Annotated in this window: 60 protein-coding genes and 2 other annotated features (2 of these 62 cut by a window edge); of the genes, 57 read left to right on the top strand and 3 right to left on the bottom strand. The window is 43.8% G+C overall.

All coding sequences use genetic code 11. The features are described from left to right. From JR334_08510 to JR334_08400, 23 genes are all read left to right on the top strand, one after another. Nucleotides 1-511 carry the final stretch of a peptidoglycan bridge formation glycyltransferase FemA/FemB family protein gene (locus JR334_08510; protein ID QRN85009.1) on the top strand. It extends 599 nt beyond the left edge of the window, so the window shows 511 of its 1,110 coding nt (coding positions 600-1,110); its start codon lies beyond the left edge, outside the window; it ends in the stop codon at nt 509-511. 17 nt (nt 512-528) lie between these two features. Then, nucleotides 529-1,683: an alanine racemase gene (gene alr / locus JR334_08505; GenBank protein QRN85008.1), complete on the top strand. Its 1,155-nt coding sequence runs from the start codon at nt 529-531 to the stop codon at nt 1,681-1,683. Beyond that, nucleotides 1,676-2,950 carry a transcription termination factor Rho gene (gene rho / locus JR334_08500; protein QRN85007.1) on the top strand — a complete coding sequence of 425 codons (1,275 nt, stop codon included), beginning with the start codon at nt 1,676-1,678 and terminating at the stop codon, nt 2,948-2,950. Before alr ends, rho begins: the two co-directional genes overlap by 8 nt. Before the next feature lie 103 nt (nt 2,951-3,053). Further along, a complete protein-coding gene (gene rpmE / locus JR334_08495; protein ID QRN86898.1) occupies nt 3,054-3,254 on the top strand; it encodes a 50S ribosomal protein L31 in 201 nt (66 codons plus the stop codon). A 97-nt stretch (nt 3,255-3,351) separates the two neighbouring features. Further along, the gene (gene prfA / locus JR334_08490; GenBank protein QRN85006.1) at nt 3,352-4,416 is read left to right on the top strand and encodes a peptide chain release factor 1; all 1,065 of its coding nucleotides are present in this window, start codon (nt 3,352-3,354) and stop codon (nt 4,414-4,416) included. After that, on the top strand, nt 4,409-5,278 hold the full coding sequence (gene prmC, locus JR334_08485) for a peptide chain release factor N(5)-glutamine methyltransferase (GenBank protein QRN85005.1): 870 nt from the start codon (nt 4,409-4,411) through the stop codon (nt 5,276-5,278). The genes prfA and prmC overlap by 8 nt, the downstream gene beginning before the upstream one ends. Further along, nucleotides 5,268-6,302: a threonylcarbamoyl-AMP synthase gene (locus JR334_08480; protein QRN85004.1), complete on the top strand. Its 1,035-nt coding sequence runs from the start codon at nt 5,268-5,270 to the stop codon at nt 6,300-6,302. Before prmC ends, JR334_08480 begins: the two co-directional genes overlap by 11 nt. Further along, nucleotides 6,302-6,730, top strand: coding sequence for a low molecular weight protein arginine phosphatase (locus tag JR334_08475; GenBank protein ID QRN85003.1), 429 nt, complete (start codon nt 6,302-6,304; stop codon nt 6,728-6,730). Before JR334_08480 ends, JR334_08475 begins: the two co-directional genes overlap by 1 nt. An 18-nt stretch (nt 6,731-6,748) precedes the next feature. Beyond that, on the top strand, nt 6,749-7,198 hold the full coding sequence (gene rpiB / locus JR334_08470; protein ID QRN85002.1) for a ribose 5-phosphate isomerase B: 450 nt from the start codon (nt 6,749-6,751) through the stop codon (nt 7,196-7,198). Beyond that, a complete protein-coding gene (gene upp / locus JR334_08465; GenBank protein QRN85001.1) occupies nt 7,198-7,827 on the top strand; it encodes a uracil phosphoribosyltransferase in 630 nt (209 codons plus the stop codon). Before rpiB ends, upp begins: the two co-directional genes overlap by 1 nt. 16 nt (nt 7,828-7,843) lie before the next feature. Next, complete coding sequence (locus JR334_08460) at nt 7,844-8,260, top strand: cytidine/deoxycytidylate deaminase family protein (GenBank protein QRN85000.1); 417 nt, start codon at nt 7,844-7,846, stop codon at nt 8,258-8,260. 20 nt (nt 8,261-8,280) lie between these two features. Next, nucleotides 8,281-8,604: a MazG-like family protein gene (locus JR334_08455; protein ID QRN84999.1), complete on the top strand. Its 324-nt coding sequence runs from the start codon at nt 8,281-8,283 to the stop codon at nt 8,602-8,604. A gap of 251 nt (nt 8,605-8,855) precedes the next feature. After that, nucleotides 8,856-9,974, top strand: a complete 1,119-nt coding sequence (gene wecB / locus JR334_08450) for a UDP-N-acetylglucosamine 2-epimerase (non-hydrolyzing) (GenBank protein ID QRN84998.1) — start codon at nt 8,856-8,858, stop codon at nt 9,972-9,974. Continuing rightward, nucleotides 9,952-10,182: an AtpZ/AtpI family protein gene (locus tag JR334_08445; protein QRN84997.1), complete on the top strand. Its 231-nt coding sequence runs from the start codon at nt 9,952-9,954 to the stop codon at nt 10,180-10,182. The genes wecB and JR334_08445 overlap by 23 nt, the downstream gene beginning before the upstream one ends. A 1-nt stretch (nt 10,183) precedes the next feature. After that, nucleotides 10,184-10,489 (top strand): hypothetical protein, encoded by a 306-nt coding sequence (locus JR334_08440; GenBank protein QRN84996.1) that lies wholly within the window; start codon nt 10,184-10,186, stop codon nt 10,487-10,489. Then, entirely contained in the window at nt 10,470-11,162 is a 693-nt protein-coding gene (gene atpB / locus JR334_08435; GenBank protein QRN84995.1) for a F0F1 ATP synthase subunit A, read from the top strand. The genes JR334_08440 and atpB overlap by 20 nt, the downstream gene beginning before the upstream one ends. An 18-nt stretch (nt 11,163-11,180) precedes the next feature. Next, the gene (gene atpE / locus JR334_08430; protein QRN84994.1) at nt 11,181-11,405 is read left to right on the top strand and encodes an ATP synthase F0 subunit C; all 225 of its coding nucleotides are present in this window, start codon (nt 11,181-11,183) and stop codon (nt 11,403-11,405) included. Nucleotides 11,406-11,436: 31 nt separating this feature from the next. Beyond that, nucleotides 11,437-11,940, top strand: a complete 504-nt coding sequence (gene atpF / locus JR334_08425; GenBank protein QRN84993.1) for a F0F1 ATP synthase subunit B — start codon at nt 11,437-11,439, stop codon at nt 11,938-11,940. Then, nucleotides 11,940-12,488, top strand: coding sequence for an ATP synthase F1 subunit delta (gene atpH / locus JR334_08420; GenBank protein QRN84992.1), 549 nt, complete (start codon nt 11,940-11,942; stop codon nt 12,486-12,488). The genes atpF and atpH overlap by 1 nt, the downstream gene beginning before the upstream one ends. Nucleotides 12,489-12,518: 30 nt before the next feature. After that, nucleotides 12,519-14,039, top strand: a complete 1,521-nt coding sequence (locus tag JR334_08415) for a F0F1 ATP synthase subunit alpha (protein ID QRN84991.1) — start codon at nt 12,519-12,521, stop codon at nt 14,037-14,039. 3 nt (nt 14,040-14,042) lie between these two features. After that, entirely contained in the window at nt 14,043-14,903 is an 861-nt protein-coding gene (atpG, locus tag JR334_08410) for an ATP synthase F1 subunit gamma (protein ID QRN84990.1), read from the top strand. 351 nt (nt 14,904-15,254) lie between these two features. Continuing rightward, entirely contained in the window at nt 15,255-16,679 is a 1,425-nt protein-coding gene (gene atpD, locus JR334_08405) for a F0F1 ATP synthase subunit beta (protein ID QRN84989.1), read from the top strand. Beyond that, complete coding sequence (locus JR334_08400) at nt 16,672-17,067, top strand: F0F1 ATP synthase subunit epsilon (protein ID QRN84988.1); 396 nt, start codon at nt 16,672-16,674, stop codon at nt 17,065-17,067. The genes atpD and JR334_08400 overlap by 8 nt, the downstream gene beginning before the upstream one ends. On the opposite strand, the gene JR334_08395 is transcribed toward JR334_08400, so the two are convergent. Continuing rightward, nucleotides 17,068-17,979, bottom strand: coding sequence for a 4Fe-4S binding protein (locus JR334_08395; GenBank protein ID QRN84987.1), 912 nt, complete (start codon nt 17,977-17,979; stop codon nt 17,068-17,070). A 113-nt stretch (nt 17,980-18,092) separates the two neighbouring features. On the opposite strand from JR334_08395, the gene JR334_08390 reads away from it, so the two are divergent. From JR334_08390 to JR334_08225, 34 genes are all read left to right on the top strand, one after another. Next, complete coding sequence (locus tag JR334_08390; GenBank protein QRN84986.1) at nt 18,093-18,536, top strand: DUF1893 domain-containing protein; 444 nt, start codon at nt 18,093-18,095, stop codon at nt 18,534-18,536. Further along, nucleotides 18,529-19,038 (top strand): ECF transporter S component, encoded by a 510-nt coding sequence (locus JR334_08385; protein QRN84985.1) that lies wholly within the window; start codon nt 18,529-18,531, stop codon nt 19,036-19,038. Before JR334_08390 ends, JR334_08385 begins: the two co-directional genes overlap by 8 nt. Before the next feature lie 8 nt (nt 19,039-19,046). Beyond that, nucleotides 19,047-20,231: a YgeY family selenium metabolism-linked hydrolase gene (locus JR334_08380; protein QRN84984.1), complete on the top strand. Its 1,185-nt coding sequence runs from the start codon at nt 19,047-19,049 to the stop codon at nt 20,229-20,231. Continuing rightward, nucleotides 20,232-20,753 (top strand): cysteine hydrolase, encoded by a 522-nt coding sequence (locus JR334_08375; GenBank protein ID QRN84983.1) that lies wholly within the window; start codon nt 20,232-20,234, stop codon nt 20,751-20,753. Nucleotides 20,754-20,877: 124 nt separating this feature from the next. Continuing rightward, nucleotides 20,878-22,377, top strand: a complete 1,500-nt coding sequence (locus JR334_08370; protein ID QRN84982.1) for a sodium:solute symporter — start codon at nt 20,878-20,880, stop codon at nt 22,375-22,377. Further along, nucleotides 22,355-23,659 (top strand): phenylacetate--CoA ligase, encoded by a 1,305-nt coding sequence (locus tag JR334_08365; protein QRN84981.1) that lies wholly within the window; start codon nt 22,355-22,357, stop codon nt 23,657-23,659. Before JR334_08370 ends, JR334_08365 begins: the two co-directional genes overlap by 23 nt. An 11-nt stretch (nt 23,660-23,670) precedes the next feature. After that, entirely contained in the window at nt 23,671-25,416 is a 1,746-nt protein-coding gene (iorA, locus tag JR334_08360; protein ID QRN84980.1) for an indolepyruvate ferredoxin oxidoreductase subunit alpha, read from the top strand. Beyond that, nucleotides 25,409-25,987: an indolepyruvate oxidoreductase subunit beta gene (locus tag JR334_08355; GenBank protein QRN84979.1), complete on the top strand. Its 579-nt coding sequence runs from the start codon at nt 25,409-25,411 to the stop codon at nt 25,985-25,987. The genes iorA and JR334_08355 overlap by 8 nt, the downstream gene beginning before the upstream one ends. Beyond that, on the top strand, nt 25,987-26,847 hold the full coding sequence (locus JR334_08350; GenBank protein QRN84978.1) for a diacylglycerol kinase family lipid kinase: 861 nt from the start codon (nt 25,987-25,989) through the stop codon (nt 26,845-26,847). Before JR334_08355 ends, JR334_08350 begins: the two co-directional genes overlap by 1 nt. Before the next feature lie 9 nt (nt 26,848-26,856). After that, nucleotides 26,857-27,144, top strand: coding sequence for a NifU family protein (locus tag JR334_08345; GenBank protein QRN84977.1), 288 nt, complete (start codon nt 26,857-26,859; stop codon nt 27,142-27,144). A 10-nt stretch (nt 27,145-27,154) separates the two neighbouring features. After that, nucleotides 27,155-27,379 (top strand): NifU family protein, encoded by a 225-nt coding sequence (locus JR334_08340; GenBank protein ID QRN84976.1) that lies wholly within the window; start codon nt 27,155-27,157, stop codon nt 27,377-27,379. A 195-nt stretch (nt 27,380-27,574) separates the two neighbouring features. Further along, nucleotides 27,575-29,695, top strand: coding sequence for a ribonucleoside triphosphate reductase (locus JR334_08335; GenBank protein ID QRN84975.1), 2,121 nt, complete (start codon nt 27,575-27,577; stop codon nt 29,693-29,695). Next, a complete protein-coding gene (locus JR334_08330; protein QRN84974.1) occupies nt 29,696-30,379 on the top strand; it encodes an anaerobic ribonucleoside-triphosphate reductase activating protein in 684 nt (227 codons plus the stop codon). It begins immediately after the preceding gene. A 148-nt stretch (nt 30,380-30,527) separates the two neighbouring features. Further along, nucleotides 30,528-30,748: a binding site (T-box leader), on the top strand. Nucleotides 30,749-30,829: 81 nt separating this feature from the next. Further along, a complete protein-coding gene (ilvE, locus tag JR334_08325) occupies nt 30,830-31,699 on the top strand; it encodes a branched-chain-amino-acid transaminase (protein ID QRN84973.1) in 870 nt (289 codons plus the stop codon). 14 nt (nt 31,700-31,713) lie between these two features. Beyond that, nucleotides 31,714-33,372 (top strand): dihydroxy-acid dehydratase, encoded by a 1,659-nt coding sequence (ilvD, locus tag JR334_08320; protein QRN84972.1) that lies wholly within the window; start codon nt 31,714-31,716, stop codon nt 33,370-33,372. After that, a complete protein-coding gene (ilvB, locus tag JR334_08315; GenBank protein ID QRN84971.1) occupies nt 33,365-35,053 on the top strand; it encodes a biosynthetic-type acetolactate synthase large subunit in 1,689 nt (562 codons plus the stop codon). The genes ilvD and ilvB (JR334_08315) overlap by 8 nt, the downstream gene beginning before the upstream one ends. 13 nt (nt 35,054-35,066) lie before the next feature. Continuing rightward, on the top strand, nt 35,067-35,576 hold the full coding sequence (gene ilvN / locus JR334_08310) for an acetolactate synthase small subunit (protein ID QRN84970.1): 510 nt from the start codon (nt 35,067-35,069) through the stop codon (nt 35,574-35,576). A 9-nt stretch (nt 35,577-35,585) separates the two neighbouring features. Continuing rightward, the gene (ilvB, locus tag JR334_08305) at nt 35,586-37,271 is read left to right on the top strand and encodes a biosynthetic-type acetolactate synthase large subunit (GenBank protein QRN84969.1); all 1,686 of its coding nucleotides are present in this window, start codon (nt 35,586-35,588) and stop codon (nt 37,269-37,271) included. 48 nt (nt 37,272-37,319) lie between these two features. After that, complete coding sequence (gene leuC / locus JR334_08300) at nt 37,320-38,588, top strand: 3-isopropylmalate dehydratase large subunit (GenBank protein QRN84968.1); 1,269 nt, start codon at nt 37,320-37,322, stop codon at nt 38,586-38,588. Next, on the top strand, nt 38,585-39,082 hold the full coding sequence (gene leuD, locus JR334_08295; protein QRN84967.1) for a 3-isopropylmalate dehydratase small subunit: 498 nt from the start codon (nt 38,585-38,587) through the stop codon (nt 39,080-39,082). The genes leuC and leuD overlap by 4 nt, the downstream gene beginning before the upstream one ends. 8 nt (nt 39,083-39,090) lie before the next feature. Beyond that, the gene (leuB, locus tag JR334_08290; protein ID QRN84966.1) at nt 39,091-40,164 is read left to right on the top strand and encodes a 3-isopropylmalate dehydrogenase; all 1,074 of its coding nucleotides are present in this window, start codon (nt 39,091-39,093) and stop codon (nt 40,162-40,164) included. A 4-nt stretch (nt 40,165-40,168) separates the two neighbouring features. Beyond that, on the top strand, nt 40,169-41,755 hold the full coding sequence (locus JR334_08285) for a citramalate synthase (GenBank protein ID QRN84965.1): 1,587 nt from the start codon (nt 40,169-40,171) through the stop codon (nt 41,753-41,755). Between the two features lie 272 nt (nt 41,756-42,027). Then, nucleotides 42,028-42,302, top strand: a binding site (T-box leader). Nucleotides 42,303-42,376: 74 nt separating this feature from the next. Then, a complete protein-coding gene (gene leuA, locus JR334_08280; GenBank protein QRN84964.1) occupies nt 42,377-44,041 on the top strand; it encodes a 2-isopropylmalate synthase in 1,665 nt (554 codons plus the stop codon). A 63-nt stretch (nt 44,042-44,104) separates the two neighbouring features. Then, nucleotides 44,105-44,866: a hypothetical protein gene (locus JR334_08275; protein ID QRN84963.1), complete on the top strand. Its 762-nt coding sequence runs from the start codon at nt 44,105-44,107 to the stop codon at nt 44,864-44,866. Nucleotides 44,867-44,985: 119 nt separating this feature from the next. Then, entirely contained in the window at nt 44,986-45,615 is a 630-nt protein-coding gene (locus JR334_08270; GenBank protein ID QRN84962.1) for a corrinoid protein, read from the top strand. A 110-nt stretch (nt 45,616-45,725) separates the two neighbouring features. After that, the gene (locus JR334_08265) at nt 45,726-46,730 is read left to right on the top strand and encodes a dihydrofolate reductase family protein (GenBank protein QRN84961.1); all 1,005 of its coding nucleotides are present in this window, start codon (nt 45,726-45,728) and stop codon (nt 46,728-46,730) included. Nucleotides 46,731-46,958: 228 nt separating this feature from the next. Continuing rightward, on the top strand, nt 46,959-47,972 hold the full coding sequence (locus tag JR334_08260; protein ID QRN84960.1) for a pyrimidine reductase: 1,014 nt from the start codon (nt 46,959-46,961) through the stop codon (nt 47,970-47,972). Between the two features lie 19 nt (nt 47,973-47,991). Beyond that, nucleotides 47,992-49,407 (top strand): amidohydrolase, encoded by a 1,416-nt coding sequence (locus tag JR334_08255; GenBank protein ID QRN84959.1) that lies wholly within the window; start codon nt 47,992-47,994, stop codon nt 49,405-49,407. 243 nt (nt 49,408-49,650) lie between these two features. After that, nucleotides 49,651-50,643: an alcohol dehydrogenase catalytic domain-containing protein gene (locus tag JR334_08250; GenBank protein QRN84958.1), complete on the top strand. Its 993-nt coding sequence runs from the start codon at nt 49,651-49,653 to the stop codon at nt 50,641-50,643. 94 nt (nt 50,644-50,737) lie between these two features. Next, nucleotides 50,738-51,778, top strand: a complete 1,041-nt coding sequence (locus JR334_08245; protein ID QRN84957.1) for a BMP family protein — start codon at nt 50,738-50,740, stop codon at nt 51,776-51,778. Nucleotides 51,779-51,913: 135 nt separating this feature from the next. Next, complete coding sequence (locus JR334_08240) at nt 51,914-53,452, top strand: ABC transporter ATP-binding protein (GenBank protein QRN84956.1); 1,539 nt, start codon at nt 51,914-51,916, stop codon at nt 53,450-53,452. Further along, nucleotides 53,452-54,537, top strand: coding sequence for an ABC transporter permease (locus JR334_08235; protein QRN84955.1), 1,086 nt, complete (start codon nt 53,452-53,454; stop codon nt 54,535-54,537). Before JR334_08240 ends, JR334_08235 begins: the two co-directional genes overlap by 1 nt. After that, nucleotides 54,530-55,471 (top strand): ABC transporter permease, encoded by a 942-nt coding sequence (locus JR334_08230; GenBank protein ID QRN84954.1) that lies wholly within the window; start codon nt 54,530-54,532, stop codon nt 55,469-55,471. The genes JR334_08235 and JR334_08230 overlap by 8 nt, the downstream gene beginning before the upstream one ends. 67 nt (nt 55,472-55,538) lie before the next feature. Continuing rightward, a complete protein-coding gene (locus tag JR334_08225; protein ID QRN84953.1) occupies nt 55,539-56,165 on the top strand; it encodes a flavodoxin family protein in 627 nt (208 codons plus the stop codon). A 67-nt stretch (nt 56,166-56,232) separates the two neighbouring features. Here JR334_08225 and JR334_08220 read toward each other — a convergent pair whose 3' ends face one another. Together JR334_08220 and JR334_08215 are read right to left on the bottom strand one after the other, a co-directional pair. Beyond that, nucleotides 56,233-56,934 (bottom strand): DUF881 domain-containing protein, encoded by a 702-nt coding sequence (locus JR334_08220; GenBank protein ID QRN84952.1) that lies wholly within the window; start codon nt 56,932-56,934, stop codon nt 56,233-56,235. Further along, a protein-coding gene (locus tag JR334_08215) for a DUF881 domain-containing protein (protein QRN84951.1) crosses the window boundary here: on the bottom strand, nt 56,921-57,671 show its 3' portion. It continues 215 nt past the right edge of the window; 751 of the gene's 966 nt are visible here — the last part of the coding sequence; the start codon falls outside the window, past its right edge — the gene reads right to left on this strand; its stop codon occupies nt 56,921-56,923. The genes JR334_08220 and JR334_08215 overlap by 14 nt, the downstream gene beginning before the upstream one ends.

Genomic DNA, 57,671 nt, shown 5'->3' with positions numbered 1-57,671 from the left:
CGATAAGAGTGAGTTGAGAGATTTTTATAATATTCTTAAAGAAACCTCTGAACGGGATGGGTTTTTAGTGCGAGGATACGAATATTTTTCATGGATTTATGATGCTATGGTAGACAATGGTAAAGCTAAATTCTACTTGGCTGAATACGAAGGAGCAATCATATCGGGTACGCTTGCCATGTATTGTGGAGACAAGTGTTGGTATCTTTATGGAGCTTCAAGCAACCGGCACCGCAATGTGATGCCTAATTATTTGTTGCAGTGGACGATGATTGAAGAAGCCAAGGAACGGGGTTGCACCGTATATGACTTCCGTGGTGTTTCGGGGGATATTTCGGAAGACAATCCTCTGTATGGTTTGTATCGCTTCAAAAAAGGGTTCAATGGAACCTTTACCGAATATATGGGTGAGTACGATTTGGATTATAATCCAAACTGGACGAAGGCATATCGTCGGTTTGAACCCTTGTATAGCAAAGCAATACGATGGTTCAGAAAACCTGGAAAATAGAATTATTAGGAGAATGGATGAACAAAGAATATGGTGCTTGGATCGAGGTAGATTTGAGTGCGTTAGAGCATAATTACAAGGTGATAGCAGATTATGTAGGCAAGGTCCAGATTATGCCTGTTGTCAAGGCGAATGGCTATGGATTGGGAGCTGTTGCACTAGCCCACTTGTATCAGTCCCTAGGTGCCCAAATACTAGCGGTGACCAGGGTTGAGGAAGCGATAGAGCTTAGAGAAGCTGGCATCCGCGCACACCTTCTGCTTTTGATGCCTTTTACAAAAGAACAGGCTCAAGATGTTCTAAGGTATGAACTGACCCCCACTATATCGTGTATTGAGCAATTGACGATGCTATTAGAAGCTGGGGTTAGTCAAAAGAAACCGGTAGCGCTCCATTTAAAACTGGAAACAGGTTTGGGCAGAACCGGATTTAATGAAGAACAATTGCCCGCTGCATTGAACCTTATCGAGGATTCAGAAGAGTTGCAAATTCAAGGTGTATTTTCCCATCTAGCAGCGGCCCACCAACAAGCTTATACTAAAAAGCAAATCCAGAGATTTACCTACTATCTAGAAATGATTAAGGCGAGGGGAATTAAGATACCTCTCGTGCATTTAGCCAATTCAACGGCAATTCTTGATCTTCCAGAAACCTATTATGACTTAGTGCGTCCAGGGACTATTTTGTACGGACAACACCCCACTTGCCACAATAAATTGGATTTACAAGATCCATTTGTTGTTAAAGCAAAAGTACTAAGCATTTCGGTTCCTCCGAAGGGAAGTAGTATCGGCTACGGACTAGATCAAGTAAGCGATGGAAATAAGCGCATTGCAGTTCTTGGGCTAGGATGGGCGGACGGACTTTCGCTTGTGCCGGAGCGCATTCGCTTGCACTTTAGCCAAGTATTGAGGCAAGGTCTGAAACTGCTTGGAAAGACCCGAAAGAGCCATTTACAGGTTAGTATAGGCGAGAAAACGTTTCCCTTTGTGGGGCGGATTGCCATGCAGACAGCTATGGTGGAGGTAGATGAGAGTGTAGGTCTTGGAGATATCGCTCGAATACCGATGCGCCGCTTGTCGGCAAATGCACGCCTACCGCGCCTCTATTTCTATCAGGGAAAACAGATTACTCTTGACAAGATCGAAGAAAGGATAAATAGAAATGAATAAGGATGAATTATCCCAAAAGACGGTCAGCGAGCTATACGAAATGGCCAGAGATCTCAAAATGTCCGGCTATTCTAAGTTCAGAAAACAAGAGCTGATTATTGAGATTTTAAAATTTGAATCAAGAAGAAAAAAGACGACAGAACTCCGTATGGATGGCATACTTGAAATTTTACCGGATGGCTTTGGCTTTTTGCGACCCGTAAAATATCAACCTAGTCATGACGATATCTATATTTCTCCTTCGCAAATTCGTAAATTTGATATGCGAACAGGGGATTCTGTAGCAGGAATTGTTCGTGTACCCAAACCAGGTGAAAAATATTTTGCCTTACTCCGTGTGGAGAATATTAATAACGAGCCACCGGAGAATTCCATTAAACGTAACCATTTTAATGGATTAACCCCGGTTTATCCAACTGAACGTTTGACTTTGGAAATTTCACAAAATGGGATTGCCATGCGCATGATTGACTTAATCGCACCCATTGGAAAAGGACAAAGAGGGCTGATCGTGTCCCCGCCGAAAGCTGGTAAAACGGTGCTTTTGAAACGTATTGCCAACAGTATCAAGAAAAATGATCCAGGAGTACATCTATTGATGCTCCTGATTGATGAAAGACCAGAAGAAGTGACAGACATTGAACGCTCTGTACTTGCGGATGAAGTAGTATCCTCCACCTTTGATGAGTCACCAGAGAACCATGTAAGAATATCTGAGATGGTGCTTGAACGTGCCAAGAGATTGGTGGAACAAGGGCGGGATGTAGTTATCTTGATGGATTCTGTAACTAGACTGGCACGGGCTCATAACCTGGTAGTTCCCCCCTCTGGCCGAACTTTGTCCGGTGGTGTTGACCCCACCTCCCTCTATAAGCCTAAGAGATTTTTTGGCTCAGCTCGAAAGATTGAAGAAGGTGGTAGTCTTACCATAATTGCGACAGCCTTGGTGGAAACAGGTAGTCGTATGGACGATGTAATTTTTGAAGAGTTCAAGGGAACGGGAAATATGGAGTTGGTACTGGACCGTCGTTTAGCAAATAGAAGAATTTATCCAGCCATAGATGTGAAGGCTTCTGGAACACGGCGCGAGGACTTACTGCTTAGCGAAGAAGAACTCGAACTGATGTGGAACTTCCGTAAAGTGACAGCGTCCATGGTGAACACGGAAGTAACGGAAATGCTGATTGATGCTTTAAAGAAGACCAAGGATAATGCCACCTTGATTCGAGCATTGCCGCAGCTTTTTCCAGAAAAGAAAAGAAAGTAGTTCTAGGTCGCTTGCACAAACCGTAGGACTCTGTTATAATGGCTATTGTTCTGTTAGAACAAGTGTAAGGAAAATCTAAATGAGGAAGAGAGAGGTGAGTCGTATGAAAAAGGGAATTCACCCCGAATATAAGCAAACAACCATAAAGTGCGCTTGCGGTAATGTCATCGAAACAGGCTCGACAAAAGAGGACATCCACATCGAGGTATGTTCTGCTTGTCACCCCTTTTATACTGGAACGAAGTCTCGTCTGGTTGATAAAGGCGGCAGGGTTGATCGCTTCAAGAAAAAATACAATCTTTAGCGGCATAAAGCGAAGCGTTGGCTTCGCTTTACTTATATCTTGAGACAAGCCGTTCCAGGTTTGGTAGCAGTATGGTATGAGACGCTAGGAGGGTGTTATGTTAGAAAAGCTAGCAAGTATACAGGAAAAGTACGAGCGTTTGGGCAGACAGCTGTCTGACCCAGAAATCATTGGAAACCAAAAAGAGTTCCAAAAATTGGCTAGAGCGCATGCGTCTTTAACTGAAATTGTGGAAAAATACAAAGAGTATAAAATTGTACTGCAAGGCATTGAAGAATCGAAGGAGATGCTTGAAACAGAGACGGATCCTGAGATGAAAGAGATGCTAGAGGCAGAACTGGAATCACTAACTGGTAAAGTACCGCGATTTGAAGAACAAATTAGTATCTTGCTACTGCCGAAGGATCCAAATGATGAAAAGAACGTTATTATGGAAATCCGCGGAGGAGCAGGTGGCGATGAAGCGGCTTTGTTTGCTGGGGATTTATTCCGCATGTATTCACGTTATGCGGAAAAAAATGGTTGGAAGATAGATATTCTAAACAGCCACGCCAACGATGTAGGCGGTTTTAAAGAAATGGTATTCTCCATCGAAGGAGCAGGTGCGTATAGCAAACTGAAGTTTGAGTCTGGCGTACATAGGGTACAAAGAATTCCATCTACTGAGTCCGGAGGACGGATTCATACTTCCACTGTGACGGTAGCCGTTTTGCCGGAAGCAGAAGAAGTAGATGTGGAACTAGATCCCAACGAGATTCGAGTGGACATATTTTGCAGTAGCGGACCGGGAGGCCAGTCGGTTAACACGACTCAGTCTGCTGTGCGGGTAACCCATATTCCAACCGGAATCGTGGTATCCTGCCAAGATGAGAAGTCACAACATAAGAATAAGGCAAAGGCCCTGAAGGTACTTCGTTCTAGAATGTTGGAGCGAGCGCAACAGGAAGCGCACGGGGAACTGGCGGAAGCTAGGAAACTGCAGGTAGGTACAGGAGATCGCAGCGAGCGAATCCGGACCTACAATTTCCCTCAAAATCGGGTCACCGACCACCGCATCGGATTGAGCTTGCATAAGCTTGAGGTGATGCTCGCTGGGGAAATCGATGAATTGATTGAAGCTTTGATTACAACGGATCAGGCTGAGAGATTAAAGAATGTGTAATAAAATGACCCAAGGGCTGCCGAGGATACAGGAATTGTGTTCTCAGGCAGCTTTTTTTCTAAGCGAGGCAGGTGTTGAGGCAAGTCGCTTAGAGGCGGAGCTACTATTAGGGTCGGTACTTAAAAAAAGTAGGACAAGGCTTCTTATCGATGCCTTGGAGTTCGTTGGCGAAGCAGATCAGGTGCGTTTCTCAATCTTACTCAAAAAACGGGCAGAAGGTGTGCCGGTACAATATCTGCTAGCACACAAAGAATTCATGGGCCGTGATTTTCAAATTACCCCAGATGTACTGATTCCAAGGGATGATACGGCTGTGTTGGTGGAAACGAGCCTGCAGGAGCTTTCAGAAATACGAAATCCCCAGATTATGGACCTTTGTACGGGCAGTGGCATCGTAGCTGTGACCATAAGCCTTGAACGAGGGGTATCCGTACTGGCAAGTGACATTAGTGAAAAAGCACTAAAAGTCGCTTGTGATAATAGCAGGCGCTTGGGTGCAGACGTTTATTTTAGACAAGGCGATTTATTCGATGCATTGAAGGATGACGATGGACCATTTGACTTAATTGCCAGCAATCCGCCCTATATTAGTGAACCTGAGATGAAAACGCTACAAAAAGAAGTAAAGCAGGAACCAGTGTTGGCCCTTTATGGTGGTCTAGATGGCTTAGAGTACTATCGCTCTATTGTAGGGAAAGCAAAACCATATCTAAAAAAGGGAGGATTGCTGCTGATGGAAATTGGATATACGCAGGCAGAGGCAGTGACAAACTTACTTTTGGATGCGGGATATGTACATACGCTAGTCAGATATGATATGGCTGGTCATCCTAGGGTGGTAGGAGGCAGGAATGAAGACTAGAAGATTGAATCAAGACGAAATAGATGTCGCGGCTGAGATTTTATTGGCCGGCGGCTTGGTGGCTTTTCCCACAGAAACGGTGTATGGCCTAGGTGCTGATGGTCTAAATCAGACGGCAGTCAAGAACATTTATTCCGCCAAGGGAAGACCATCCGATAACCCGCTGATATTACATGTCAGTAATAGAGAGATGCTCGAGAGCATTGTAGATGAAATTCCTTTGGTAGCGGAAAAATTGATGGCTGCCTTTTGGCCAGGTCCCTTAACCTTAATATTTAAGAAAAGTGATGCTGTACCGAGTGAAGTGAGTGCATCTCTTCCGACGGTAGCGGTTCGTATGCCGGACCACCCCATGGCTCTTAAATTGATTGAACGAACTGGACGGCCCATTGCAGCCCCCAGTGCCAATCGTTCTGGACGCCCCAGTCCAACTAGTGCAGAACACGTATTAGAAGATTTGGATGGTCACATTGAAGCAGTATTGATGGGAGGATGCTCCCAGGTGGGCATGGAATCAACCATTGTCGATGTGAGCGGTGCGGTACCGTGTCTACTTAGACCGGGAGGATTGACTCTAGAAGAAGTCCGTAAGATAGCACCGATGATAGTGGCCGGAGGAGAATCCGCAAAAGAGGAGGCTCCTAGGGCTCCTGGTATGAAATACCGCCATTATGCACCAGATGCGATGGTGGTGCTGCTAGAGGGAGAAGGGGAACAACAATTAGACCATTTGGAGACGGCCTACAGAAGCAAACAGTATGAAGCACCGATGGCCTTGATGGCTTCTCAAGAATTGCTTGAATCTTTGGAGACTAGAAAAACAGATTTCAAATTGACCTTTTTCTCACTAGGAACCCAGCAACAGGATAAAATGCTGGGAAAAAATGTGTATGCTTATCTACGGGAAGCGGATCAAGAAGGTATACGGACGGTTTTTGTAGAATCTTTCAAGGAAGAGAACATGGGGCGAACAATTATGAACCGATTGAAAAAAGCGGCTCATGCATTGGAGGAGAACCAGTAATGAAGATCCTATTTGTATGTACCGGAAACACCTGCCGTAGTCCCATGGCTGAAGCACTCGGTATGCAACGCGGGGAGCATACGTGCAGTTCGGCGGGGATTTATGCCCAACCTGGTAGCAGAGCGAGTCTTTTAGCGACACAAATCTGTCATGAGCATAATCTTTCTCTAAAAGAACACAGAGCAAGGCTTTTAAACCGTGAACTGCTGGACCAGGCTCAATTGGTTTTAACCATGACCTCACAACATAAGGACTGGATACTGGAGCACTTTGGGAAACACCCTGGATTGTATACTCTGGGAGAATACGCAGGGGTAGATGACATAAAAGAAGTATCGGATCCTTTTGGAGGAACGATTTCAGACTACCATGTAACCCTTATTCAATTGAATACGTTGCTTGACGCCGTCTGGCGTCGTTTGCAATAAAGATAAAAGGAGATAACTATGAAAATTGCTATCGCCTCCGACCATGGAGGATATGAACTGAAACAAACTGTCGTCAGCTACCTTAAAGAAAAAGGTTTTGACTATACCGATTTTGGTACTAATAGCGAGGCGTCGGTTGACTATCCCGAGTATGGCCGGAAGGTAGGGCAAGAAGTTGCGGCCGGGAATTTTGACAGAGGTATCGTTATTTGTGGTACTGGTATTGGTATAGGAATTGCAGCCAATAAGGTACCAGGTATACGATGTGCACTATGCCATGATGTATTTAGCGCAAAAGCCACAAGAAATCATAATGATTCTAACATGTTGTCAATGGGTGGCCGGGTAATCGGGCCAGGTCTAGCATTGGAAATTGTAGAAACTTGGTTAAATGCAAATTTTGATGGCGGCCGACACCAGCGCCGTATTGACGCAATCTGTGATATAGAAAAGGAGTATCAAAAGTAGTGAAAAATCTTAGGGTCATGGACCATCCATTAATACAACACAAAATAACTTACCTGAGGGATATCAACACAAAGACCAAGGAGTTTCGGGAGTTGGCTGGGGAAATAGCCATGCTGATGGCTTACGAAGCCACCCAGAACTTGCAGACGGAAGAACATAGTGTCACGACACCGCTGACAACTTGCCAAGGATTCAAGTTGGCTGGAAAAGGCGTAGTAATCGTGCCAATACTACGTGCAGGTCTGGGTATGGTTGATGGTATGCTCAACTTAATACCCAATGCATCTGTGGGCCATATTGGACTATGTAGGGACGAAAAAACACTGAAACCGATGGAGTATTACGTTAAACTTCCAAAGGATATTGCTGAGCGAGAAGTCATCTTAGTAGATCCGATGTTGGCAACGGGCGGCTCAGCTAGCCAGGCTATCACTTTTCTGAAAAGCTGTGGTGTTGAAAAGATTCGTTTCATGTGTTTGATTGGAGCGCCAGAAGGTGTTAAGAAGCTCAACGACGAACATCCGGATGTAAAAATCTTTATGGGTACGTTAGACGATTGCTTAAATCAACATGGATACATTGTACCAGGATTGGGCGATGCAGGCGACAGACTGTTTGGAACCGATTAAAGTAAGGAGATGCATCATGCGAAAAAGCTGGGACGAATATTTTATGGACATTGCGCACCAGGTCAAGGAGCGCAGTACCTGCCCTCGATTAAGGGTGGGGGCAGTCATCGTTAAGGATAAGCGCATCAAGGGGACTGGATATAATGGAAGCCCGCCACATTTTCCACACTGTGATGATGTGGGTTGCCTGATGATAGACGGTCACTGCAAACGTACTATCCATGCAGAAGTGAATGCACTCATGGAATGCTCTCCGGAAGAACGTGCTGGAGCAACCATATATATTACGGCACAGCCGTGTATGGAATGTACCAAGCTTATCATTGCATCGGGTATAGAACGGGTCGTATATGCCAATCCCTATCCCACGGAAGTAGATTTCTTTTCCCAGGCGGACTGGATTGAAGTTGTTTGCTTGAATCCTGAAGAGTAATTTGCAAAGGAAGGAGCACCATGGAGTTAAAGACAATATCCCTACCTAGACTTAACAATCTTTCTCCTACGCTGGAATCTACGGCATTGAAGTTGATGGAGGAAGCGGGGGAACTGGCTCAAGCTATAGGCAAGTTTCGTTGCATGAATGGAGAAAAGGCTTGTTACAGCAAACAAGAAACGGTGGATATGATGTCCAAAGAACTGTTGGATGTAGCGCAGACTGCCGTATCGATGATGTTTGTGCTGGAACAAGAGTTTGATATTAATATCGATAAGGAAGTAGAAGAACATATCGCCAAACTGGTCCGCAAAGGATATATTAAGGCAGAAGCTGAAAAATAGAGAAAAATGATTGACAGGGGCGAATGTCATACATCGTTTTTGTACAATTTGGTGCTAGGCTGGATTGTTATGAAAAACACCTAGAATATTAAAAATACAGGATAAAACGTGTCTGAAAAGTGACGTGGATTGTTTGCGGTGGTAATATACATATAATGGGGTTGAGGGCAGAGATACGATCTGACTTGATTTTGGTGTGGAAAGACCTAGCAAATGAGAACAAAACGATAGTGGACAATGAAGGAGTAGAAATGAAAGTAGCTTGCATATTCGGCACTAGGCCGGAAGCCATCAAAATGGCACCAGTCGTGAAGGCTTTAAAGGACCATCCGTTCTTTGAAACACAGGTCATCGTGACGGCACAGCATCGTGAGATGCTAGACCAGGTACTACAATTATTTGGTATTGTTCCGGATTACGATCTGGATATCATGCAGAAGAACCAGACACTGAATCAAATTACGGCAAGGGCTTTGACTGGTCTAGGAGATATTTTTGCAGTGGACCGACCTGATTTGGTTTTAGTTCATGGTGATACGACGACCACGTTCTGTGGAGCGCTTGCTGCCTTCTATCAACAGATCCCGGTAGGGCATGTGGAAGCGGGACTTAGGACATACAATAAATATTCTCCCTTTCCGGAGGAAGTAAACCGGACCCTGACTGGGGTGATGACAGATTACCATTTTGCTCCGACTGTTATGGCCAAAGAAAATTTACTTAAGGAAAATGTGGCAGAGGAGAAGATTTATGTAACTGGGAATACGGTAATCGATGCACTGCTTTCTGTGGCTGAAAAAAGCCTGGATGTGACAAGTATTGAGGGTCTATCTGCGCTGGACCAGACGAAGAAGACGATTTTAGTGACCAGCCATAGGCGAGAAAACTTGGGCGACCGGATGACAGAAATTTTTAGAGCTATTGCAGATATAGCAAAAAATTATGCAGATTCTGTCCAAGTGGTTTTTCCCATGCACTTAAATCCAAAGGTGCGCGAGCAAGTAAATGCAGAATTGGGAAGTCGTGATAACGTATTTCTGATAGAACCACAAGAATATCTACCGTTCGTATCCCTAATGAAACATGCCTATATTATTCTTACAGATTCAGGGGGAATCCAAGAAGAAGCACCGGCACTGGGTAAACCAGTTGTCGTTTTGAGGGACACCACAGAAAGGCCAGAGGCACTTTTGGCTGGCACTGTACTTTTGGCTGGTACTTCATACCAACAAGTGTATAATGTTACTCAGACATTATTGACCAAACAAGATCAATACGACAAGATGAGCAGTGCTGCCAATCCGTATGGCGATGGAAGTGCAGCTGAAAGGATCGTGAATCTTATCCATGAAAAGAGTAAGGAGAGCTAGTACAGGTGTGGTTTTATCCACCTCATATGCTGGTACCATGCTCGTATCCATGTATCTTGGGTACCGTGTGGGTATTTATGTTGATGGGCGTTTAGGGACTGAACCCATATTTTTGATTCTGGGTCTTTTGTTGAGCATTATTCTTGGCCTCTACACGGTGGTAAAGGAAATATTATATTTTGATAGCTTACGCAGAAAGGATGATTAATATGGGAGCTGCAATTGGGTTTGCCATTGGCATCACGGTATCCGTACCCTTCTTTCTGTTTCAGTGGATGATTGTTTGGCAGAAGCAGGTGAAGAAAGAGGATTCACAAGAATCCGGGAAAAAGTTGGCTTGGATTTTGATTGTCCAAGTGCTCAAGCTTTTCATATATGCTCTAGTTCTAATAGCCATGAGCCGGACAGATACGGCCCATATGCTGGGGGCGGCTACGGGACTTTTCGTGGGCATCTTAGCAAACGGCATCGTCAGCCTCAAGAAAGGACCTCGTCATGGAAAAGAGGATCGCTGAATTAGGGAAAGTAGTTGAAGAGATGACACCACATGTGGTGTTTACGGTAGGGCCGGTAGAGGTTACTTCTACGGTAATATCGGCTTGGGTTGCAATGGCCATTTTATTTCTCTTTATTTTTATCATCACTAGGAATTTAAAACCTGTTCCTGAAACAAAAAGACAACTGCTTGCTGAACTAATACTAGTTTTTCTTTATGGTATGTTGGATGAGTTGGTTGGTAAAAAGGGAAGAAAGTTTGTTTTCCTCAGTGGGACCATGTTTTTGCTAATCTTGTTTATGAATTTATCTTGGTTTATTCCTGAATTGACACCCGCTACGATCGACCTTAGTGCGACGGTGGCATTGGGATTAGTGGCGATTCTTGGCGTACAAGCTATTGGTATCCAACAAAAAGGGTTAAAAAAGTATCTAAAACATTATATATCACCTACACCCGCGATGCTTCCAATGAACATCATTGAGGAATTGGTTAAACCCTTTTCACTGGGTTTACGTTTATTCGGCAATATGTTTGGCGAGGAAATGGTCGTTCTCATATTGTTTATTTTGGTACCATTACTGTTACCTGTGCCTATCCAACTGATGGGCGTTTTGATGGGTAGCATTCAGGCATATGTTTTTTCGCTACTTACTGCACTATATATCGCTGGAATCTTAGGAGACCACTAGAATTACAAGGAGGAAGAAATGGAAAATTTAGGCGCACTCGCCGCTGGTCTTACATTTGCTATAGCAGCATTTGGTTCGGCCACAGCACAAGGAAAAGTTGCAAGTTCAGCAATGGAAGCGATAGCAAGGCAACCGGAATCAGCAGGGGATATTCGTACCACATTGCTTCTGTCATTGGCCTTTATTGAAGCCTTGACACTGTTTGGGCTGGTCGTATCCATCCTGCTCTGGACGTTGCTGTAATAGATTAACCTGTAGATAGGGAAGGTCAGCTATGAGTCAGATATTTGAAGCTTTGCACTTCCATCCCATGACGTTTTTTTTAATGACAATCAATGTGTTGATTGTATTGTTTGTGTTGTACAAACTTTTCTATAAACCTGTGGGAAGGATGCTAGAAGAAAGACAAAGGCATATTAATGAGCAACTAGAACAGGCTGCTCAGGCGAATCTGCACGCTAGACTGAATGAAGTCAGATATAGCGAGGAGTTAAGTAATGCTCGCTACCAAGCCAAGAATTTGGTGAATAAGGCCAATGACGTCGGTGAGGATATGAAACGCCAGATTATTGATGAAGCCAAAGTGAAGGCCAATGTAATCATCGCAAAGGCTGAAGGAGAAATCGCAGCGGAACGCCAAAGAGCGGAGCGTGAGGTTCAAAATGCAGTTACCAAGCTTGCCATAGAGGCCGCCAAAAAGGTACTTCAGAAGGAGATTAATCCTGCAGAGCACCAGGAACTGATTCAAAATCTGCTGAAGGAAGCGGGTAAACTATAATGTCAGCGGGAGCCGTGGCCCGGCGCTATGCCAATGCCCTGTTTCAAATGGGCTTAACCAAAGGTAACCTGGAAGAGATTATGAAGGACTTGGATGTAGTGGTCCATGTGTTTAAAGATTTTCCTAGGATTCGCAAGGTGTACGAGGATAAGAAGATTTATTCTGTGAATAAAAAGAAATTGTTCAAGAATTTCTTTGACGGAATCATTCATTACACAACGATGACTTTTCTGACTGTGGTGATTGAAAATTACCGTGAGGAATACTTAATTTCTATGGGAGCAGAATTTCAGCGCTTATACCGCAAACATCATAATATTGTAGAGGCTAAGATTATTACTGCTGTACCTTTGACAGAAGAAAATATTGCTTCGTTGGAGAAAAAATTAGAGGAAGTAACAGGACGTGAGGTAGCTCTACGGTCTAAACAGGATCCTTCCCTGATTGGTGGCTCCATCTTGAGTTTTGGGGATAGAGTTATCAATGACTCCATATCCTATAAATTGCAGAAATTAGAGAAGAAGATGAGGGCGGAGAACGACAGATAGATTGGCAAACCGCCTAATGAGGTGAAATAGATGTACTTACGACCGGACGAGATTACCTCCATACTGATGGACAAAATATCTGATTTCGATTTCAAAATCGAAACCGCTGAAGTAGGCCATGTGGTTCAAGTCGGTGATGGTATCGCCATCATTTATGGATTGGATAAAGCCATGGCCGGGGAAGTAATAGAATTTCCCGATGGCACAATGGGTATGGTCCAGAATTTGGAAGAAGACAATGTGGGCGCCATAATCCTAGGCCCTTATACAAACATCAAAGAGGGGGATATTGTAACCAAAACCAATCGGGTGGTAGACGTTCCTGTAGGTGAAGGTTTGCTCGGACGGGTTGTAAATGCAATTGGTGATCCTATTGATGGAAAAGGCGCTCTTGAACATGATGGATATGGCCTAGTCGAAAGACCTGCTCCGGCCATTTTAAGTAGACAGCCAGTAAGCGAGCCCATGCAGACGGGACTAAAAGCGATAGATTCTTTGGTTCCCATCGGCAAAGGGCAGCGTGAGCTGATTATTGGAGACCGCCAAACGGGGAAAACCGCGATTGCAGTAGATACGATTATCAACCAAAAAGATACAGGTGTAATTTCGATTTATGTGGCTATTGGCAAAAAAGCTTCTTCGGTTGTGGGCGTGATCGATGACTTGGCTGCCAAAGGAGCGATGGAGAATACCATAGTAGTATCTGCCTGTGCCAGCGAACCGGCACCGATGCTCTACCTAGCACCGTATGCTGGGTGCGCAATTGCAGAGTATTTTATGGAGCGAGGCAAGGATGTACTGATTATCTATGATGATCTTAGTAAACATGCAGCAGCATATAGAGAATTATCGCTATTACTTAGAAGACCACCAGGCCGTGAAGCGTTTCCTGGGGATGTATTTTATTTGCATTCAAGGCTCTTAGAACGTTCTGCTAGGTTGAGTGACAGTTTAGGGGGAGGCTCAATAACGGCACTGCCCATTGTTGAGACCCAAGCTGGAGACGTATCAGCCTATATCCCAACGAATATTATCTCTATCACAGATGGACAAATATTCTTGGAAGCTGATTTATTCCATTCTGGTGTGAGGCCGGCCATCAACCCTGGGATTTCGGTTTCTCGTGTAGGTGGTGCAGCTCAGCTTGCTGCCATGAAACAGGTGTCTGGAACTCTTCGTTTAGATTTGGCCCAGTACCGAGAACTAGCAGCATTTTCTCAGTTTAGTTCTGATTTGGATAAGGCTACCAAGCAGAAACTAGATCGGGGTAGCCGTATTGTGGAGATTTTGAAGCAACCGATGTACCATACCATGGCCGCTGCGGATCAAGTTGTAAGCTTAAGGGCCTTGGGCATCGGATTTTATGACGATGTAGAATTGGAAGATATTCATGCTGCAGAGCAAAAACTTATTAAGTATTTGCACACTAGTTTGCAAGCTTTGCTCAATAAGATTGCGGATGGTGATAAATTGTTGGCGCATGATTTAAAGCGGTTGGATGAAACCATTTTGAACTTCCAAAGGGTATTGCACACAGCCGAGAAAGGGTAAGATATGAAGAGTATCCGGGATATTCGTTCCCGCATCAAAAGCATTGAGAATACCCAGAAAATCACGCGCGCGATGCGTATGATTTCCGCAGCGAAACTGGCGAAAGCCCAGCAACAAGTGCTTGAGGCCAGGCCATATGCTGATAAGATAAAGCTGATTGCTGCTCATTTATATCAAGATGAGAATCATTATGATCATCCTTTGTTGGAGCACAGAAAAGAAGGCAAAGTGGCCTATGTGTTGTTTTCTTCGGAGCGTGGTTTATGTGGCGGCTATAACATTAACTTGAACAAGGCTATGGACCAGGTGCTATCTGAACGGAGCCAAGAAGAAATTGTGCTTTTTCCCTTGGGTAAGAAGAGCAGAGAGTATTTCAAGGAATATCCTCAGGCTAGGGAATTGGTTGGTTTTCTTTATGAAGAGAAACCCAGCTACCAGGACGCTCGGATCTTGGCAGATGCTTTGGGCCATTTGGTTGTAGATGAAGGTTACAAAGAGGTCAATCTGGTGTATAACCGCTTTGTTTCTGCTGTGACCCAAGACCCCATATTTGACCAGATTCTACCCATTCCGGTCGACTCCAACCTACATAAGGATGTAGAGTATATTTTCGAACCTGAATCTAAACGTGTGGTGCAAAAAATCCTTCCAAAATATATGGAAACAGAAACCTTTCGAGCTATGCTAGAAGCAAGAGCTAGCGAGCATGCGGCTCGTATGGCTGCTATGGAAGGAGCAACCCAGAGTGCGGATGATATAATCCATGACCTTAAGCTCAACCTTAACCGGGCTAGGCAGGAGCAAATTACCAATGAATTGGCAGAACTGGTAGGCGGCGTGGAAGCCCAAAAAAAACAACGATGAACAAAGCTCCATTCCGAATAGTTGTATTACCGTTATTTTTTAGCTCATTGTGTACTTCAGATATCTAACATACTAAGGAGGGTATGTATACTCTTTTGCGAAAGGAAGAAGGTTTTCTTCATCGCGAACGATTCATGACCGATTGGTTGCAGTTGTAATCTTATTTTCTGGACTGATCCTAAATGGATCAAGATTTTGGTATCGATTTTATTTGAGGCAGCGGCAGTAAAGATAATTGGCTAGTCCAATACGGTTGTAGTGATAGATTCTTTTAAGAAAGGGGAAGCAGGGTTAAGGAGTGTAGAGTACTCCTTTCTCACCTCCACCTGGTGTGTCCTGCATGAATATTAGATGAATAAAGGAAAAATTATTGCCATCATTGGACCCGTTGTGGATGTGCAATTTGAAGATAAGATTCCCAATATCTACAATGCCATTACCGTGAAAAGTGAATACCAAGAGGAGGAATATCCAGCTCAGGTATCTGCAACGATGGAAGTCATGGAAGAATTGGGAAACAACATGGTGCGTTGTGTTTCACTGACAGCAACAGAAGGCTTGGTGCGGGGCATGATTGCTGTAGACAGTGGCGCGCCCATCACGGTACCCGTAGGGGAAAAGAATCTAGGACGGATGTTCAATGTACTAGGTGAACCCATTGACGAATTAGGACCATCCCTATCGAAAATTATGTTGCCCATTCATAGACAACCACCAGAATTCAAGAATATCCGACCATCCAAAGAAGTCTTAGAGACGGGCATCAAAGTGATTGATTTGTTGGCACCCTATGCGAAGGGTGGTAAGATTGGTCTTTTTGGTGGTGCCGGTGTTGGTAAAACGGTATTGATCCAGGAACTGATTCATAACGTAGCTGCTGTACACGGTGGGTATTCTGTTTTTGCTGGAGTGGGCGAGCGTAGCAGAGAAGGCAACGACCTCTGGAGAGAGATGAATGATTCTGGTGTTATCGATAAGACGGCACTGGTTTTTGGCCAAATGAATGAACCCCCTGGTGCCCGGATGAGGGTGGGGTTGACCGGATTGACTATGGCTGAGTATTTTAGAGACCATATGTCTCAAGACTTGTTGCTCTTTATCGATAATATCTTTCGCTTTACCCAAGCTGGCTCTGAGGTGTCTGCTTTGCTAGGCCGGATGCCCTCGGCGGTAGGGTATCAACCAACCTTGGCTACCGAGATGGGCGAATTGCAAGAGCGCATCGTTTCCACAGATAAGGGATCGATTACTTCAGTGCAAGCGGTATATGTGCCTGCAGATGATATGACAGACCCTGCGACAGCCACAACCTTTGCCCATTTGGATGCGACGACGGTACTTTCGCGTCAGATTGTTGAACAGGGTATCTATCCTGCGGTAGATCCTCTAGAATCTACCTCAAGGAAACTAGACCCTGGTGTTGTGGGGGAAGAACACTATAAGATTGCTAGAAGAGTTCAAGAAATGTTGCAGCACTATAAGGACCTTCAAGACATCATTGCAATTTTGGGTATGGATGAGTTGAGCGATGATGACAAGGTCTTGGTTAAGCGGGCTAGAAGAATTCAGAAATTCCTCTCCCAACCGTTTCATGTGGCGGAGACCTTTACAGGTATCAAAGGGTGCTACGTGCCCCTAGAAGAAACCGTTAAGGGGTTTGCAGAAATCCTAGAAGGGACCTGGGACCACCTGCCTGAGGATGCATTTTATATGGTAGGGAACATCCAAGAGGCAGAAGCCAAGGCCAAGCTAATGGAGAGTGAGAACCATGGATAAGTTGCTGTTGGAAATCGTATCAGCAGACAAACTATTTCTTAGAAAAGAAGTCGATGCAGTTCGAGCGCCAGGCATTGAGGGGGATTTCGGCATACTAGCGGGACATGCCCCGATGATTGCGTGTATAGATATTGGTGTTCTGCGCTACAGGCTTAATGAAAAGATGACTAAGGTAGCGGTCGGTGGTGGATTTTTGGAGATCTTTGAAAACAAGGTTTCTGTTCTGGTGGATACAGCTGAGTCAAGAGAAGATATTGATGTAGCAAGGGCCAGAAAGGCAAAAGAAAAAGCGGTTGGAAATTTGCGGAAAAACTTGAGTGAAGAAGAACACCTTAAGATGGAGGCAGCACTAAGAAAAGCGCTGGCTCGCATCACGGTGGCTGAGTAACTAACCTAATAGATATAGCTTTGTTCGACTGGGACTTGAGGGTTCCAGTCGTTGTTTTTTTAATAGACCTAAAACTAGTTTGCTGCGATTTTCTAAGGGCAAGATTACAGCGTCTTCAGGGCAAACAACTAGACAGTTGGTGCAGTGGATGCAATGGGATTCTTCTCGGTGTGTTGGAATGCTGGCATCCAATGTCAGGTCTAGTGTGGGACAGGATTTGACGCAACGTCCGCACGCGATGCATTTAGTCTCATCAAAGGTTACCGTGGGATAGCTTGCTAAAACGGATTTTTCATCTTTTAACTCTGGAAAATCATCATAGCTTTGGCTGAGGATAAGGTCTAAACTGCCTTTTTTGCGTTTTTGGACGGTATCGAGCATGCTTTTTACGGAAGTCTTAATCCAGGCATCAAGTTCTGCTCCAGGAAGTCCCTGACTTACAGGCTCAGCTAGTAAACGGGTAGCGCTATGCAGACTATCAACGTCTAGTCCACTAATCACACTATATCCTTTCCTAGATAAAATTCGAGCTGTTTCGGCTAGCCCTACACCACTAGAAACTTTGCCAAAGGTGGAAAAAACAGCAGCATAGTTTTTAATCCCGTTTGTATTGGCGAAGGGGGCCTCATAAATAAGGTCCAAGAGGTGATATTGCATGTGCTTGATGTATATGGGGCCACCGACCAACAATAAATCGCAAGGCTCAAGTTGTTTCCAAAAGGCAGAAGCATCATTCTTATCGAAAACTTCTTTGCTCCGGGCGAGTGGCAACATTTGGCATTTTGAGCCAAGTGTGTGGAATTCTTTTTGGTATGCTTCCGCTACTTTTTTAGCGGAACCACTGGGGCTGAAGTAAACGATGGCAACTTGAATGCCTTGTGCCTTCTTATTATTTTCTTTACTTTTCTTCATCGGGTTCCTTCTTTCACATGAAATGTTTCTTATATAAGTATAGCAGAGGAGGAGGTGTTGGGATAGTTCATTGCCATGGTTGAATTGTTATCCTGATAGAGTATACTAATTTTATGGACATACAAAATGCCCTGTTGAGGGCCAAGAATAGTTTGATTGATGAGAACCTTAGTTTTGTGGCGATAGACAGTGTGGGGAAAATCTACTCTTCGAGCAAGAAAGGGGTAGCCCCAGGACTAGAATTAGTTACAAACAAGGTAGAACTTTGTGGGGGGGTTATTGCCGATAAGGTAGTAGGCAAGGCTGCTGCACTATTGTTTGTACTACTTGGCGTGGAAGCAGTGTATGGCCTGACCGTAAGCGCTCAGGCTAAAACTGTGCTTAGTGATGCTGGTATTTTCCTACAATATGATCATCTAGTGGATGGAATTATTAACCGTGAGAAAAATGGTCCTTGCCCGCTTGAATATGCCGTACGTTCTACAAATGAGCCGAATGAAGCGCTCATGCTAATTCAGACTACCCTAAAAAAATTGCGTGGTGATGCGCATGAATAAGTTGGGTCGGAATATCACTTTTTCTGCGCTACTTTTAGCAATGGGTCTTATTCTGCCGTGGCTTTTCCATGTCTTGGGTAACTGGGGTGCGGTTTTTCTACCCATGCATATCGGCATGGTTTTGGCAGGTTATTTGCTTCCGCCGGGCTGGTGCCTAGCCTTAGGTATTATTACACCCCTTGCATCTTCTGTCTTAACAGGTATGCCGATATTTCCACTGAATTATTTGATGGTGATTGAACTATCGGTACTGGGTGTTAGTTTAGCGCTATTAAGACAGCGCATGGGTTCAAGCAGACTAGGACTTATCTTCGCCATGCTTCTATCTAGAGCGGCCCGAATAGGCGGAACCTGGATTATGGCGCAGCTGTTGGGGTTTACATTTGACTTGATGGGAATTGTTGGTCTTATTTTCGTTATGGGTCTGCCTGGAATCCTGATACAGATTCTATGGCTGCCATCTATGTCTCAAAGAATAGGAATGATTTTACAAGCTAAATAGGAGGAAAAATGAATAAGGTGTATGCTGTAGATAAGGCAGAATTACTGGAATTGGTTCAGGGGATGATTCGCATTCCCAGCTATACCGGGAATGAAGAAAAACTGGTAGACTTTCTTGAAAAGTATATGAAAAAACAGGGCTTTGATGAAGTGAAAATTGATGAAATGGGAAACCTAATGGGAACAATTCATGGTAACCATGCTGGACCCTCACTTCTTTTTGATGGGCATTTAGATACAGTAGAGATCGGCAATCCATCAGACTGGCAACTAGACCCTTTTGCAGGAGAGATTCGAAACGGGCGTCTATATGGACGGGGAACTTCAGACATGAAAGGTGCCCTTGGCGCCATGGTGTATGCGGCTGGCTGCATTGACAGAGAAAAACTGCGGGGTAGCGTTACGGTAAGTGGTACTGTGGATGAGGAAGTAGCCGAGGGCATTTCACTTATGGGTGTATTGGCAACAATTCATCCTGACCTAGTGGTTATTGGGGAATCGACAGGACTTCGCGTCAATACTGGTCAAAGAGGCAGGGCGGAGATTTCACTAAAAACCATGGGCAAACGGGCACACAGCGCTAGTCCTCAAATTGGAATCAACGCAGTTAAGAAAATGATGTTACTCCTAAAGAGTATGGAGGCCTATGTACCCAATCGTCATCCCGTGTTAGGAGAGGCGATACTAGAACTAACAGATATTATCTCTAGCCCCTATCCAGGAGCGTCTGTGGTGCCAGAGCTTTGTGAGGTGACCTTTGACAGAAGACTCTTGCCAGGTGAGACCCAAGAACAGGTACTAGCACAAATAGAAGAACTTCTTTCACACCATAAGGATGAGGTGAAATACGAATTATCCATTAGGCCCAACGACGTTTTGACGTGGACCGGACGAGAATTGGGTGGGGTGCGATTTGCACCTGCCTGGAACTACGACAAGGAAGAGCCTTGGAAGGAGGCGGCCTGCAGTTTGTTATCGAAAGACGGATTACTCGAGGGACTAGGGACCTATGATTTTTGTACCAATGGTAGTGCGAGTGCTGGGGCTAAAAATATTCCTACTCTGGGATATGGTCCTGGAAATGAAGTTCAGGCACATACGGTGGATGAATACATTGATGTGGAAAATCTATATCGTGGTGCTAAAGGATATTTGCTACTGATGCAACATTTGGGGAAGGAGTGGAAACGATAAATGGAGATACTTCTGGTAATCGATATGCTGAATGATTTCATTAAGGAGGATGGCGCTCTCTATTGTGGGCCGGCCTCTCAAAAGATGGTTCCCTTTGTTAGAGATAAGATTGCTCAGTTTAGAACCAAGGGGGCACCGGTGCTTTTTGTGGCAGATAGCCATGAACCGGATGACAAGGAGTTTGACATGTTCCCACCTCATTGTGTTAAAGGTACAAAGGGAGCAAAGGTTTTGGCGGGACTAATGGAAGAGGGTGACCGCCTGATTCATAAAAAACGCTACAGTGCTTTCTATGGCACACAACTAGAGGATATACTGGACAGCTTGAGAAAAGGAAAAGACCTTACGGTTCATGTAGTAGGTGTTTGTACTAATATCTGTGTGCTATATACAGTTGAGGAACTGAGGAATAGGGATATCCGGACGGTGGTATACCGTGAAGGTGTAGCTTCGTTTGATGAGGCGGCACATGAATTTGCTCTTACACAGATGGAATCGGTATTGGGTGCTGAACTAGTGTAAGTTGGTAGGATGAAACAGGCGGGTCTTGGTCCGCCTGTTTTGTTGCTTTCACTTGATATTCCCTCTATATTTGATAGAATTTAGAAATGGGTCAAACATTACTACGTATTTTGGAGGATATCATATGAAAATTTTTGTCGTTGGGGCATACGTCTTGCTCTTGATTACCATCGCCTACTACTCATCTAAGAAAACGAAGGACGTAGATGATTTCTTTTTAGGCGGCAGGACCATAGGGCCATGGCTATCGGCTTTTGCTTATGGCACCTCCTACTTCAGCGCTGTAATTTTCATAGGTTACGCAGGCAAGATTGGCTGGGGTTTTGGTTTGTCCGGACTTTGGGTTGTCTTGGGCAATGCGGTAGTGGGTACAATGCTGGCTTGGACAGTATTGGCTAAACCTACGAGAACCATAACCAACAGGATTGGTGCTTTGACTATGCCGGTTTTTTTGGAGAAACGCTATAATGCACCTAAAATGAAGGTGGTTTCCGCCATTATTATATTTGTATTTATGGTGCCGTATTCGGCATCTGTTTATATGGGCTTGTCCTATCTATTTGAGCAAGTATTCAATATTCCATTTATTTATGCTCTATTGTTTATTGCTGTTCTGACCGCAGTCTATCTAACCTTGGGCGGTTACTTTGCTTTGACCTTGACCGATTTAGTTCAGGGCATCGTGATGATCTTTGGCGTGTTTGTGCTCCTTTTTTATGTGGGCCACTCAACGCAGCTCGGTGGTAGTTTTTCTGTTGGTATAGCCAAACTAAGCGAGATTGATCCTCAACTTACTGCAACCGTGGGACCTCCAGGAATAATTTCCTTGGCCTCACTGGTTATTTTGACATCACTCGGTGTATGGGGATTGCCTCAGATGACCCAAAAGTTTTATTCCATTCGGGATGAAAAAGCAGTCTTGCCGGCTACGGTTGTGTCCACCATTTTTGCTGGTGTAATTGCTTTTGGAGCCTATTTTACAGGTGCTTTTGGAAGACTATTTTTAGATAACACCCTGCCGATTATTGATGGGGCAGTAAACTTTGATATGGTGATGCCCAAAATGTTGGTGGCGGCCATGCCCGAGTGGGGCGTAGTGTTACTACTTCTCTTGGTGCTTGCTGCTTCCATGTCGACACTAGCGGCCCTCGTGTTGGTAGCTAGTTCTGCTATTGCAATTGATCTAGTGGAGCAAACCTTTTTCAAGGAGATTGAAAAAAGAAAAGTGGTCTTATTGATGCGGGTGCTCTGTGTCGTGTTCATTGCATGCTCGGTACTCATTGCACTTTACCCGACAGCCATCGTTAATCTTATGAGTATTTCTTGGGGGGCCATGGCGGGGTCGTTTTTAGCCCCGTATATATATGGACTCTTCAATCGTAGGACTACCCGAGCGGGTGCTTGGGCAGGTCTTTTGACGGGACTTGGCATTATGTGCATAGGTGCACTGTTGGTTGGTACCAAGTCACCGCTTATTCCTACCATTGGCGCAGCGGCTATAGTATTACCTTTGTTGGTCGTACCGGTGGTAAGCTATTTCAGCTGGCCGTTGCCAACAGAATATTTGGATAAAATTTATAAAGATGAAGAGGAAAAAGGATATGATTTGGAACAAGAAATATGAAACCATGGATAGGGAAGAACTGGAAGCACTGCAATTAGCCCGTCTTAAAAGTACGGTGCAGCATGTTTACGATCATGTGCCATTTTATAAAAATAAACTGGATGAGATTGGCTTTTTGCCGGGCGATGTGAAATCCTTGGCTGATGTGCGTAATCTTCCCATGACCTATAAAGCGGATTTACGAGATAACTATCCGTTTGGTTTATTCGCAGTACCGAAAAAAGAGTTGGTGCGTGTTCATGCATCCTCTGGTACTACGGGCAAACCTACCGTGGTAGGCTATACAGCTCAAGACCTAGAAACCTGGAGTGAATTGACAGCTCGAGTCCTAAGTGCAGGAGGCGTAACAGCAGAATCTACGGTTCAGGTAGCCTTTGGGTATGGTCTTTTCACTGGAGCCTTCGGTATGCATTATGGATTAGAGAAAATAGGGGCAACGGTAGTACCAACCTCATCGGGAAATACTGAAAAACAGATTATGCTGATGCATGATTTTGAAGCGACTGGTCTTATCTGTACTCCCTCCTATGCACTCTATATGTTGGAAGTTGCAGAAAAGATGGGAATCGACCCAAGAGAAGACTTGAAGCTTAAATGGGGCTTATTCGGTTCAGAAGGTTGGACTGATGCGATGCGTGTCGAAATTGAAAAACGTTGGAATGTCGAAGCCACAGACAACTACGGAATGAGTGAACTAATCGGTCCAGGAGTTTCTGGCGAATGCATGCAGAAAAATGGTATGCATATCAATGAAGACCATTTTATTGCGGAGGTAATCGATCCGGACACCGGAGAAGTGCTGCCAGATGGTGAAGTGGGAGAGCTGGTATTTACGGCTATTACCAAGCAGGCTTTGCCCTTGCTTAGATATCGTACGATGGATTTAGCGACGATTACCAAAGAGCCATGTGCTTGTGGTAGAACGACTGCCCGCATGAGCAAGGTTCGAGGACGCACGGATGATATGCTCATTATTCGTGGTGTCAATGTGTTTCCTAGTCAGATTGAGAGTGTTATCGTATCTACTAAAGGTGTGGCGCCTCAGTATCAACTGGTCGTGACAACCCAAGGATATATGGATGCCTTGGAAGTGCAGGTAGAAATGGTCGAACATGCTTTTAGCGATGATTATAAGGTGCTGGAGGATATCGAATGCGACCTAGCACACAGATTAAAGACTATATTGGGTATTAAGGCCAAGGTGAAATTGCTAGAACCCAGATCATTGGAACGCTTTGTAGGAAAAGCAAAGAGAATTGTAGATAAGAGAGATAGAAAATAAGGAGAAGAAATATGAAAACATTGATGACAGGTAACGAGGCCATCGCAAGAGGAGCCTATGAAGCTGGCGTTCGGGTAGGTGTGGCCTATCCGGGAACACCCAGCACGGAAATTCTTGAAAATGTAGCCAAGTATGATGAAATTCGCTCTCAATGGTCACCCAATGAGAAGGTTGCGATGGAAGTCGGAATCGGGGCTTCAATAGCAGGTGCTAGAACGCTAGTAGCGATGAAGCATGTGGGTGTCAATGTAGCAGCCGATCCCTTGATGACCTTTACGTATATGGGGGTGAATGGTGGATTAGTCTTGGTTACAGCCGATGACCCTGGAATGCACAGCTCCCAAAATGAGCAAGATAACCGCATATTTGCTCGTTTTGCTCAAATTCCTCTAATCGAACCGTCGGATAGCCAAGAAGTGATTGACTTTATTAAGGAAGCGTATGAGATTTCTGAGAAATTCGACACACCGGTTTTGTTCCGTGAAACTACTCGAATTGCACATTCACAATCCTTGGTAGAACAGAAGGAAAGACTGGATATTCCCTTAAAGGACTACGTTAAGGATGCTAAAAAGAATGTCATGTTGCCGGCACACGGTAAGCTGCGACATGTTGTAGTAGAAGCCAGAAGAGAGAAACTGGCTGAGTATGCAGAAACAACCAGCATGAACCGGATTGAATGGGGCGACAAAAAAGTAGGTATCATCGCTTCGGGTGCTGTTTACCAGTATGTTAAGGAAGTTATGCCCGAGGCTAGCGTACTTAAGTTGGGCTTTAGTTATCCACTACCTAAGAAGATGATTAGTAGTTTTGTAAATCAGGTTGAAACATGCTATGTGATTGAAGAATTAGAACCCGTGGTGGAAGATCAGCTGAAGGCTTGGGGACTTTCCGTTATTGGCAAAGATCTATTTCCACGTGTTGGCGAGTTCAGTCCGGAACTGATTGCTGAAAAGTTGAATATACCCAGAGAAAAAGCGGCCCTAGCTGGTCGTGAAGGTATCCCGGTAAGGCCTCCGGTACTTTGCCCGGGTTGTCCTCATCGTGGTATTTATTTCATAATCAACAAACTGAAACTCAGAGTAACTGGGGATATAGGCTGTTATACCTTAGGTGCAGCTCCCCCACTTTCCGCGATGGATACTTGCGTTTGCATGGGCGGGTCAATTCCAGTGTCTCATGGTATGGAACTCGCACGAGGCCGGGACTTTGTTAAAGATACCGTAGCCGTAATTGGTGATTCTACCTTTATGCATTCTGGTATGACGGGACTGGCTGATGTAGTGTATAACGGTGGTACTTCCACCATCTTAATTTTGGATAATTCCACAACAGCCATGACAGGGCACCAAGATAATCCGACTACAGGAAAGACCTTGAGCCAGGGTGATGGTAGTCAAATTGACGTAGTGAAAGTTGCTGAGGCTATGGGCATTAAACGGGTTCGTGTGGTTGATCCCTATGATTTGAAAGCAACAGAACAGGCACTTAAAGAAGAAACTTCGGCTGCAGAAACTTCTGTAATCGTCTTTAGACGGCCTTGTGTTCTGCTAAAAGGTTGTGCACCATCTGGCAACGTAGTGAATGTTGACCAGGACGTATGCAGAGCGTGTGGCCTGTGTGCTAAGCTGGGTTGCCCAGCCATTGTTTTCAAAGGAGATAAGCCAACCATCGACATTTCGCTTTGCAACGGATGCGGTGTGTGTGTTGACGTATGTCCATTTGGTGCCATCAGTGAGGTGAATGACAATGAGTAATAAAACGGTAAATATTTTGATTGTTGGTGTAGGTGGACAGGGTACCATTTTGGCGTCGAGAATCTTGGCTTTTGTGGCTCAAAGAATTGCTGCGGATGTAAAGGTTTCTGAAATTCATGGAATGAGTCAAAGAGGCGGTTCCGTAGTAACTCAAGTGCGTTATGGTGATAAAGTTTATGCACCCGTAATTGCTGAGGGCACCGCGGACATCATCATTGGCTTTGAAAAACTAGAGGCGCTCAGATGGGCTAAGTTTTTGAAAAAAGGTGGCAAAATGGTGGTCAATGATCAAGAAATTGACCCGATGCCAGTTATTATGGGGGCAGTCGATTATCCCCAGGATATCGAAGCTGCTTTTGTTGGTGAGGAACTCATCGAGGTTCCTGCTATAGATATGGCCCGGGAAGAAGGCAACCAGAAAGCCACCAATGTAGTGCTACTGGGTGCTCTCGCCAAGAATCTTGGTCACGATATGGCTATATGGGAAGAAGCGCTTGAGAGCACAGTGCCTCAGAAGTTTCTAGATTTGAATCTTAGGGCCTTCCGCAGGGGCTATGGCTACCAGGGATAATGGATATACTGTTTATTGTAAATCCAAATGCAGGGGGAAAACGAGCTGCTAAGGTATGGAGCAAATTGAGTGAACGGGCTATGGAACTGTTTCCTGGAGCGGAAGTTGTCTTTACCAAAGGCAAGGACCATGCGGAGGTCATCGCTACGAAAAATCCCCACAAGTGCTTGATTGTGGTGGGTGGAGACGGTACTTTTCACGAAGCGTTGCAAGGAAGTGTGTCTGGAGACTGTAAGATGGGCATTTTGCCTGCAGGTTCCGGTAATGATTTAGCACGTTCTCTAGGTCTCCCAGAGGACCCTGCAAAAGCCTTGGAAGTACTTGGCAAAAAACAATTAAAAACTATTGATCTAGGCAAAATTGGCCACGAATATTTTGTCAATGGCGCAGGAATAGGGTATGATGCAAAGGTAACGGATGATGTGAATCATCGCAGCGGCCTTATTCAGGGCAAGTTGGCCTACCTGATTGCCGTCTTTAAAAATCTTTTTTTCTACCCGGGACTAACGGTGGACATTCAGTACGATGAAAAAACGGAAAGAAAGAATATCCTTTGTTTGACGGCAGGTAATGGTCCATTTTTAGGTGGTGGCATTCCGGTGGTACCGGAAGCGGACAATGCAGATGGATTACTAAGTTTTTCCATCATTGAAAACATCGGATTTTTGAAAAGGCTTCAGTATTTGCGCAAGGTTTTGGCCGGCAAACATGGTGATGAAGAGTTTGTTACCATGTTAGACAGAACAACCTTGAGTGTTTCAAGTAAAGATGATATGCTTTATCATCAGGATGGTGAAGTGTTTAGAGGCAAATCTGTGGTGTTTGAGATTTGTCCTAAGAAACTACATATTCTGGCATAGGAGAAATCAATGGATAACAAGGAGCTTATCGAAAAGAGACTGTTGGATATTCGTCCAGACATTCAAGCAGATGGTGCAGACTTCCAGATTGTGGAAGTTACGGATGATGGAATAGTTACTTTGAAGATCAAAGGCAGCAAGAATAACAAACCGAGGACGCGGGAGACGTTGAAACGTCTTTTGGATTATGTCCTTCGCAACGATTCTGAAATTGAACTTTACCAGAAGATAGAAATGATCGTTTGGGAGACACCCCGGGAAAAAGGTTTTAAAGGGTATTTTAAAAATTTATTTTAAGGAGAAAGAAATGAAAGAACGTGTAGAAGCAGTATTAGAAAAGATTAGACCGTCTTTGCAAGCTGATGGTGGAGATATTGAACTGATTAATATCACCGAGGATGGTGTTGTTGAAGTGAAGTTGAAAGGTGCCTGCGGTGGATGTCCTATGGCTCTTCTGACACTGAAGAATGGTGTAGAGCGTGTGTTAAAGGCAGAAATCCCAGAAGTTAAAGAAGTAGTTGAAGTGAAATAGCATTATCGTATAAGAATAAGTAGGCCTGGTACTAGATATAGTACCGGGCTTATTTTTTTGCATAAATAACTACTATATAAGGAAAATAATGAGAGCTGCTCTATTGCATTGCTACACATGATGATGTATTATGAGAACAGGAAACACTATATATAGTGTTTCAAGAATAAATAATTCTACAATATGGAGGGTAATATGATAACCAGAGTGCAAAAAAGGAATGGCGACATCGTGGATTTTGACATTACTAAAATTGAGAGAGCCATCTTTAGTGCTGCAGAGTCTGTGGGCAGCGAAGACAAGGATAAGGCGAGAGAATTAGCAGAAATGGTCCAAAATATTGTAGTAGAAGTGTTTGGGTTTGGCATCCCAAGCGTTGAGGATATTCAGGATATGGTAGAAAAGGTGCTGATTGAAGATGGTCGTGCATCGACTGCCAAAGCGTTTATCCTATATCGCCAGAAGCATTCTGAACTTCGTGAAGCGAAGAACCTATTCCTTGATGCTGAATCCATGGTGGATGATTATATTTCACTAGCTGACTGGAAGGTTAACGAGAATTCAAATATGGGCTTTTCCCTCCAAGGACTGAATAACCATATTGTAGATTCGATTACCAAAAAATATTGGCTAAATAAGATTTATGAAAAAGATATACGAGATGCTCACGTGGGTGGAGATTTACACATACATGATTTGGGACTGTTGGCTCCGTATTGTTGCGGATGGGATCTTGAAGGACTTCTCATAAACGGTTTCCAAGGGGCTGTCGGCAAGATTCAATCTAGACCAGCAAAACACCTGGGTGCTCTGTTGGGACAAATTGTAAACTGGTTGTATACCTTGCAGGGTGAAGCGGCTGGTGCACAGGCTATTTCCTCACTAGATACGTATGTGGCTCCCTTTATTGCCTATGATGAGTTGAGCTACGAGGAAGTAAAACGTGCAGTACGAAGCTTTGTGTTTAATCTGAACATTCCGACTCGTGTAGGATTTCAAACTCCGTTTACCAACATCACCTTGGATATTGTAGCGCATCCCCTTCTCAAAAACGAGAAAGTTTTGATTGGTGGAGAACGCAAGGATCGCACGTATGGTGAGTTCCAAAAAGAAATGGATATGTTTAATACAGCCTATTGTGAAGTAATGATGGAAGGCGACGGAGCAGGTCGAAGCTTTAGCTTCCCCATCCCAACCATCAATATAACGGATGATTTTCCTTGGGATTCCGATGTTTCGAATGCAGTGATGGAGATGACTCGTAAATTTGGAACTCCGTATTTTGCCAATTTTGTAAATTCGGATATGAAACCAGAAGACATCCGTAGCATGTGCTGCAGACTAAGACTAGACAACCGAGAGCTCAGAAAACGTGGTGGTGGTTTGTTTGGTGCCAATCCTCTAACAGGTAGCATCAATGTTGTAACTTTAAATATGTCCCGCATTGGATATTTATCCAATTCAGTGGAGGAATTCAAGTCACGGGTACGTGTACTAATGGAAAAAGGTAAACGCATCTGTGAAGCCAAACGTGAGATGCTTGAGGGATACATGGAGTCAGGTCTATATCCTTATAGCCGTTTTTATCTCCAAGGTGTGAAGGATGTACAAGGAGAGTACTTCAAGAACCACTTTAATACCATAGGCTTAAATGGTATGAATGAGGCTTGTATTAACCTGCTTGGTGAAGACATTACGACGGAAGAGGGCCAGGAATTTGCGATAGAGATTATGGATTTCATGAACAAGGTTATTGGAATCTACCAAGAAGAGACGGGTACTTTATGGAACCTAGAAGCTTCTCCGGCAGAGGGTGCGGCCTACCGCTTTGCTAGAATCGACAAGCGAATTTATCCGAATATTGTGACCGCAGGAGAAGATGAGGTGTACTACACCAATTCCACGCAGTTGCCTGTAGGCCATACGAATGATATTTTTGAGGCGATGGAATTGCAAGAACCCTTACAGACTCGCTATACAGGTGGTACGGTCTTCCATGCCTTTATCGGGGAGGAAATCGAAAGTATCGAGACGGTTAAATCGGTTCTAAAAAAAGCATTCCAAAATTCAGAGATCCCGTATATAACCATTACGCCAACCTACAGCATTTGTCCCAACCATGGCTATCTGCGTGGTGAACAGCCAGTATGTCCCGACTGTGGGATGGAAACGGAAGTTTGGACTCGAGTGGTCGGCTTCTTCCGCCCAGTTAAGTCATGGAACAAAGGTAAAAAGGAAGAGTATAAGCAACGAGTTGAATTTGAGACTGAACTTAGCTTAAATAGAGCTCAGAAGAATGACAAGGAAGCTGTATAGATGATTATTGGGGGTCATTTGAAGAGTTCATTTATTGATTACCCAGATAAGGTATCTACTGTTTTCTTCACGAGGGGTTGTAATTTTCGCTGCCCCTACTGCCATAACTCAGAACTAGTTTTGAATGCTAGTGGTGATACAGAATCTTCCTATATTCAGAATTTTTTGGATAAGAAGAAGAAATATCTGGATGGCATTGTCGTCTCTGGAGGTGAACCTACTATTCACAAGGATTTGCCGGAATTTTTGGCTTGGCTTAAAACTTGGGGACTGCCTCTAAAACTGGATACGAATGGCACAAACCCGAAAATGCTAAGACAATTGATAGGCAAGGGATTGGTGGATTACGTTGCGATGGATATTAAAGCGCCACTACGGAAATATGGAGAAGTTGCGGCGGCCATTGTATCCATTCAAGACATCCAAGAAAGCGAAGCGATACTGATGGATTCCGGTATAGGGTATGAGTTTAGAACCACAGTAGCGAAGGAATTGTTGAGTCTTGCGGACATCCGTAAGATAGGACAGGAAATTCATGGGGCCAAGCGATATGCCTTGCAGCGTTTCAAGGATAATGAGGAAGTGCTAGCTGGCGTTGGAAAATTTACTTCCTATGCGCCAGAGGAACTGAATCTTTTGCAAGAAGAGCTTGGTGAGCATATAGAAACTGTATTAATTAGATAGAAAGTGCGGGTGGCCTGATGGCCCACCCGCACTTTGGGTTTTCTGTGATATAATTGTGTGTAGTTGGTGAGAAGTTTTGATAATTTACTTGACAGGCAAGGGAGTTAAATCTATACTTGTTTCAATCAGTAATAGTATTGCGATTCATCTAAAGGTAATGAGAAAGACAAGTCTACTTGCAGAACGAGTTTCAGAGAGCCGGCGCTTTGGTGTAAGCCGGTACGAATTCCCAAGATAGATATCACTTTCGAACTGTCGGCCCCAATTAAGTAAGGTCGAACGGGAGGGCCCGTTATAGCTTAGACGTTGATTGACGTTGTGAGTGATGAAAGCAGGGTGGTACCGCGTGAATAATATCTCGCCCCTGGCATAAGCCCAGTGGCGGGATTTTTTTTAAATTAAATTTCAGTTTTGTTTCTAGGTTTCAATATTGAAGGAAAGAGGAATGTCATGATTATTTATTTGAATGGAAAGTATGTACCAAAAGAGCAAGCAGTAGTATCTGTTTTTGATCATGGACTATTGTATGGTGATGGAATATTCGAAGGCATTCGCGCCTATCACAACCGTGTTTTCAAGATGGAAGAGCATATTGACCGCTTATATGAAAGCGCAAAGTCCATTATGCTGAATATCGGGATGAGCAAGGATGAGATGACAGAAGTGGTTTTGGAGACCATGCGTAAGAATGATTTGCGTGAAGGGTATATCCGTTTGTTGGTGACCCGTGGTGTTGGAGATTTGGGTTTAGATCCTAATAAATGTCCCAAAGCAAGTGTAATTTGTATTGCGGCTGACATTCAACTATACCCGGCTGAGTTATACCAAAAAGGGTTGAAGATTAGTACTGTTGCAACTAGAAGAAATATTTCTGAAGGTGTAAACCCCAGAATTAAGTCTCTTAACTATATGAACAACATTTTAGCGAAGATTGAAGCAGTACAAATGGGTTGTGCTGAAGCATTGATGCTGAATAATGAAGGATACGTGGCGGAGGCTACAGGCGATAACGTGTTCTTGGTGAAAAAAGGTACCCTTTTAACCCCACCATCTTCCGTTGGTGCCTTGGAAGGTGTTACGCGCAATACCGTAATGGAACTTGCGGAAAAAAGAGGTCTCAAAGTTAAGGAAGCCTTGCTTACACGTCATGATGTATATAATGCAGATGAGTGTTTTCTAACAGGATCTGCTGCAGAAGTTATCCCGGTCGTATCCGTGGATGGACGTCAGATCGGTGACGGTACACCCGGTGAGACAACAATGATGTTAAATGCTGATTTCGGCGAGCTGACCAAAATAGACGGCCCTGAAATCTTCTAGATAAGGAGTAAACCATGAGAAGTGATATCGCCAAATGCGGCGTTAACAAAGCCCCACATAGATCATTACTTAAAGCCAGCGGATTGACGGAAGAAGAGATTGCAAGACCTCTTATCGGAATCGTTAATTCCCATAACGAAATCGTACCGGGGCATATTAACCTCGATAAAATTTCGGAAGCGGTTAAGGCCGGTGTCCGGATGGCTGGCGGAACCCCGCTGGAATTTCATACCATCGCCGTGTGTGACGGTATCGCCATGAACCATAAGGGTATGAAATATTCCTTGGTTAGCCGTGAACTGATTGCTGATACGGTAGAAATTATGGCTACGGGACATCCTTTCGATGCTTTGGTCTTCGTACCCAACTGCGATAAGGTGGTACCGGGCATGTTGATGGCTGCAGCCAATGTTAATATTCCATCGATCTTCGTGTCTGGTGGACCTATGTTGGCTGGCAGACATAAAGGAAAATCAATCAGTTTGTCAAATATGTTTGAGGCAGCTGGTAGTGTGAATGCTGGCAAAATGACCGAACAAGAGCTTTTGCAAATGGAAAATGAAGCTTGTCCTACGTGTGGCTCCTGCTCAGGTATGTTCACGGCCAATTCCATGAATTGCCTAACAGAAGCCATCGGAATGGCTCTACCTGGCAATGGTACAATTCCTGCGGTTTTTTCGGAACGGATTCGTTTGGCCAAACATGCAGGCATGAGAATTATGGATTTGCTGAAGCAAGACCTTAAGCCAAAAGATATTATGACGGAGGCAGCTTTCAGAAATGCAGTTAAGGTGGACATGGCATTAGGATGTTCTACGAATACAGCATTGCATATCCCGGCCATTGCTCATGCAGCTGGTATTAAGATGGGCTTTGAGGAGTTTAATGAGATGTCAAAGATTACACCTCAAATTTGCAAGCTTTCTCCAGCATCAGATACACATATTGAGGAATTGTATTACGCGGGTGGCATCCAAGGTGTTATGAAGGAACTGGCTAGCCAAGGCTTGTTGGATACTTCGCTGCCTACTGTATCCGGTAGTATAAAGGATAATTTGGATCAAGCTGTCATCACAGACAGAGAAGTAATTCGTACCAAGGAAACAGCATACAGCCAAGATGGTGGTCTAGCTATTCTTTGGGGTTCTTTGGCACCGGATGGCTGTGTAGTTAAAAAAGGTGCAGTAGCTCCGGAAATGATGACCCACAAAGGCCCAGCCCGCGTTTTTGAATCGGAAGAAGACTGTGTTGAAGCGATTAATGCGGGCAAAATTGTTTCGGGAGATGTCGTGGTTATCCGGTATGAAGGTCCAAAAGGAGGACCGGGAATGCGCGAAATGTTGACACCTACTGCAGCCATAGCCGGTATTGGTTTGGATAAGGAAGTTGCATTGATTACAGATGGACGTTTCTCTGGGGCAACTAGAGGTGCTTGTATTGGCCACGTATCGCCTGAGGCAGCAGCAAAAGGTCCGATTGGGTTGGTCAAAGAGGGAGATATGATTTCAATCGATATTCCCAATAACAGCATCGATTTATTGGTGGATGATACGGAATTGGCCCAAAGAGAAAAACAGTTTGTTGCCAAGGAACCGCCAATTAAGACAGGTTATCTCAAGCGCTATGCTATGATGGTGACCTCTGCGAATACGGGGGCGGTGTTCAATGATTAAAATAGAAAACATCCGAGGTGCGCAAATCGTCGTTGAAGCTTTGAAAGCAGAAGGCGTCGATACCATGTTTGGTTATCCTGGTGGTGCCAACATGGTCATCTATGATGCTCTCTACGACGAAAAAGAGATAAACCATATATTGACTAGACATGAGCAAGCGGCCATTCATGCCGCGGACGGCTATGCTAGAACTACAGGAAAACCTGGCGTTGTTCTAGCAACTTCTGGACCGGGCGGGACCAATCTGGTGACTGGTTTAGCCAATGCCTATATGGATTCGGTGCCCCTCGTTGCTATAACAGCCCAAGTGGGAAGGTCTCTGCTGGGTAAGGATAGCTTTCAGGAGGCAGATATTGTGGGTATAACCATACCCATAACCAAGTACAGCTATCTTGTGAAAGATATTAAGGACCTAGCACGCATCTTCCGGGAGGCCTTTCATATAGCTACGACTGGACGTCCTGGACCGGTTTTGATTGATATTCCGAAGGATGTTACCCAGGAAATGGCTGATTTTATTTATCCGCCCGAGATGGACCTCCCCGGCTACGCAGTTGAGACGAATATTGATATGGCTGAAGTAGATGCTGCACTAAAAATGATTTGTAGCGCTTCACGTCCGATTATGTTTGTAGGTGGTGGTGTTAGAAATGCAGGCGCGGCTAAGGAAGTATTGGCTTTGGCTGAAAAGCTAAATATGCCGGTTTCTTGGTCCCTGATGGGCAAAGGCGTTATACCAGATGACCATGAACTGAATATTGGTATGGTGGGAATGCATGGTACCGCATATGCCAATTATGCTTTTTCAGAGTGCGACTTGATTTTGGGTATCGGTGTTCGTTTTGATGACCGAGTTACTGGAAAGTTGTCTACTTTTGCTAAAAATGCCAGTGTGGTTCATGTGGATATTGATGATGCTGAGATTGATAAAATCGTACCGACTAGTTCCGCTGTTCATGGTGATGCCAAAGAAGTAACACAATTGTTCCTTCAAAGATTGGGAGAAGTGGAAGATCGGAAGGATATCACGCAATGGCATGATCGAGTGGGAGATTGGAAGAGGTCTCATCCGCTTTCCTATGAACAAAAAGATGTCATCAAACCACAGTACGTATTGGAAACCATCAATAGACTAACGAAGGGCGAATGTTTTGCAACGACAGAAGTAGGGCAGAATCAGATGTGGAGTGCGCAGTTTTTGCAGGTAAAGACTCCGGAGCAGTTTGTTACTTCAGGGGGACTAGGCACGATGGGCTTTGGTTTTCCTGCATCGATCGGAGTACAACTGGCTCACCCAGACAAAACGGTTCTTTGTTTGGCAGGTGATGGCTCTTTCCAAATGAATATCCAAGAATTGCAAACCGTTAAGGAACTAAACCTTCCGATTAAGATTGTCATTTTGAACAATGGGTGTCTAGGTATGGTGCGTCAGTGGCAGGACTTATTTATGGATAAGCGCTATGCCTGTACTGTATTTTCAGACAAACCTGATTTTGTGAGAATTGCTGAGGCGTATGGAATCAGAGGCCGCATGGTTATGAATCCAGAAGAAGTTGAGGATGCAATAAAAGAAGCGCTTCTTCATGATGGACCCTACCTTTTGAATATTGCCATTGAATCGGAGGAGAACGTATTCCCTATGGTGCCCGCTGGTGGCTCATTGAATAACATGTTGAAATAGTGAGGTAAATAAGATGAAACATACATTGTCTGTATTGGTTGAGAACAAGCCGGGCGTCCTGACGAGAATCGCTGGACTGTTTGCTAGAAGGGGTTACAATATCTCCAGTCTAGCAGTTGGAGAAACGGATGACCCAGATGTATCTAGGATGACCATCGTAGTTTCAGGAGATGAAGTGGTCATAGAGCAGGTCTGCAAACAGTTGAACAAATTGGTTGACATTATTAAGCTAACCGACATTACGGACAAAGAATTTATCGCACGGGAAATGATTTTCATTAAGGTCAACTGTTCCGATGCGAAGGCTAGAATGGAAATCTTGCAGTTCGTGGACATCTTCCGCGCTAGAGTAGTGGATATCGGCAAGGATACCATGATTATTGAAGCAACGGGTGAAGCAGGTAAGCTCGATGCGATTGAGGACACTTTGAGACCTTTTGGCATTCGTGATTTTGTACGAACTGGTCAGATTGCCATGGTGCGGGGGATCAAGAATCCCAAGCACAACAAAAAATCCCACTAGGAGGATACCATGAAAATGAAAGCGGCGGAAAGCCTAATGAAAATATTGGAAGACCAAGGCGTGGAAGTAATCTTTGGTTATCCTGGTGGAGCAGTGCTTCCCCTATATGATGCTATTTTGAAGAACGATAATATTGAGCATGTTTTGGTTAGAAATGAGCAGGCTGCGCCACATGCGGCATCTGGCTATGCGCGGATGAAGAATCGTACTGGTGTATGCTTGGCAACTTCTGGTCCAGGCGCTACCAATCTGGTGACAGGCCTGGCGACTGCCTACATGGACTCGGTTCCTATTGTGGCGATCACAGGTCAGGTGTCTACACCAATGATTGGAACGGACGCTTTCCAGGAAGTAGACATAACCGGCATTACCATGCCGATAACCAAGCACAATTATCTGGTCAAGGATGCCAATGAATTACCACGAATTATCGCGGAGGCATTTCATGTTGCTTCGACTGGTCGTCCTGGCCCGGTACTAGTTGATATTCCTAGGGATGTTGCGGATACCATGATTGAGCATCCAGACGAAATAGTTGTAAATATTAAGGGATACAAGCCGACCTATAAGGGCCATAATTCCCAGATTAAGAAGATTGTTAAGGCGTTGGGGAAAGCCTCTAAACCATTGATTTTAGCTGGTGGCGGGATGCAATATGCTGGAGCAGGAAAAGAGTTATTGCAATTTGCGGAGTGCATTGATGCACCCGTAGTAACAACCCTAAATGCAATCAGCGTTTTCCCGGAGACAAATGAGCGTGCGCTTGGTATGTTGGGCATGCATGGACGGCCAGCGGCAAACTATGCAGTGTCCCATTGTGATTTGTTGATATCCCTTGGTGCTCGTTTTGGTGACAGGGCAACAGGGTCTGTGGCCAAATTTGCTAAACAAGCGAAGATTATACATATAGATATTGACCCGGCGGAGATTGGAAAAAATGTACGTGCCGACGTACCAATAGTTGGTGATGTAAAAATCATTCTGAAGGACTTAAACGATGCGATGACCCAGCAAGAACATGCGCCTTGGTCTAAGCAAGTAGCTGAATGGAAGCAGACACATCCTATGCAGGACCAGTATGGCAATGAAGCAGATTTGAAGCCCCAAAAAATTATTGAAAAATTGGGAGAGTTGACTCGTGATCGTGCTGTGGTGACTACGGATGTAGGCCAACATCAGATGTGGACAGCACTTCATTATGGTTTTGTAAAGGAAAGAAGCTTCATTACTTCTGGTGGATTGGGAACCATGGGATATGGGTTGCCGGCAGCCATCGGAGTACAGATGGCAGATCCAAAGCAGTTGGTAATCTGCATAACGGGAGACGGTAGTTTTCAGATGAATTTACCAGAGATGGCAACGGCCATTGAGCATTGCCTTCCAATAAAGATTCTTTTGATGAACAACTCGAGTTTGTCGCTAGTAAAGCAGTTGCAACATTTCCAATGTGGCAAGCGATATTCCGGGATTGATTTTACGGCAAATCCTGATTTTTGCATGTTGGCGCAAGCGTACGGTGCTAAAACTTTCCGAATTGAGACGGAAGAAGAAATGGAAGACAAGTTGAAGCAGGCTTTGGCTTCTCCAGGTCTTACCTTGATTGAGTGTATCGTTAGTAATGAGGAAATGGTATTTCCATTCGTGCCTGGAAAAAAAGGCTTGGATGAGATGGTTAGTTTTAACGAAGTTGATTAAGATTTAGTAGCTATGTAATTTGAATAAGGAATAGTAGGAGGATTTAAGATGGGTATGACCATTACGGAGAAAATCTTAGCCGCACATGCCGGACTTGACGAAGTCAAACCGGGTCAGCTGATTAATGCGAAGCTGGATATTGTGTTGGGTAATGATATTACTTCTCCTGTTGCAATTAATGAGTTTGAGAAGGTTGGCTCTGAAACAGTCTTCGATAAATGCAAGATCTGTTTGGTGCCGGACCACTTTACACCGAATAAAGACATTAAATCTGCTGAGCAGGTTAAACAGGTAAGAGAGTTCGCTAACAAACATGAGATTGAGAACTTTTTCGAGCTTGGACAGATGGGTGTTGAGCATTGTATCTTGCCGGAACAAGGATTGGTAGGGCCAGGGGATGCTATTATTGGTGCGGATTCCCATACCTGTACGTATGGCGCCCTAGGTGCTTTCGCTACTGGCGTGGGTTCTACAGATATGGCTGCTGGTATGATTACTGGTGAAGCTTGGTTCAAGGTGCCAGAATCCATTAAGTTTGTCTATAAGGGTGAGTTGCAACCCCACGTGAGTGGTAAGGATTTAATTCTTTACACAATCGGGGATGTTGGAGTTGATGGCGCTCGTTATATGGCCATGGAGTTTACGGGTCCGGTTATCGATAATCTGCCCATGGACGACCGCTTTACCATGTGCAATATGGCTATCGAGGCAGGTGGTAAGAACGGAATTATTGCCGCTGATGAGAAAACCATGGAGTATGTGAATGGTCGTTTTAAACGGGAAGCAGTGGTTTACCAATCGGATGCAGATGCGGAGTATGCTAAGGTTATAGAATATGACTGTTCTAAAATAGAGCCTCAAGTTGCTTTCCCACATTTGCCTGAGAATACCAAACCCATTTCTGAAGTGGGAGATATTCGAATTGACCAAGTCGTCATCGGGTCCTGTACGAATGGTAGAATTTCTGACCTGCGGATTGCAGCTGAGTTTCTAAAGGGACAAAAGGTTGCTTCCCATATACGTTGCATCGTGATTCCTGGTACACCGGAAATTTATCGTCAGGCTATGCATGAAGGCTTGTTTGATATCTTCTTGGATGCGGGTGCGATTGTGAGCACTCCAACTTGTGGCCCTTGTCTGGGAGGACATATGGGGATTTTAGCCAAGGGTGAGCGCGCAGTTTCCACAACAAACAGAAACTTTATTGGACGTATGGGCCACCCCGAGAGTGAAGTCTATTTGGCTAGCCCTGCGGTAGCAGCATGTAGTGCAATAAAAGGTAAGATTGCAGGTCCTAAGGAGGTGCTTTCCAAATGATTCTACAAGGTAAAGTATGGAAATTTGGGGATGATGTAGATACAGATCAGATTATCCCGGCAAGATATCTTAATTCATCAGATCCGAAAGAATTGGCGAAGTATGCCATGGAGGATGCCCGGGCTGGATTTGCTGAAATCGTTGGCCAAGGTGATATCATTGTGGCCGGAAAGAATTTCGGTTGTGGTAGTTCGAGAGAGCATGCGCCTATTTGTATAAAGGCTGCAGGCATTACTGGTGTAATAGCTCCTTCCTTTGCCAGAATTTTCTATCGCAATTCAATCAATATTGGCTTGCCTATCTTTGAATCCAAAGAAGCCGCGGAAGCGATTGAGGAAGGCCATGAAGTGAAAATAGATGCCACGAGTGGTGTTATTGAAGATATGACGACTGGCAAGAGTTATCAGGCAGTACCGTTTCCTGACTTTATGCAGGAACTGATTGCTGCAGGTGGACTGATGAACTATATCAAAAAGAATAAGATGGATAAGTAGGAGGAATGATGCATAAAATAGCAGTTTTACCAGGTGATGGCATTGGGGTGGAAATTGTCCCGGAGGCCATCAAGGTACTTAATAAAATCAGTGAAATATATGGCTATGAGTTTGAGTACACAGAAGGATTAATCGGTGGTGCAGCGATTGATAAAACAGGCAAACCTCTACCCGAGGAAACACTGGAATTGTGTAAGGCTTCTGATGCCATTCTTTTAGGAGCTGTAGGCGGTCCTAAGTGGGATAGCCTGCCTGTTGCATTGCGTCCTGAGGTAGGTGCACTTCTACCTATTCGGAAAGAATTAAAACTTTTTGCCAACATTCGTCCTTGTGTTCTGTTTGACGCCCTTGCTGATGCGTCAACCTTAAAACGGGAAGTAATAGAAGGTGTAGATATCCTTACCATTCGTGAACTAACAGGAGGAATCTACTTTGGTGGGAAGACGCGAGAAAAGACAGCGACAGGTGAAACCGCTACAGATATGATGACCTATACGACAGAGGAAGTGGAACGCATTGCGCGTCTTGCTTTTGAAGTAGCTCGGACTCGCAAGGGTAGGGTTACCTCTGTGGACAAGGCCAATGTATTGGAGAGTTCTCGTTTGTGGAGAGAAACCGTGATTCGTTTGCACGATGAGGAGTTTCCGGATATTGAATTAGAACATCTCTATGTAGACAATGCGGCCATGCAACTGATTCTTAGACCTTCATCCCTTGATGTGATCGTTACGAGCAATATGTTCGGGGATATCTTGACAGATCAGGCATCAGTACTTACTGGTTCCATTGGTATGTTGCCATCCGCTAGTCTAGGTGGCGATGTAGGTCTTTATGAGCCAGCTCATGGTTCGGCACCGGATATTGCAGGACAAGGAAAAGCCAATCCTTTGGCTACGATTCTGTCTGCTGCAATGTTGTTGAAGTATTCTTTCAAATATGAAGAAGCTTCACAAAAAATCGAAGATGCGGTAAAAGAATATCTTGACCGTGGCTATCGTACCCCTGATATCATGCAGGAGGGAATGCAGTTGGTGGACACTCAAACAGCGGGTGACCTCATCTGTGAAATCATCGGAGGTTAGTACCATGAACAGAGTATCCATATACGACACGACACTCCGAGATGGAGGTCAGGGAGAAGGCGTCAGCTTTTCTGTTAAGGATAAAATAAAAATTGCACTCAAGTTGGATCATTTGGGTGTGGATTATATTGAAGGTGGTTGGCCCGGTTCTAATCCTAAAGACTTGGAGTTTTTTAAACAAGCAAGAGAGTTGGATTTTGAGCATGCCACACTAACGGCGTTTGGTAGCACCAGACGTCCTAACGGTAAGGTGGAAGAGGATGCCAATCTGAAGGCCTTCATTGAATCTGGCGCAAAAGTAATTACCATTTTTGGTAAAACTTGGGATTTCCATGTGACGGATGCTCTAGGTGTGCCTTTAGAAGAAAACCTAGCTATGATTCGGGAGTCTATCCTCTTTTTGAAAGACCACGGGAAACGTGTTTTTTACGATGCGGAACATTTTTTCGATGGTTTTAAGGCCAATCCAGAGTATGCAATTAAAACCCTCTTGGTAGCGCAAGAGGCAGGTGCTGAATGCATCATCTTATGTGATACGAATGGTGGTTGCTTGCCGCATGAAGTTGTTGCGATCATGGATACATTGAAAAAGTCTATTACGACTCCGCTTGGAATTCATTGTCATAATGATGGTGACTTGGCAGTTTGCAATTCACTAATCGCTGTAGAGGCTGGTGCTAGTCAAGTGCAAGGCACGATGAATGGCTTGGGCGAGCGCTGTGGGAATGCGAATATCTGTTCAATCATCCCCAACCTTCAATTGAAGATGGGTTATGATTGCTTGGGTGAACGTATCTCATTTTTGACAGAAGCAGCACGCTATGTGGCAGAAATTGCCAATTTAAGTATGGCTACGGGGCAGCCGTTTGTGGGACATAGTGCCTTTGCACATAAGGGTGGCATCCATGTGAGTGCTGTGATGAAAAATCCTAAGACCTATGAACATCTCAATCCGGAAGATATTGGCAACAAACGCCGTGTTCTGATTTCGGATCAGTCTGGGGCCAGCAACTTGAGATACAAAGTGAAGGAGATGGGCCTAGAATTTCCGGATGATAAAAACTTGCAAAGAAGCATTATCAACAAGGTCAAAGAAATGGAGCATGCTGGCTATCAATTTGAGGGCGCAGAAGGTTCCTTCAAGCTTTTACTTAAAAAGGAGACAGGGGAATTTGAGCCAGGATTTGAGCTTGATTCATTCCGTGTGATAACCCAAAAGCTAGGCAATTCAAAGGTCCATTCCGAAGCAACCATAAAGCTTATGGTGGGAGACAAAGTAATGCACACAGCAGCTGATGGCAATGGCCCCGTTAATGCTCTCGACAATGCTCTACGGAAGGCGTTACGTGTTGGTTATCCAGAGATTGAAGAAATGCATCTAGCAGACTACAAGGTTCGTGTACTAGAAGGCAAGGATGCAACGGGTGCCCAAGTACGGGTTTTGGTAGATTCTAAGGACCAAAATGACGAGTGGGGTACGATTGGAGTTTCTTCAGATATCATTGAAGCCAGCTGGCAGGCACTAACCGATTCAATCAGTTATAAAATGATGAAAGATAAGAAAAATGGTAATGGCACCAGCAAGAAGTAGAAACATTTTTAGGCTGCCGAAAAGAAAAAATAGAATAATTAGAAGTATGAAGGCGAGCCGAAAGGTTCGCCTTGTTTTTGGAAACTTTATCCTAGAGGTGTTGGAATAAACACTTAAAAATTAGTAGAGATTTAGATGGGATCATGTATGTATTGGTATTTTTCAACTCTCTTATATGGATCCATAATAGGTACTTCTTAATTTCCAATAATAAAATTATTGACAGCAAGCCTATCCTCCTTTATTATTAATGCATATACAATTTAGATAAGAGTAAGACTAAGAAGAGGAATAGTAGGTATAATGAAGCCTATAGAGAGACGTCGGTTGGTGGAAGGCGTTAGGTGGACTTATGTTGAACTGGCCTCGGAGTTTCCGGCTGAAAGAATAGTAAGCTAGGACGGGTTCGACCGTTACATCGGAGATATGCACTAGAGTGGTAGCCTTTGTCTCTTAGACGAGGGTTTTTGTTTTTATTGCATATCGTAAGAGTAGCCATATGGCTAAACTTGAGTGGTACCGCGGAAGTAGCCCTTTCGTCTCAGATGAGACGAGAGGGCTTTTTATGTATATAAAATTGGAACAAGCTGAAAAACTAGAGAAAGTAGAGAAGAGGAAACTATGGAAAACAAACACGTAAAAGAATACAGAAAGTTCAAGACCATTAGCCTAGCAGACCGCACCTGGCCAGACAAAGAGATAACCCAGGCACCCATTTGGTGTAGTGTGGATTTAAGGGACGGCAACCAAGCTCTACCTAAGCCGATGGGCATTCGGGAAAAAATGGAAATGTTTTTATTCCTAAAGAATATGGGATTCAAAGAAATAGAAATTGGATTTCCCTCTGCCAGCGAAACAGAATATAGATTCTTGAGAAAACTAATAGATGAAGGCGCAACAGAAGGGGTCACCATACAAGTACTTACGCAGGCTAGAGAACACCTCATAAAAAGGACTTTTGAAGCATTGAAAGGTGTAGAAAAAGCCATTGTACACGTATATAACTCCACCAGCACCCAACAACGAAATATGGTGTTTAGAAAATCACAGGCAGAAATTAAGGATATCGCTATTGCTGGAGCAAAAATGTTGGTAGAGGAAGCAGCCAAGTATCCAGAAACAGAATTTATTTTTGAATATAGCCCGGAGAGCTTCACTGGAACTGAGATGGAATATGCGGTAGACGTATGCAATGCTGTCATTGATGTATGGCAACCCACACCGGAGAAAAAATGCATTCTGAACATCCCTGCTACGGTTGAAATGTCCTCACCGAATGTATATGCCGACCAAGTAGAGTGGTTCTGCAGGAATATTGACAAAAGAGATTCCGTACTCGTATCTCTTCATGCCCACAATGACCGTGGTACAGCGGTAGCAGCCACGGAGCTGGCTATGCTTGCTGGAGCGGACCGAGTAGAGGGAACCCTGTTCGGCAATGGTGAACGCACTGGTAACGTAGATATATTGAATGTTGCCATGAATATGTATTCCCAAGGTATTGACCCCCAAATCTATGTGGAGCAAATCAATGAGATTACCAAGATGTACAAAAGATGTACAGGCATGGATATTCATGATCGGCATCCATATGCAGGAGCATTAGTGTATACCGCATTTTCTGGTTCACACCAAGATGCCATACGCAAAGGCTTGGAATTCAACAAAGAGAATAACTCAATATTCTGGGACGTTCCGTATCTGCCTCTTAACCCAGACCATATTGGCAGAAAATATGAACCCATTATCCGCATCAACAGTCAGTCTGGCAAAGGTGGTGTAGCTTTCATACTAGAACAAGAATTTGGCTACAAACTACCGAAAAAGATGCATCCGGAAGTATCTGTCTCAGTACAGAAAGTCAGCGATGATACCGGTAAAGAACTGAAACCGAACGAAATCTTCGAAATCTTTAGCAATGAGTTTGTCAATGTAAAAGAACCTCTTTCACTGGTATCCTTTAAGAGTACCTACAAGGATGATGAAAAAGACAAGGTAAAAGTTAAGGGTTCGGTGCTATTAGATGGAGAAGAAAAGAGCATCAGGGGTATGGGCAACGGACCAATATCAGCTTTTTTCAATGCAATCAAGGAACTGGGGTATGATGGCTACAAATTAATAGACTATACAGAACATGCCATTTCGGATGGCGCCGATGCTATAGCAGCAGCGTACATCGTATTATCGGACAAGGATGGAATAATGCACTACGGTGTTGGAACGGATGCAAATATCAACAAAGCCTCTGTTATAGCGCTTATTTCTGCTTTAAACCGCTTCGCGTAATTTGTTGCTATATAGTGAGAATAGGTTTACCATATATTAAAGTATTAAACGATGTGAGGTAGCATGAAAAAGAAAACAATCAATATTATTGCATATTTATTATTAATTGGACTGGGCACGCTTATGGCTCGTCAAGATCTGGGGATACAAGTTTTTCCTGTATTCGGTGAAGCGAAAAGAATTGGATTAGGGTTGATTTTAGTACCCCTGATGGGAATCTTGTATGGACCAATCCTTGGTGCTGTAGGTGCCTTGGCCATGGCTTATTTCGGACAAATGCTTAGTCCGATAACCGCCTTTGCCGGTCCTTACACCTTTGTAATGGCTCCATTAATTGCTTTGAGTTGCGCCTGGATAAAGAAAAGAAATTGGATTCTATCCCTGCTATTGGCTCTGGCTGTGATAGGCTTTTGGTATTACAAGGTCCCCGCTGATTTGAATACGGGTTCACTAGCATTGATTTTTACCTTGTCAGTGCTTGCCTATACGATAGTAGCGGGAGTCTACGGAACTGGGTTCACAACATCAGACAATTACTTTGTGCAGGTAATGGGTTTCTTGATTGTGGTGCTGGCTGGAATGCACGTGGGTGTTTTTATAGCGGCCACCCTTTCAGTTGGATACTATGAACTGCCCGCCTTTATGTGGGAAAACATGAACACCTATACCTTTCTCAGCATTGCCTATATCTTTTCCTTTGTAGCCTTGCTACCAGTGTTGCTTTTTAAAATTCTTTTACCCAACTTTGGATTCGTTCTAGGGAAGGAATATTTTTGGAAGGATCACGGTAAACTAGCCAAAAAAAGAGAATTGCACGACCGATAAAGGGCGATTGCCCTTTTTTTCTTCCACAAATCATGGGATTAAGGTAAAATAAAATATGTCCATGACAATGGATGCTCTGCCCCTAGCGGGTGGCCTAGTTGTTGTATAGGAGGAAGAATATGCTTGATTATGAAGAATTGCAGGAAGCTCTGATTGAGGGAGACGAAGAAGAATTATTGGATCAAGTGGAAGATTTGCTAGAACAGGGTGCATCCCCGGTGGCAATCATTGCAGACGGCATGATGGAAGCAATGGCAATTGTGGGAGACCGTTTTGGTTCAGGTGAAATGTATGTTCCGGAAGTTCTAATGTGTGCTAATGCCATGAATATGGCGGTAGATAGACTAAAACCCTTATTGGAAGGAGAAAAAATTGAATCCAAAGGGAAAATAGTTCTAGGTACAGTCAAAGGAGACCTACATGACATCGGGAAAAATCTGGTAGCGATGTTTCTAGAAGCAAGTGGTTTTGAAGTATTGGATTTAGGGGTGGACGTATCCCCTGAAAGCTTTGTCAACGAAGCGAAAAACGGTGCACAAATTATTGGCATGAGTGCCTTGGTAACCACCACCATGAAGGTCATGAGCGAAGTAGTGAAAAAACTAGATTCCGAGGGACTACGTGACTCGGTCCACGTTATTGTAGGAGGCGCTCCACTCAGCCAGGAATATGCAGATGAGATTGGGGCGGATGGATTTTCCAAAGATGCCGCTAGTGCTGCTAGGTTGTGTGCAGGATTATTGGCGTAGATTTGTAAGGCGGTATAACATATTATTGTTTTCAACACGATACTTCTAGGTTATAATGACGTAGAAGTATTTTTTTATAAGCGGCGATATTTTTATTTGGGAGGATAATTATGGATATGGTAACGATGAACTTTCCTGTTGAAGCGATGAAACTCACCGTATTGAACAAAGCGGAAGAGATTCTTGCAGAACTAAAGGAAAGCTCCAATGAAAAAGCAACACCAGAAAAAATTAAGTCGGTATATGACGAACTGTTCTTTCCGGCATCCCCGGAAAACAGACCCTATACCTTCGGCTCCATCGTTTTGTCTATGGATGGAAAAATGGCCTATGAAGATGACCCACAAGGTCCCTTAATTGCAGCTAAAAATCTGTTGGACCTAGATGGTGGACTTGGAGATTTCTGGATTTTAAATGTACTCAGAGCCTATGCAGATGGTGTAATAATTGGTGCTGGAACCTTAGCAGCTGAACCCTTGATGATTTCAAACTGCTTTGACCAAGACTTGGTAGATGCTCGCTTTGAAGTGCTAGGCAAAAAGACTGTTGCACCAATGAATATCGTTGTTTCCTTTGATGGCACAGATATCCCCTTGGAGCATGGCGTATTTTCCACAGAAGGATTAGCAGCTGCCATTGCAACTTCACCAGATGGTGGTGACTATCTAAAGACTAATTTCAAAAACAAGCATATAATCTTTGGACCGTATGCAAACACCGAAGAAGTGGATATTGCTGAAATTAAAAAGAAAATGGCATCGGACGAAAAAGCCATACCCATTTTCCTAACCGGCAAAGGATCAAACCCTGATAGTGCTGTATTAATGTATATCCTTAAAAAGATTGGTCTAGAAAAACTCGTGATTGAATCACCTTCCTATATGTGGCATTTGATGAGTATTGGCGCTATGGATGAGATGTTTATTAACTATTCTTCTGTATTTGTGGGAGGCCATAAAGCACCAGGTGCTTTTCATGCCTTCTCGGTGAATGCGCATCCACATTCCCAAATTTTAACTACAGCAATGCATAAGAATAATTTCATTTTTACTAGACAAAAATTATATTATGGTTTGGTAGAAGATGAACCGGTACGTGACGAACGCACCATGTAGCTTTCTGCTTTACAAATTTATGGGGAATGAGTTATACTGTATGAGTAAATAGGGTATCTTGCAAGATACCCTATTTTATGGACAAATACAGTATGCATAATGATGCATGTAGCATACTTAATTTGGAGGAGCCATGAGAAAAAAAGAAAAAGATTACATCAAACTCTTAAAGATCTATTAACAGGATGCCTGAACTAGTGCACTGTTTATTGTAGAGGAGGATGAAATATGGGAAAACTTTTTATGATGGAGTTTCCAACAAAGCAAGTAAAAATTGAGAATTGTTTCAGAGACGAAGCAGTCCTTGGCGATATAAGGGCTATTAGCCCAGATAAGACCATAGACAAGATCCAAGAAGTTTATGGAGAAATGCTATTTCCACCAGCACCAGAAGACAGGCCGTATACCTTCTGCTCTGTCGTTCTTTCGGCAGATGGAAAGATGGCTTTTACAAATATGTCGGCTGGCCCACTCATTGCAAAAGAAAATTACTTTGACCCAGACGGTGCCTTGGCAGATTTTTGGATGCTCAATGCGATGCGTGTCTACTCTGATGGAATTATTTTGGGTGCAAAGACCTTACAAAGCGAAGCACACAATACTAGCCATATTTTTGATATCGAGATGGCCAAACAAAGAGTAGAACAACTAGGTAAATCAGCATGCCCTATGAACATAGTCGTATCGTTCGACGCCCAGGACATACCCTTTGAACATATTATTTTCGATGTAGACGAAGAAGAAAATTTTCCAGTAGCCATTGCTACATCACCCGAGGGTGGAGAGTACGTAGATGCTCATTTTGAAAGAAACCACTATTTGGTTGGTCCTTATAAATCTGTAAATGAGATCGACGAACAAGAGATTAAAAAAATTGAAGAACTAATGAAAGCAAATATAGGCATACCCGTATTTATTACAGGAGAAGACAATCGTCCTGACTCAAGAGTATTGCTATATTTGTTACGAAAACTAGGACAAGAAAGACTTTTAATTGAATCACCAAGCTACAATTGGCACTTGATGGAAAACGATATGTTAGATGAATATTTTATCAATTATTCCATGGTGTATGCAGGCGGAGGTATTACGCCTGGTTACAGCCGGGGCTTTGAGCACAATCGACATCCGCATGCAAAATTGCTGACGGTTGGTACCCATAAATCTAGCTTTATATTTACGAGACAGAAGATTTTTTACGGTGTAACTAGCCAAGAGGATTTAAGCAAATACAAGTATTAGTTATGTAGGGAGACAGTAGATGGAAAAGAAAAAGATTGACCTACTAGTCGTAAATACGACAGTAGTTACATTGGATAAAGAACGTCGCGTCCTCTATGATGCTGCGATTGCAGTTGAAAAGGGCCGAATATTGGAAGTAGGAGACAGCAAACTGCTGGAGTCCAAATACCAAGCAGACGAAGTGTTAAACGGTCTTAATAAGACGGTCTTCCCAGGATTTGTGAATACCCACTCTCACCTATTTCAAGGTGCAATGAAGGGGTTGGGACGTGATAAGAGCTTGTTTGATTGGTTGGATAGCTCGGTACGCTTCGCTTTACATGAAACAGGGTATGAGGAAGTCTATGCGGCAGCAGTAGTAGGTGCAATCGAAAACCTACGCTCCGGTTCCACTACCGTGTTGGATTATCACTATGCCCATGCCAAGGAGCGGGGTATGGATGACGCGGTAACCCAGGCTTTTGAGGATGTTGGGATTCGTGGTATTTTAGGTAGAGCTCACACAAAAGTCGGTAAAATGCCGGAAGGCGCAGCCTGTCCACACGTGGAAACGGAACAGGACTTTTTCGATGATGTGGAAAGACTTCAGAAAAAGTACGCAAACCATAACACAATCAGTTTGGCACTAGCTCCTGGCATTATCTGGGATCTTTCGGAAGAAGGATACAGGCAGTGTCGGACAGTAGCAGATAAATACAAAATACCCATCACGATGCATGTGCTTGAAACAGAAGACGACAACAAGTTTGCTCAAGACGTATACGGGCTAAACACGATACCCTTTCTAGAAAAAACAGGGGTGCTAGGTCCGGATTTCATCGCTGTACACTGTGTGGATATGTCTGACGAAGACTTTGATATTTTCAAGAAACACGATATAAAGGTATCGCATAACCCAGTTAGCAACATGATATTGGCTTCTGGTGTTGCACCGATTCCTAGAATGCAAAAAGAAGGCCTTACCATTTCGCTGGCTACAGACGGGAGTGCCTCAAACGATACGCAGGATATGATCGAAGTTATCAAAACTTCTGCTTTAATTCACAAGTGCGTATTAAGAGACCCGGAAGTAATGAGTGCTTCGGAGGTATTGGAAATGGCCTCACTAGGTGGTGCGAAGGCTATTGGACGTCAAGATGACCTGGGAGCTATAGAAGAAGGCAAGGTAGCAGACTTCTGGCTGATGAATCCGATGACCTCGCGTTGTGTGCCGGTTGCTGATCCCGTGGCTGCCTTGGTCTACCACAGTACTCAACAAAATGTAGATAGTACAGTAGTGGCTGGCAAGGTTATCCTTAAAGAAGGAAAGATTCAAACAGTGGATGAGGAAGCAGCCCTTGTAAGACTTCAAGAGGTAGCCTACAAGCTCAGAGAACGTGTAGGATTGGGCAATACACAGTGGAATCAAAAAATCAAAGTAGGACCCTTTCAATAGTATAAATGTGTACTACCGCATAGCCTATTGTAAAAAGTTTATTGAAGTGCTACTATGAAGAGCGGAATTTAAGCGTGTTTGAGATTTATACCAATGTGGTACCATCTTCAGGACGCTACTTTTTCGGCTTAAGGATGAGTACGACAGCATTACGCTTGCCACGCAAGATACTTGCACAATATGTATCGACGTAGTAAAATAGGTTCAGTCGTATATACAACTTAAAATGAGTGAGGTGCAGTTATGAAAGCGTTATATAGAATGAGCGATGAGCCCAAAGCGTTTGAGCTTAGGGACATAGAGGAACCTGCCATACAAGCTGGCAAGGTAAAAATTAAAGTAGCCTATTCAGGCATCTGTGGTACGGACGTACACATGTATCATGGCGCGATGCCGTTAGGTGAACCGGCATTACTTGGACATGAATTCAGCGGAACCATCTCTGAACTAGGAGAAGGGGTTGAAGGATTTGAAGTAGGACAAAAAGTAACTGTAGAACATACATACGAAGTATGCGGAAGTTGCATTAATTGCCGACAAGGAAAATATCAATTATGTGACCAAAGGACTGCTGTGGGATTCGAAAAGCCAGGTGCTTTTGCTGAATATCTACTAGTGTCCCCAGAATACATTCATGTACTTCCTGAAAATGTAAGTCTCAGAGAAGGTGCAATGACCGAACCACTAGCATGTGCTGTACATGCAGTTGAATTGGTTAACCCTCAAGCAGGCACTAAATGCCTGGTTGTAGGACCTGGACCAATTGGAATTTTAGTTGGTGCAACTCTAAAAGCCTATGGCTGCAGGGTGGATATTGTCGGAACTCCGGCAGATAAAGAGCGTCTTGAAGTAGCGAAAGTCTATGGACTTTCAGTTCTTTCACCAGACGAACTAGAAACTAGCGAGAAGTATGATTTGGTAGCCGATTGTTCAGGCGCTGCCGGTGGAATTAATACAGCTCTAAAATCAGTGAGAAAAGGGGGCGATTTCCTGCAGGTAGGAATTGCCGGTAAGCCCGTAACCATTGATTATGATACATTACTATTCAAGGAATTAAAAATCCAAGGAACGTTCTGCCATAATTATCCAACTTGGGAACGATCACTAACCTTGGAATCTGAGGGTTTAATCGATGTCAAACCACTTCTTTCTGATGATCGCACTTTAGATCAGTGGGAAGAGGCCTTTGAAGACCTTTCTAATCAGAAAGCGATGAAGATTTTATTTAAATTCTAATCACTTTAAAGGAGAACGGAAATACGCGTCGAATGTGTTATACCGTGGGCTAAAGCCCACAAAGACTACTTAATTTACGGGGAGGTAAAGTTTTATGAGTCTGAAAAAATTGCTAGCACTAGGTTTGGTTTTGATTTTTGCAATCGCTATGGTGGCAGGTTGTGCACCTGCAGAGGAAGAACCAGCCGCTGAAGAACCTGCTGCTGAAGAACCCGCTGCTGAGGATGAAGCACCCAAAGCTGCCCTACTGACTTCCGGTCCAATTAACGACGGTGGTTGGAACAGCCAAGCTTACGAAGGTCTGCTTCTTATTGAAGAGCGTGATGGCTACGAAGTAAGCTACACTGAGAACGTGAAACAAGATGACCAAGTAAACATTCTTAGAGACTATGCAAGAAAAGGTTACGATGTAATCATTGGTCATGGTTTCGAGTATGGAGATGCTTTAACTACTGTAGCTGCTGAGTTCCCTGAAGTGAAATTTGCTCAAGTTGGCGGATTTGCTGGTGGAGAACAACCTAACTTGATGTCAGGTGTATTTAGAACTGGCGAGCTAGGTTATGTTATGGCTGTATTGTCTGCAGAACTTACTGAATCCAATCACATTGGTTTCGTAGGCGCTATGGAAATCCCGACCATTTTGGACGAGGTTGACACCATTCAAGCTACTATGGCTTCTATGTATCCTGATGTTGAAGTAAGCGTTGCTTATACCGGTTCATGGGTAGACATCGCTGCTGGTAAAGAAGCTGCAAAAGCTATGATTTCTCAAGGCGTAGACGTAATCATCGGTATTGGTGATGCATGTGACGCTGGTGCTATTCAAGCATGTGAAGAAACTGAAGGCGTATGGTTCATTGGTTGGTCTGGAGACCTGAATGTACTTTCACCTGACTTAGTTGCTACTTCTGGCGTACAAGACGTTGCCTACATCATTGGCGACATGGTTAACAAATTGCAAGCTGGCGAAGAAGGTAGTGCAAACGTTTATGGTATCGCTGAAGGCGCTCAACCCTTAGGTACTTGGGCTGCAAACGTACCAGAAGAAGCAAAAGCTAAAACTATTGCTGAATGGGAAAAATTTGCATCCGGTGAATACAACATCGAAAACGTTGCAGAAATGATTGGTAAATAATAGTTACTAAACACTAAGAAAAAGGGAGTAAGGCTTCTTAAAGGGGTTTGAGAAGCCTTTTTCCCCTCTATCAATTACTCGGATTCGGCAACTATTTTGCCCTATCCTTTAGGCTTTTAGAGGAGGAAAGTAGATTTGGCAACTGTATTGGAATTGGAAAAGATCACCAAGATTTTTCCAAAAGTAATTGCGAATCAGGACGTAGACCTGAAATTGGAGAAGGGTGAAGTTCTAGCGCTTTTAGGAGAAAACGGCGCAGGAAAATCCACCTTGATGAACTGTCTCTATGGTCTGTACCGTCAAGACGGCGGTAAGATCTATGTTAAAGGAAAAGAAGTAGAGATCAACAGCAGTGATGATGCCATTAAACTTGGTATTGGCATGGTGCACCAGCATTTCATGCTTGTTCCTGAGCTTACTGTGGCAGAGAACATCATACTGGGTCTGAAGTCAGGCAGAGAGCCGTTTTTGAATTTGGATGCAGCAGAAAAGAAAATTCAAGAACTATCAGACAGATATAATTTCGGCATTGATCCTAAAGAAAAAGTGAAAAACTTGCCCGTTGGTTTACAACAACGTGTGGAAATTCTTAAGGTATTATATCGTGAGGCAGAGATTCTCATCTTAGATGAGGCAACCGCTGTACTTACACCCCAAGAAGTAGAAGAACTTTTTAAAGTTGTTAAGAAATTAACCAAAGAAGGAAAATCAGTACTGATTATTACCCATAAACTTGAAGAAGTTATGGAATTGTCGAATTGCGTGACAGTTCTAAGAGATGGGAAAGTCGCTGGTTGTGTTCGCACCACGGAAACAAATCCAAATGAACTTGCCAATCTCATGGTTGGTCGGGATGTATTGTTCGAATTTGAAGAAAAAGAATTAAATATGAAGGATGTATTTTTGGAAGCCAAGAACTTGAAAGTGGTTGACAAAGAAGGCATCACTCGTGTGAACAATTTGTCCATGAAAGTTCATGGTGGAGAAATTTTGGGTATTGCTGGTGTTGACGGCAATGGACAGAATGAGTTAGCCGAAGCCTTAACTGGTATGATTACTTTCCAAGAGGGATCAGTAGTCATTAAAGGCGTTGAAAAGAACAAACTTGATGTACGTGATGTATATGAGCAAGGAGTATCTCATATTCCTCAAGACAGACAACATACCGGCCTTGTACTACAAATGGCCATCAAAGACAATTTGCTTTTAACAGATCATTACTTGGAACCATATTCCAAAAACGGTATTTTCAACAAAGCAGTAGTGGATAGTCATGGCGCTGATATGATTAATCAGTATCATATTAAAGCACCAGACGCCAATGTTCCTGCTAGAGAATTATCTGGTGGTAATCAACAGAAAATTATTTTAGCAAGAGAGCTCTGCCGTGAACCGGATATTCTAATCGCAGTTCAACCTTCTAGAGGCTTGGATATCGGAGCTACTGAATTTGTCCGCCAAAAGTTAATTGACCAAAGAGACCGTGGAGCTGCTGTATTGCTTGTTTCTACTGAATTGGAAGAAATACTGCAAGTAGCAGACCGTATCGCTGTTATGTATGAAGGCGAATTCATGGGCGTAGTGAAAAATGGTGATGTTACCATTCAAGAAATTGGTCTGATGATGGCTGGAACTAGACGAACGGATATGGATTGTCCAAGGGAGGAAGAATAATGGGAGACAATAATAAAAAATCTCTTGGATTCGCTTCTCGAATACAGTGGGGTAGTATCATAACCCCAATCATCGGGATTTTGTTAGGCCTATTGGTTGGTGCCATATTCATTTGGTCTCAGGGCGTGAATCCATTTGTAGCATATTACTACCTGCTGGAAGGCTCTATTTTGAGCTGGGCTTCCCTATCAGGTTCTTTGGTGAAGACAGTGCCACTAGCTCTTACCGGCTTGGCCGTACTATTTTCTTATAAATCTGAAATCTTTAACGTTGGTGCGGAAGGTCAATTGTACTTAGGTGCAATTGGAGCTACGATTATCGGAATTAACTTTCCTGGGCTACCAATGGTACTACACATTGGATTGGCTATTGCATTTGCCGGTATCTTGGGAGCAGCGTTCGCTTTTATACCAGGATATTTGAAAGCCTATAAGGGAATCAATGAAATTGTTGTAACCATGCTGATGAACTATGTTGCTCTGTATTTTCTGAGTATGATCGTGCAAGGCCCATTAAAGGAGCCGGATTCATTTTTCCCACGTTCCTTGCCAATGGTTCCTTCGGCGACCTTGCCGAAAATGTTTGGCAGCCACTTGCACGTAGGTGTTCTACTCGTAATAGCGTTGGCGGTTTTCCTAGCTTGGTTCTTTAAAAGAACGACTACCGGTTTTAAAATGGTAGCGGCTGGTTACAATCCCAATGCACTACATTACGCAGGTGTAAATGTGAAATATCTTTTGACCAAAGTTATGGTTGTCTCTGGTTTCATCGCTGGTACTGCTGGTGCTATTGAAATCATGGGTGTCCACGGTCGTTTGATTGAAAACTTCTCAGTTGGTATTGGTTACGATGCCATCGCAGTAGCCCTATTGGCTAACCTGAATCCTATTGGAACCTTGTTATCGGCCTTTTTCTTCGGGGCGTTGAAGACTGGAGCGAACTCCATGCAGATTTCAACGGGTATTCCTGTATCCTTTGTTTACATGGTACAGGCTATGGTAATCCTGTTTGTGGTAGCTTCAAACGAGATGCCGAGGATTATTAAAATCATTAATAAGAGAAGGTTGGTGAAAAAGAATGGGTGAGTTAGCTAGTGTAATTTTTACAGCTGAGTTCCTAGGAAACAGTCTGCGTTTTGCCACTCCTTTGATTTTGGCTGCTATGGGTGGTGTAGTAAACGAGCGTACTGGTGTTTTGAATCTTGGCATTGATGGTATGATGCTGATTGGTGCATTTGCAGCATTTGCTGGATCGTATTTTACAGGAAATCCATGGATGGGTGTACTAATTGCCGTTATTTCATGTATGCTTTTGGGCTTGTTGCATGCCTTTACTACCATTACCTTGGTAATGAACCAGGTAGTCGTTGCGGTTGCTATCAATACCTTCAGTATGGGTCTTGCCAGCTCCCTACTTCGAACCTTGTTCGGGACTAGCACCAATGCCTTGCGTTCTCCTGGATTTTCGGAAATTGGTTGGCCGCAAGCTCTGAAGGATTTGCCTTTCTTCGGACCAGTATTTTTCCAACAAACTATTTTTGTCTATATCGCCATTTTATCGGTTCCGGTTATCTGGTGGGTATTCTATAAGACAACCTGGGGTTTAAAAATCCGTGCAGTAGGAGAGTATCCTAAAGCAGCGGAAACCATGGGTGTCAATGTAGCTAAAGTTCGTTATTTGGCATTGCTTTTTGCAGGTGCCATGGGAGGACTTTCCGGTGCAGCACTTTCCATTACTGGATTGAATACTTTTATCGACAACATGACAGCAGGTCGTGGCTTTATTGCCTTTGCTTGTATCATTTTCGGTAGATTCCATCCGCTAGGTGCTGGTTTAGGTGCTTTGATGTTTGGTTTAGCACAAGGATTGCAGCTTAGAATTCAAACAGTTGGAATTCCAGTGGCTTATCAGATTCCTATCATGTTCCCATATATACTGACCTTGGTATTGTTGGTAGTAATGGGATCAGGTGCTGTTCCAGCAGCTTGGGGCGTACCTTACTATCCTGATGAAGAGTAGTTGACTGACTGACATGAAAGGGGAGCTTACTGCTCTCCTTTTTATTTATATATGAAGGAGGAGCCAAATGGTAAAGATTTTAGGAATTAGCAGTAGCCCTAGAAAAGCTGGTACCGACTACGCTGTGAAGAAGGCGCTTGAGGGTGCGGCCGATATTGGGGAAGTAGAAACGAAATACATTTCACTTCGCGGAAAGACCATTCATCCTTGTATTCATTGCGAGAAGTGTATGAGGACGAATACTTGTGTTTATGATGACGATGCCCAAGAAATTATCCAGGCTATGTTTGAGGCTGATGGGATTATCATAGGATCCCCGGTTTATGATATGAATTACAATGCGCAACTTGCCTGCTTATTCAACCGCTTCCGTTCCCGATCCCATGATCTACACCAAGATATCCGGCCCTTCGGTTCAAAGGTGGGTGGAGCCATTGCTGTTGGAGGATCACGCAATGGTGGCCAGGAAATTACCGTATCCGGTATTCTGAATTTTTTCCTTAGCCAAGGTATGGTGGTAATGGGTGGAGAAAAATGGGAGAATGCTGGTAGCTATGTATTTTCCAATGACCATAAGCGCTGGGATGAGAACCGTGATCCAGAGGCGATTCGGTCAGCATTTAATCTTGGAAATAGGATTGCCTGTTTGTCTAGGATTATTCATGAGAATCCCACAGATATCATTTTGAAGTAAATAAGGGGAGTCTAGCTTTTAGCTTCTAGACATAAAAAAACCGCGGTAAGATAACCGCGGTTTTCAATTATTCACTAGTTGGTTGGTAGGCTGGGTAGTTATCTTTGTCCATGGAAGCATCGATTACGATGTTATCTCTTGAGCTAATGGTAGGAAAGATGGAATAACTATTCAATTTATCTACGATACCACCGATGATGGTAAGTCCAGTGTAGAGTCCATGACTATCTCCTATAGCCTGAATGGTCAAAGGATAACTAATAAGCATTTTATCTAGTCTAATATCATATCCAAAGTCAGTAGCAATTTGATTTAGATGGGTCCTTGAGGTTAGGCGTTTGCCATTGATTGATACAGCCTCTGCTCCGGAATTGTAAAGCTCATTGACCACATCTAGTATTTCATTGGCTACCAATGGAATTTCGCCCGTGAAGACAATTTCCACACCTGGCCCTTCTGTTTCCACATCCCCATTAAAAACATGGATGCTATCTATTTCTGTTAGAATGGTTCCAATGGAAACTTTTCCTTGGCTAGTTTGGGATTGCATATCATCATATTCTGCTTGCATCAAGTAGTATTCGCCTTGCAAAGAGGCCAAACGTTGGTCGTTGCTGTGCCATAGGGCCAACAAGTCTGGTTCTTTTTGAGATTCTAGCGTAGCGATATATTCTTCCATTGAATTACTTTGGCTAGATAAGATTATTCCAATCAACAGCAAGGTAACCGTTAGCATTCCAATCCAAGAGTATTGTTTATTCCACGTCATTGTTGATCACGTCCTCTTCATTAGACTCACGTATGCTTTGATTCGCCTCATCATCAACTAGCTCTTCTGCTTCACCTTCAGATTCTAGTTCATCAACTGTTGGTGTGATTGTTTGCCCGGTGCTATTGTCGGTGTAGACGGTATTATCCTCATCTGGTAGGTCTTCTGTATCGCTACTAGTTTCACCGACAGTATCTTGCAGATTTTCCATAGGAATTTCTTCCACTGGTTCCACATATCGTTTAGCATATTGCAGGTTTAGATTTCCCTTGAAAGCTGGCAATACGATTTCATCGCTCTCTTCATAGGTAATAGAAAAGCCGCTACTTACCAAGTATTCCACTTCTCCAGAATCAAAAATTGCTTGCATAATTTTATCTTTGTCTCCCAAAACTGAAATTTGGTAGGGAGGCGCTAATCTACGGTCATTCACCAGAATAACAGTACCCACACAGCGAATGTTGGTGTTGCTTACTAGTCGCTGATTGTTTATGGCAATCCCGTCTGGATTTGCAGCTTTAAGATCATTCACGATATAGAGCAAATTCTTGTCGTGGAGGATATAATTGTCTGGTCGGTATTGACTAGGGTTTTCAGCCTTAGCGATTTCTGCCCCTTGAACATTGTCAGTAAGAGTGATGACGATACCCTCGCCAGTACGTTCGCTGAGGCCTGAAAAATAGCGGGCACTTTGCAAAGAATTGCGAAGTGAGCTTATGACGCTTAGACCCTGCGTC

This window comes from Clostridia bacterium (assembly GCA_016887505.1).
In the GTDB taxonomy this organism is placed as follows: Bacteria; Bacillota; TC1; order TC1; family UBA5767; genus UBA5767.
This window is presented reverse-complemented; position numbering and strand designations above follow the sequence as displayed.

Bases quoted from the DNA above. Each gene is read 5' to 3' on its own strand.
- alr (QRN85008.1), top strand. From the start codon at position 529: ATGAACAAAGAATATGGTGCTTGGATCGAGGTAGATTTGAGTGCGTTA.
- rho (QRN85007.1), top strand. From the start codon at position 1,676: ATGAATAAGGATGAATTATCCCAAAAGACGGTCAGCGAGCTATACGAA.
- rpmE (QRN86898.1), top strand. From the start codon at position 3,054: ATGAAAAAGGGAATTCACCCCGAATATAAGCAAACAACCATAAAGTGC.
- prfA (QRN85006.1), top strand. From the start codon at position 3,352: ATGTTAGAAAAGCTAGCAAGTATACAGGAAAAGTACGAGCGTTTGGGC.
- prmC (QRN85005.1), top strand. From the start codon at position 4,409: ATGTGTAATAAAATGACCCAAGGGCTGCCGAGGATACAGGAATTGTGT.
- JR334_08480 (QRN85004.1), top strand. From the start codon at position 5,268: ATGAAGACTAGAAGATTGAATCAAGACGAAATAGATGTCGCGGCTGAG.
- JR334_08475 (QRN85003.1), top strand. From the start codon at position 6,302: ATGAAGATCCTATTTGTATGTACCGGAAACACCTGCCGTAGTCCCATG.
- rpiB (QRN85002.1), top strand. From the start codon at position 6,749: ATGAAAATTGCTATCGCCTCCGACCATGGAGGATATGAACTGAAACAA.
- JR334_08460 (QRN85000.1), top strand. From the start codon at position 7,844: ATGCGAAAAAGCTGGGACGAATATTTTATGGACATTGCGCACCAGGTC.
- JR334_08455 (QRN84999.1), top strand. From the start codon at position 8,281: ATGGAGTTAAAGACAATATCCCTACCTAGACTTAACAATCTTTCTCCT.
- wecB (QRN84998.1), top strand. From the start codon at position 8,856: ATGAAAGTAGCTTGCATATTCGGCACTAGGCCGGAAGCCATCAAAATG.
- JR334_08445 (QRN84997.1), top strand. From the start codon at position 9,952: ATGAAAAGAGTAAGGAGAGCTAGTACAGGTGTGGTTTTATCCACCTCA.
- JR334_08440 (QRN84996.1), top strand. From the start codon at position 10,184: ATGGGAGCTGCAATTGGGTTTGCCATTGGCATCACGGTATCCGTACCC.
- atpB (QRN84995.1), top strand. From the start codon at position 10,470: ATGGAAAAGAGGATCGCTGAATTAGGGAAAGTAGTTGAAGAGATGACA.
- atpE (QRN84994.1), top strand. From the start codon at position 11,181: ATGGAAAATTTAGGCGCACTCGCCGCTGGTCTTACATTTGCTATAGCA.
- atpF (QRN84993.1), top strand. From the start codon at position 11,437: ATGAGTCAGATATTTGAAGCTTTGCACTTCCATCCCATGACGTTTTTT.
- atpH (QRN84992.1), top strand. From the start codon at position 11,940: ATGTCAGCGGGAGCCGTGGCCCGGCGCTATGCCAATGCCCTGTTTCAA.
- JR334_08415 (QRN84991.1), top strand. From the start codon at position 12,519: ATGTACTTACGACCGGACGAGATTACCTCCATACTGATGGACAAAATA.
- atpG (QRN84990.1), top strand. From the start codon at position 14,043: ATGAAGAGTATCCGGGATATTCGTTCCCGCATCAAAAGCATTGAGAAT.
- atpD (QRN84989.1), top strand. From the start codon at position 15,255: ATGAATAAAGGAAAAATTATTGCCATCATTGGACCCGTTGTGGATGTG.
- JR334_08400 (QRN84988.1), top strand. From the start codon at position 16,672: ATGGATAAGTTGCTGTTGGAAATCGTATCAGCAGACAAACTATTTCTT.
- JR334_08395 (QRN84987.1), bottom strand. From the start codon at position 17,979: ATGAAGAAAAGTAAAGAAAATAATAAGAAGGCACAAGGCATTCAAGTT.
- JR334_08390 (QRN84986.1), top strand. From the start codon at position 18,093: ATGGACATACAAAATGCCCTGTTGAGGGCCAAGAATAGTTTGATTGAT.
- JR334_08385 (QRN84985.1), top strand. From the start codon at position 18,529: ATGAATAAGTTGGGTCGGAATATCACTTTTTCTGCGCTACTTTTAGCA.
- JR334_08380 (QRN84984.1), top strand. From the start codon at position 19,047: ATGAATAAGGTGTATGCTGTAGATAAGGCAGAATTACTGGAATTGGTT.
- JR334_08375 (QRN84983.1), top strand. From the start codon at position 20,232: ATGGAGATACTTCTGGTAATCGATATGCTGAATGATTTCATTAAGGAG.
- JR334_08370 (QRN84982.1), top strand. From the start codon at position 20,878: ATGAAAATTTTTGTCGTTGGGGCATACGTCTTGCTCTTGATTACCATC.
- JR334_08365 (QRN84981.1), top strand. From the start codon at position 22,355: ATGATTTGGAACAAGAAATATGAAACCATGGATAGGGAAGAACTGGAA.
- iorA (QRN84980.1), top strand. From the start codon at position 23,671: ATGAAAACATTGATGACAGGTAACGAGGCCATCGCAAGAGGAGCCTAT.
- JR334_08355 (QRN84979.1), top strand. From the start codon at position 25,409: ATGAGTAATAAAACGGTAAATATTTTGATTGTTGGTGTAGGTGGACAG.
- JR334_08350 (QRN84978.1), top strand. From the start codon at position 25,987: ATGGATATACTGTTTATTGTAAATCCAAATGCAGGGGGAAAACGAGCT.
- JR334_08345 (QRN84977.1), top strand. From the start codon at position 26,857: ATGGATAACAAGGAGCTTATCGAAAAGAGACTGTTGGATATTCGTCCA.
- JR334_08340 (QRN84976.1), top strand. From the start codon at position 27,155: ATGAAAGAACGTGTAGAAGCAGTATTAGAAAAGATTAGACCGTCTTTG.
- JR334_08335 (QRN84975.1), top strand. From the start codon at position 27,575: ATGATAACCAGAGTGCAAAAAAGGAATGGCGACATCGTGGATTTTGAC.
- JR334_08330 (QRN84974.1), top strand. From the start codon at position 29,696: ATGATTATTGGGGGTCATTTGAAGAGTTCATTTATTGATTACCCAGAT.
- ilvE (QRN84973.1), top strand. From the start codon at position 30,830: ATGATTATTTATTTGAATGGAAAGTATGTACCAAAAGAGCAAGCAGTA.
- ilvD (QRN84972.1), top strand. From the start codon at position 31,714: ATGAGAAGTGATATCGCCAAATGCGGCGTTAACAAAGCCCCACATAGA.
- ilvB (QRN84971.1), top strand. From the start codon at position 33,365: ATGATTAAAATAGAAAACATCCGAGGTGCGCAAATCGTCGTTGAAGCT.
- ilvN (QRN84970.1), top strand. From the start codon at position 35,067: ATGAAACATACATTGTCTGTATTGGTTGAGAACAAGCCGGGCGTCCTG.
- ilvB (QRN84969.1), top strand. From the start codon at position 35,586: ATGAAAATGAAAGCGGCGGAAAGCCTAATGAAAATATTGGAAGACCAA.
- leuC (QRN84968.1), top strand. From the start codon at position 37,320: ATGGGTATGACCATTACGGAGAAAATCTTAGCCGCACATGCCGGACTT.
- leuD (QRN84967.1), top strand. From the start codon at position 38,585: ATGATTCTACAAGGTAAAGTATGGAAATTTGGGGATGATGTAGATACA.
- leuB (QRN84966.1), top strand. From the start codon at position 39,091: ATGCATAAAATAGCAGTTTTACCAGGTGATGGCATTGGGGTGGAAATT.
- JR334_08285 (QRN84965.1), top strand. From the start codon at position 40,169: ATGAACAGAGTATCCATATACGACACGACACTCCGAGATGGAGGTCAG.
- leuA (QRN84964.1), top strand. From the start codon at position 42,377: ATGGAAAACAAACACGTAAAAGAATACAGAAAGTTCAAGACCATTAGC.
- JR334_08275 (QRN84963.1), top strand. From the start codon at position 44,105: ATGAAAAAGAAAACAATCAATATTATTGCATATTTATTATTAATTGGA.
- JR334_08270 (QRN84962.1), top strand. From the start codon at position 44,986: ATGCTTGATTATGAAGAATTGCAGGAAGCTCTGATTGAGGGAGACGAA.
- JR334_08265 (QRN84961.1), top strand. From the start codon at position 45,726: ATGGATATGGTAACGATGAACTTTCCTGTTGAAGCGATGAAACTCACC.
- JR334_08260 (QRN84960.1), top strand. From the start codon at position 46,959: ATGGGAAAACTTTTTATGATGGAGTTTCCAACAAAGCAAGTAAAAATT.
- JR334_08255 (QRN84959.1), top strand. From the start codon at position 47,992: ATGGAAAAGAAAAAGATTGACCTACTAGTCGTAAATACGACAGTAGTT.
- JR334_08250 (QRN84958.1), top strand. From the start codon at position 49,651: ATGAAAGCGTTATATAGAATGAGCGATGAGCCCAAAGCGTTTGAGCTT.
- JR334_08245 (QRN84957.1), top strand. From the start codon at position 50,738: ATGAGTCTGAAAAAATTGCTAGCACTAGGTTTGGTTTTGATTTTTGCA.
- JR334_08235 (QRN84955.1), top strand. From the start codon at position 53,452: ATGGGAGACAATAATAAAAAATCTCTTGGATTCGCTTCTCGAATACAG.
- JR334_08230 (QRN84954.1), top strand. From the start codon at position 54,530: ATGGGTGAGTTAGCTAGTGTAATTTTTACAGCTGAGTTCCTAGGAAAC.
- JR334_08225 (QRN84953.1), top strand. From the start codon at position 55,539: ATGGTAAAGATTTTAGGAATTAGCAGTAGCCCTAGAAAAGCTGGTACC.
- JR334_08220 (QRN84952.1), bottom strand. From the start codon at position 56,934: ATGACGTGGAATAAACAATACTCTTGGATTGGAATGCTAACGGTTACC.